Below are 57,034 nucleotides of genomic sequence, written 5' to 3' on the forward strand. Positions count from 1 at the left end.
CGGCGGCGGCCGCGACCTGGATCCTGGTACCGGCGTCCGCGATGATGCCGCTCTGGATCGCCGCCATGCTCATCGGGCTGCTCCTCGGCCTGGTCATCTCCTTCGCCCAGGTCACCAACCCGGTCATCCTGCTGACCTACGCGGTCGTCGAAGGGGTTTTCCTCGGCGCGGCGTCCAAGGCCTTCGAGACCCGCTGGAACGGCATCGTCCTGCAAGCGGTCATCGCCACCCTCGGCGTATTCCTCACCATGGCCGCCCTCTACAAGACGAGGATCATCCGGGCCACACCCAGGTTTACCCGGATCGTCATCGGCGCCGCCGCCGGCCTGGCCGTGGTCACCGTGGTGAACCTGCTCATCACCATGTTCACCGGCACCGCCGGCCCCCTGCGTGACGGCGGCGGCCTGGCCATCATCTTCTCCCTGGTCTGCATCGTGGTCGCCGCGCTCATGTTCGTCGTCACCTTCGCCCAGATCGAAGACGGCATCCGCGCCGGACTACCCCGCCGATACGGCTGGCTCGGCGCCTTCGGCATCCTCGTCGAACTCGTCTGGCTCTACCTCGAAATCCTCCGCCTCATCTCCTTCCTCCAGGACGACTGAGGGCGTCGGGTGGGCCGGGCGTTCCCGCCGGCCCACCACCGAGCCGGTCCGGGTCACACGCAGGTGTGGCGCATGCCGCCGAGGGTGTCGATCGTGCTTTCGAGGATGTCGCCGGGGGCGAGGTAGCGCGGCGGGTTTCGGCCCATGCCGACGCCGGGCGGCGTGCCGGTGAAGATGAGATCGCCGGGGTACAGCGGGCAGACGGCGGACAGGTAGGCGACCAGGTCGGGTACGTCGAAGACCATGTCGCGGGTGTTGCCCCGCTGTACGACCTCGCCGTTCAGGGTGCAGGTGAGCGTCAGGTCCGCGGGGTCGCCGGCGTCGTCGAGGGTGGTCAGGTACGGCCCGATCGGCCCGAACCGGGGGTAGGACTTGGCGAGGCTGAACTGGGGTGGCGCGCCGCGCAGCTGCAGCGCCCGCTCGGACAGGTCCTGCCCGACGGTGAGGCCCGCGACGTGCGACCAGGCGTCGCGGGCGGCCACCCGCTCGGCGCGGGTACCGATCACCACGACCAGCTCCACCTCCCAGTCCACCGCGGCGCCGGGCAGGACGACGTCGCCGCGCGGCCCGTACAGGCAGGACGGAAACTTGGTGAAGATCATCGGCTGCTCCGGCTGGACGAACCCGGCCTCGGCGGTGTGGTCGACGTAGTTCAGGCCGACCGCGAACACCTGCCGCGGGAGCGGCGACACCGGCCCCAGCCCGTCCTGGTCGTACGGTGCCGCCGCCGACAGGTCCGCGTCCCGCGCCCACTCCACGAAGGACTGCCAGGACCCGTATCCGGCGGCGGGCGACGGTCCGAAGCGGCCCCGCGACGCGGTCGCCACGTCGAGCGCCGCCGTGCCGTCCTTGGTCAGCAGGGTGAGCCGGCCGTCCAGGTTCGCGATTCTCATACCGTTCCCGCCGTTTCCGAGGGCCGCCAGGACGGGTCGAGGGCGACCGGGGCGCCGGTCTGGGCGGACTCGTCGGCGGCCAGGTAGACCTGCATGACCTCGCGCGCCTCGCCGGCCGGCACCAGCACCGGTGTGTCCCGGGCGACCGCCGCCAGGAAGTGGTCGGTCTCCCCCGCCATCGGGCCGGCGTACACGTGGCCGACCCGTTCGCCGGGCATGGTGGAGAGCGGGAACACCACGCCGCCGTCCATCCGGTTGAGCACGATGTCCCGGTGGCTGTCGTCGACGAGCAGTGCGGCGTCGGCGCCGACGAGCTCGATCGTGGTGGTGGAGAAGTTGGGGTAGCCGGGCGGCAGGATCCAGCCGGCGCCGACCACCGCGACGACGCCGCTGTCGAAGGTGATCGTGATCCAGGTGCAGTCGGGCACGTCGTGGCTGCCGGCCATCACCCGGCGCACCTCCTGGGCGTAGACCCGCACCGGGCGGGCCGGGCGCAGGCACCACATGAGGAAGTCGATGTCGTGGGTGGCCTCCATCGCGGCGGGCGACAGCCGGATCCGGCCGCCGATCTTCCGGCCGAGGTTACGGGTGATGTGCCGGCTGACCATGGCGCTGACCGGCGCGCCGAGGGTGCCGTCGGCGACGCACTGCTTGACGTACGCCTGCTTGGGGTTGAACCGCTGCGAGTAACCGACGGCGAACTTGAGGTCCTGCCGCGCGGCGAGCGCGACGAGCTCGTCGGCCTCGTCCAGGGTGAGCGCGAGCGGCTTCTCCAGCAGCACGTGCTTGCCGGCGGCGAGGCAGTCGCGGGCCATCGGGTAGTGGGTGGTCTCCGGCGTCGCCGAGATCATCACCGCGTCCACCTGGTCGAGCCACTGCTTGTAGTCGGCGGTCGCCGAGGCGGGTGACACCGCGGCGGCGACCTCGGCCAGCCGTTCGGGGCGGATCTCGGCGATGTGCAGGGACGAGACGTACGGGCTGGCGGCGCAGGTCTCGGCACGGATGCCGCCGCACCAGCCGGTGCCGATCACCCCGACGCTGACCTGTCTCACGGCGCCCCCGGTCATGCCGGCTCCCCGGCCAGCAGGGTGTCGAGCTCGGCCGGATCGGCGGGCAGGGCGATCTCGGTCCCCCGCCGGGCGGACAGGTCGATGGCCATGGTGAGCAGCAGGTTCCGGTGCCCGTCCGCGGCGGACGCGTGCGGGGTGCGCAGGCCGTTGGTGAGGCGGGTCAGCCAGGAGGTGGTCTCCTCGCGCATGGGCCCCCACAGCTGCCCGGCCCAGAGGTCGCCCGGCGGGTACGAGGTCAGGAAGTCGACGTGCCGGGCGGCGGCGGCCGCGAACCCCTCCGGCGCGTAGCCGGCCGGCTGCGGGTGCTCGGAGGCCAGGACGGTGTCGCGGTGGGTGTCCTCGATGTCGAGCACACCGTCGGTGCCGACGATGCCGATCTCCAGGCCGTACACGGAGCCGGGCCAGACGATCGGCAGCGCCCAGCTGATGTTCATGCTCCAGATCGTGCCGTCGGTCATGGTGACGATCGCCAGCGTCGCGTCCTTGGTGCCGTGCTCACCGAGACTGCGATCGGTCGAGCGGGCGTACACGGTGGCCGGGGTCTTTCCCTCCATGAGCCACATGCACAGGTCGACGCTGTGCGTGCCGGAGACCACGATCGGGGTGAGCGTGGCCCGCTGGGCGGTGCGGCGCAGCGTGGCCAGCGGCACCATCCGGTTCATGAACGCGCGGGTGACCACCGTGGTCACCTCGCCGATCGCGCCGCTCTCCAGCTTCGCCTTGGTGACCAGGAACCGGCGCCGGAACCGCTGGGTGTACCCCACCACGGCGTCCACACCGTGGGCCTGGATCTCGGCGAGCACCCGCGCGGAGCCCCGCGCCGAGGTCGCCAGCGGCTTCTCGATGAACAGGGCCCTACCGGCCCGCACCGCGGCGAGGGTCGGCGCCTCGTGCTCGTTCTCGTCAGTGGCCACGATCACCGCATCGACCTCGGGCCGGGTGACCAGCTCGGCGGCGTTGGTGGTGAACAGGTCGGCCGCGCAGTCCGCGGCCAGCTTGCGGCCCACCGCCTCGTCACGGTCGCAGAGCCCGATCCAGCCGACGCCGGGATGGTCCCGGGCGATCATCGCCCGGATCCGCCCCACCGTGCCGCATCCGATCACCGCCAGGCCGGCGTCTCGCCGATGACTCATCAATCCTCCACAGTGGAACTCGGTCGGTGGCGGGTCAGGCGACCCGGTAGTCCAGCGGCTCGCCGCGCAGCGCCTTCAGCACCTGCGTGGTGGCCTTGCGCTGCGACTCCTGGATCGCCTCGCGGGAGTAGAACGCGGAGTGGGGCGTGGTCAGCAGCCGGGGTACGCCGGCGAGCGCCGCGCCGTCCGGCGGCTCGTGCTCGAAGACGTCCAGTGCCGCGCCGCCGAGCGTGCCGTCGCGCAGGGCCCGCACCACGTCGTCCAGGACCACGATCGGGCCGCGGGACGTGTTGACCAGGATGGCGCCGGGCCTCATCCGGGCCAGCGCGGCCGCGTCGACGATCCCCCGGGTCCGCGGGGTGAGCGGGCAGTGCACGCAGAGCACGTCCGACTCGGCGAGCAGGGTCGGCAGGTCGACGAGGCGGTCGCCCCCCTCGGCCTCGGCGACGAACGGGTCGTGCACGATCACCGCGCCCGCGAGGGGCCGGAGGATGGCGGCCACGTCGCGGGCGATCCGCCCGTAGCCGAGCAGCCCGACGGTGAGCGTGCTGAACCGGCGCACCTCGCCCAGCCGCGCCGCGCCCCAGCCGCCGGCCCGCACCAGCGCATCGCCGGCCGGGATCTTCCGGACCATGGCGAGGACCATGGCCGCGGTGTGCGTCGCCACCTCGGTCACGCAGTAGTCCGGGACGTTCGTGACGGCGATGCCGGCCGCGCGGGCGGCGTCGAGGTCGACGTTGTCCACGCCGATGCCGTACCGCGCGATGATCCTGCAGTTCTTCAGCAGCGCGATGTCGGCGGCGCTGAGCGGGAAGTACGTGCACAGCAGCGCGTCGGCGTCGGCGGCCGCGGCCAGCACCCGCTGCCGGTCGCCGGCGGGGACCTCGACGGTGCCGCCGGCCGCGCCGATCAGCTCCCGCTCGACGTCGACGTCGGGGAACACCTGGTCGGTGACGACCACCCGGAAGCCGGCCATCACGCCCCCGCCGGCAGGTCGAACAGGTCCACCGCGTTGCGGCCGCTGATCAGCTCGCGGTCCGGGTCGTCGAGCTTCACACCGCCGAGCTGCTCGGCCGCCGGCCCGCCACCCATGTCGAACGGAAAGTCGGTGCCGTAGACGACCCGGTCGGCGCCGACCTGGTCGACCAGGAACCGCAGCGGCGCGGCGGCGTGGGTGATCGTGTCGTACCAGAACCGGCGCAGGTACGCCGACGGCTCGTGCGCGCAGCCTCTCGACTCCGGTCGCACGTGGTGGCCGTGGTCGAGCCGCCCGATCTGGTACGGCAGGTAGCCGCCGCCGTGCATGAGCACGAGCCGCAGGTCGGGCAGTTCGTCGAGGACTCCGCCGAAGATGAGGTGCGCGGCGCCGACGGTGGACTCGAGCGGGTTGCCGATCAGGTTGGACAGGTAGAACCGCTCCAGCCCGGCCCGCTTGCCCACGTTGTACGGGTGCAGGATCAGCGGCACGCCGAGCCGGGCGGCCTCGGCCAGCACCGGGCGTACCCGCTCGTGGTCGAGGCCGAGCTCCTCCATCCGCGGCCCGATCTGCGCGCCCTTCATGCCCAGCTCGGTGACGGCCCGGCGCAGCTCGGCCACGGCGGCGCCGGTGTCCTGCATCGGCAGCGTGGCGACCGGTGCGATCCGCCCGCCCGATCCGGCCGCGAACGAGGCCAGGGCGGCGTTGGCGAGCCGGGCGAAGTCGGCGGCGGCGGTGGCATCCTCCAGCCAGTACATGAGCAGGGTGGGCGCCAGGGACAGCACCGCCAGGTCGGTGTCGCGGGCGTCCATCGCGGCCAGCCGCGCCTCCAGGTCGTAGAAGGTCGGCTCGATCGGCCAGCGGAAGCCCTGCCGGTGCACCATGTACTCCCGGCCGTCCACCACCTCCACCCGTAGGCCGTCCAGGCCCTGGCCGGAGCGGGCGCCGGCGATGATCTCGGGCGGAGCGAAGTGGTTGTGTACGTCAACGGTGAGCAACGCGAACTCCCTAGGTGGCCAGCAGGTCGAGGGACTCGAAGCGGCGGAGCAGGTCGGCGCGGGCCAGCGCCACGGCGTCCGAGGCGGGGTCGCGCGGAAACGGCAGCTCCACGGGGAGGTCGGCGACCAGCCGGCCGCCCCTGGCGAGCATGATGATCCGGGTCGAGAGTTCCACCGCCTCGCTGACGTCGTGCGTCACGAAGAGCACGGTCTTCCTGGTCTCCTGCCACATGGCGTGCAGCTCGCGGCGCAGTGACCGGGCGGTGATCGCGTCGAGGTGGCTGAACGGCTCGTCCATCAGCAGCAGGTCCGGCTCGATGGAGAAGGCGCGGGCGATGCCGACCCGCTGCTGCATGCCGCCGGAGAGCTGCCCCGGGTACTGCCTGGCGGTGTGCGCGAGCTGGACCATGTCCAGGTACCTCTCGCACCGCGCCCGCACCTGCGGCCCGCGGGTGGACTGGACGAACAGCAGGTTGTCGATGACCGACCGCCAGGGCAGCAGCCGGGCGGACTGGAAGACGTACCCGAGCTTGGCCTGCCGGTCGCCTTCGGTGATGTCGACCGTGCCGCGGGTCGCCGACTCGATGCCGGAGAGGATGTTGAGCAGCGTCGACTTGCCGCACCCGGACGGCCCTACCACGCTGACGAACTCGTGGCCGCCGACCTCGAACGAGACGTTCTCGATCGCCACCACGGTGGACGTGTCCGTCACGAACTCCTTGCGCAGGTCCGTGACCTTGATGGTCGCCATGGTCATTGCCTCCCGGGAGTGGCCGCGGGTACCGCCGCGGGGACGGCCTCGTCGCGGTCGGTCGCCTCCGGCTCCGGCGTGCGCCGGTCGTCGGAGGGGCGCCAGCGGAAGACCCACCGGGACAGCCGGCCGAAGACGATCCGCTCGATGAAGATCGCGACGATGATGAAGAAGAGCGCGTAGCCGACGATGCCCTGGCTGCGGTGCGCGTCGTACCAGAACTTGATCACCCAGCCGGCGCCCTCGGTGGACGCCCAGACCTCGGCGAGCACCAGCCCTTTCCAGGCGTTCGCCAGGCCGTAGCGCAGCGCGGCGAAGAAGAACGGCATGAGCGACGGGAAGATGACGTGGCGGATGGTCGCGTACCGGCTCACGCCGTAGGCGCCGCTCATGTCCAGCAGCTCCTTGGGTACGTTCCGGACGCCCTCGGCCACGTTGATGACGACGAAGGTGACCGCGGCCAGCGTCACCGTCACCACCGGGGCCAGGTCGCCGAAACCGAACCACATGCCGGCCACGAGCGCCCACACCAGCGACGGCATGGCCAGACCGACCACCACGAAGTCGTGCAGGAACCAGTCCGCCCACCGCCGCAGCCCCATCAGCAGGCCCAGGGGTACGCCGATCGCGAAGGCCAGGAACAGCCCCACCCCGAGGCGCTGGAAGCTGAGGCTGAACGACTCGTACACCGTGTGCGGCGCGACCGTCTCCATCCGCAGCTCGTTCCACATGAAGACCGCCACCTCGGACGGCGTGGGCACCAGGTCGGTCGGCAGGAACGGCACGACCAGCTGCCAGGCGGCGACGAAGCCGACCCAGGACAGGACGCGGGCCGCCCGCGGGTGCCGCAGCAGCGAGCCGACCCGGCGTCCCGGCGGCGAGAGGGCGAGCGTCCGGAAGGTGCCGACCGTGGTCATCGGGCCACCTCCGGGCGCCAGCGCAGCACGTGCCTCATCCGGCGCTGGAGCACGACCCGCTCCAGGAACAGCGCGAAGGCGAAGAACAGCAGTACCCAGGCGAGGAACCCCCGCATCGAGAACTGCTGGAACTGCTGCCGCATCATGAAGCCGATGCCGGCCGTCCCGACGATCACCTCGGCCAGCGTGGCGATCTTCCAGGCGATGGAGAAGCCGTACCGGGTGGCCGTGAAGAAGTACGGGGCCAGGAACGGCAGGTACACGTGCCGCAGGATCTGCGCCGGGCCGCGGCCGAAGGATCGGGCCATGTCGGTCAGGTCCCGCGGCACCGCCTTGACGCCCTCCACCACGTTCACCGTGACGTACGAGAACGAGGTGACGACGACCGCCACGATCGGTCCGGTCGGGCCGAGCCCGAAGATCATCGCGGTGACCAGCGCGAAGATCAGGCCGGGGGTGGTCAGCGTGGCCATGACCCAGTCGGACAGGAACGCCTCCCACCACCTGCTGCGGCCCATCAGCAGTCCGGTCGCGGAGCCGAGTACGAAGGCGATAGCGAAGCCGATCGCGATCGTGCGCAGCGTCGCTCCGAAGTGGACCCAGACCTGGCCGCTGGCGATGATGTCCCACATCTCGGTGAGGATCACCGCCGGCGGCGGCACGATGAAGTCGGCGACCAGGAAGCTGGAGGTGAACTGCCACAGGCCGACGAAGAAGACGTAGCCGGCGATGCGCCACAGCCAGCGGGCCCGCCGCTCGGCGCGGCGCCGGGCGGCGCGTTCGTCGCCACCCGGGGACGGCGGTGCCGCCGGTCGCCGGGGGCGCAGGTTCGTCTGCATAGGAGGGCTCCCCACGGGGCTGGAGGGTGGTCAGGCGGGCGTGATCGGCTCGAAGCGCGGGGTGGGCGCGTCCCGGTCCATGAACCCGGAGCGCTTCATCAGCTCGTAGAGCCGGACCTCCTGGTCGATCCAGGTCTGGTCCATGTACACGCTGTCGACGAACCAGTCGTGCTTCGCGAGGTAGTCCTGCATGGCCGCCACGTCTTCGTCCGCCTCGACGGAGAAGTGCTGCGGGAACTCCTTGATGATCGCCGCCTGGTCGGCCCGCCAGAGCTTGACGCCTTCCTCCCACAGGGACAGGAAGGACTTCGCCTCGTCCTGGTGCGCGTCGTACCAGGTCTGGGTGGCGGTGAAGAGGTTGCCCATCACGCCGAGGTGGGTGCAGCCGCAGATCGGGCCATAGATCTCGTGCGGCAGCCTGCCCTCGTACATCACCTTCAGCCTGCCCTGGCGCAGCAGGCCGATCGCGGCCTCCGGGATGACCAGCGCGGCCTCGACCTCGCCGCGGTCGACGTGCTCGCCCATCACGAAGTGGTCCTCGACGACCAGGTCGTAGTCGCCCTGCCCGACCCGGAAGTCGAGACCGTGCAACTCTTTGGCGAACATGCCCCAGAGCAGCGTCGACGCGACGGCGCTGGGCACCGCGATCTTCGAGCCTTTCGGGATGTCGGCGAGCGTCTGGTACGGCTTGTCGGCCCGCGTGACGGGCGTGATCCGCAGCAGGTTGTACTTGCCGAAGGTCACCGTCTTGATGCGGGTCTGCTTCTCCAGCAGGGGCAGCTCGTAGGTGGCGGTGGAGACGATGTCGCCGTGCCCGCCGGCGAAGAACGTGAACTCGTCCCAGGTGGTCGAGGTCTCGATCTTGAGGCCGGTGTCCTGCTCCCACTTGCTGATCGTGCCCTGCCTGGTCATGTAGTCCCAGATCGCCTCCGGCGCGAAGGCGAACCGGATGGGCGCGGAGCCCCCGCCCTCACCGGAGCCGCCCCCGCCGTCGCCGCCGGCCAGGAAGCAGCCGCCGAGGGCCGGTGGCACGGCCGCCATGCCGGTGCCGAGCATCGCTATTCGAAGGACGTCGCGTCGCCTGTATCGGCCGCCCGAACGCGGCACGGAGGGACTGGTCATTATGGTCTCCAGCTCTCGTTCCCATTTACTCCAATGTGGACGTGGCAGTGATGGCGGCGGCGGCCGGATCGGTGGGCGCCGCGGCCGGGCCGGGCTGGACCACCAGTACGGCGCGCGTGCCGTCGATGGCGGCCAGCCGGCGGCCGGCGTTGAGCTGTTCGAGCGGTCCGGTCACCGACGCGACGTCGACACCGGTGAGCACCGGTACGCCGATCGCGCGGGCGACCTCGACGAGGTGGCACTGCGCCGGTCCGGAGACGCTGACCAGGCCGCGGGCGCCGAAAAGCAGGGGGGCGAGCGCGGGCACCGGCCGGTCCACGACCAGGATGCCCGGCTCGGTGAGCTCCACCGTCTGGTGTGGACGGACGTAGCGCAGCGGGCCGACCGCGTCGCCGGCCACCGCGGCGGTCCCGCTCACCGTGAGCCCGTCCGGTGTCGCGGAGGGACCGGTCGGGGCCGGCGCCGCGGGCCCGCGCGAGGACTGGAGCAAGTGGACGGTGCCGTCCTCGACCGCCCACTCCACGGTGTCGTGGCCGAGCAGTTCCGCCGCACGCCAGGCCAGGTCGGCCACCGCGGCCGCCGTCGCCTCGCCCGCGGCGGCCGCCGTCGCCTTCTCCACCACGACGGTCTCCCCGGTCGACCAGCCGCTCAGCAGCGCGCCCGGGTGGCCGGCCACCGCCGTGACGCGCACGGTGCCGCCCTCGACCCGGGCGACGCCGCCGGCCTCGGGGGTCAGCTCCGGCTGGACGAGCACGGCGAGGGCGAGCTCGTCCGGTGCGACGCCGCAGGCCCGGGCCCGGTCCAGCGGGTCGGGGGCGAAGGCCGACGCCCAGCACGCCCGGACGGCGGTGCCGACATCCTCGGCGCCGACCTCGCCGACCGAGGAGAACGCGCCGGACCACCGGTGGTCCGCCTCCAGCGGGCTGGACGAGCGGACGATGACCCGCCCGCCCAGCGCCGCGACCGCCGTGCGCAGCGCGGACCCGGTGTGCTCCGGCAACCGCGTCCGCAGCGCCGCCGGACGGGCCGCGCCGGCACCGCGCCCGGCCAGCGCCCCGGCGGCCGCGCGGGCGGCGGCCCGCCCGGCGGAGACCGGAAGCACCAGGCCCGGCAGCGCGGGCAGGCCCATCCGGCGCGCCCGTGCCAGCGACGCGGCCTTGGCACCGGCGACGGCCGGGTCGGTGGCGCCGGGTCCGTCGAGGGAGAGCAGACCCGGCGGTACCGCGACCGGACCGGTCTCAGCCGACGCAGATGATCTCATCGGAGGCGTACCTGGAGAGCGGTTCGTGCCCGTCCTCGGTGACCAGGAGCATCTCCTCCAGACGGACGCCGAACTCGTGCACCTTGCCGTGCTGGGTCTCCAGCGCGAAGACCATGCCGGGCTGGATCTCCTCCGGGTGGTCCAGCGACCAGATCCGGGAGATCACCGGCCGGTCGTACTGGGCCAGGCCCAGGCCGTGGCCCCAGAGGTTGGCGGCCGCCTGGTCCTCCTCCTCGTACCCCCAGGCTTCCTTCGCCGAAGGCCACTTCGACGCGATGTCGGCGGTGGTGGCACCCGGCTTCACCGCGTCGATGGCGTCCCAGAGCCACCGGTGCGCGGTTTCGTAGTAGCGCTTCATCTCCTCGGTGGGTTTACCGCCGACGCAGTAGGTGCGGTACACACAGGACTTGAAGCCGTTCCAGGTCAGCGCCGCGAGGTCGATGATGACCAGCTCGCCCGGGCGGATGATCCGGTCGGAGAAGTTCCGCCAGTTCGGCCAGGCGTTCGGCCCGGACGAGACGATGACGTCCTCGACGTCCTCCATCCCCGGGATGCTGTAGAGGTGCTCGAAGCCGAACGCGGCGACCTCGTTCTCGGTCAGCCCCGGCCGCAGCCACTGGGCGTACTCGTAGTGCAGCGTGTCGCAGATCGCGCCGACGATCCGGGCGGCCTTCCGCTCGTCCGGGCTCTTGATCGCCCGCGCCTCCATCATCGGCGACATGCCGTCGGTCCAGGACACGCCGGCCCGCTCGAACGCCTTCAACATGTTGATGTCGATGAAGTCCACGCCGAGCGGCTTGTCCCGCACGCCCGCGTCCTCGAGGTCGCCGACCAGCGCCTCGACGAACTTGTTCACCTGCTGCGTCGCCGCCGGCCCGACCGCGCCCTTGATCCACGAGTACGAGTGGCGGACGTTCTGCGGCGGGATCCACGGGTTGTGCTCCTTGAGGTGGATGCCGATGTCGCCCTGCTCGTAGACGATCGGCTCCTTGCCCTCGCAGAGGACCACGTACCGCAAGCCGGGCTTGAGCCGGTTCCAGCCGGGGGTGTAGGTCGAGGAGACGTACCGCATGTTCTCGTCGTACATGAGCAGGAGCGCGCCGAGGCCGTGCCGCTTCATCGCCTCGCGGGCCCGGGCCAGGCGCCAGGCGCGCACGGCAGCCCAGTTGATGCCCTCTTTCCAATCGCTGCTGAGTCCACCGAAGGCTTCCTTCATGCCAGCGATCCCCTCTCACCTGTTTAGTGTCAGTACCGTGGATCATCTGATCGGTACCGGGGACCGTAGCATCGCTAAACAGATTTGTTAAGCCCTTGTTTCCACTTCCCGATCGAGGGCAGTATTGGCGTCATCTGACCCCCGGTGGGCACCGGTCGGGGGCGCCAGACTATGATCAGTTAAGTGCCACTTCAAGCACGCGACGGCCACGGTGAAGGTGACATGTCCGAGACGACACTGACCGGCGGTCCGGCGACCGCCGGATCCGACGAAGGCGGCGACAGCGAGAGACCGGCCGGCGGCGGGCGCCGCCGCGACCCTGGTGCCGACCCCACCGACGGCATCGGCCGGCGGGTGGCGGCGTTCCGCACCGAGCGCGGCATCCGCGTCTCCGACCTCGCCCGCCACGTCGGCGTCTCCCCTTCGCTGGTGAGCCAGATCGAGCGCGGCCTGTCCCGCCCCTCCGTCTCCACGCTGTTCGCGATCGCCGAGGCGCTGGAGGTGCCCGTCGACGCCTTCTTCCGCGAGACCGACGGCTCGCCGTCACCGGCACCGGACGTGCCCGAGACCGGCACCGCGCCCACCTCCCCCGCCGAGGAGCGGTACGTCGTGCGCCGCGCCAACCGACCCACCATCGACATCGAAAGCGGCGTCCGGTGGGAGCGGCTCACCCCCACGGCGCTGAAGAACGTCGAGTTCCTGGAGCTGGTCTACGGCCCCGGCGCGGAGTCCAACTCCACCCTCTACCGGCACGCCGGCGAGGAGATGATCCTGGTCCTCAGCGGGGAGCTGGACATCTACCTGGGCTTCGAGAAGTACCACCTGAGTGCGGGGGACAGCATGCACTTCTCCTCCATGCAGCCGCACCGCTACGTCAACCCCACGGCCTCCACCACCCACGCGGTGACCACGATCCTCCACGACGGCGACTGGTACGCCACGCCCGGCAACGGCCACTGACCCTTCCCCACGCCCGCCGCCGACAGTCCCGGCGCTCTCAGCGGGCGATCAGCTCCGGATGGCTGGCCAGCCAGGTGGTGAGCGTCTTGTCGCGGATCGCGGCGAAGGTTTGCAGCGACTCCTCGCTGAGCCGCTCGTCGGTGGTGCCGGGCACGGTGTTCACCTTCCCCGCGTTGGTCTTGACCAGGACCAGGTCCTTGGCGCCCAGACTCTTGAAGGTGAACAGGAAATTCGCGACGGGTACGCCCTGGGTGTCCAGGACCAGCGCGCTGCCGGCGGCCTTGACGATCCGGTTGAGCCTGCCCGGATCGGTGAGGACTCCCTTGCTGGTGGCCTCGGTGATGATGGCCTTGATCAGCTGCTGCTGGTGGCGTTGCCGGTCGTAGTCGCCGTTCGGGCAGCACGTGCCCTTGCGCAGCCGGGAGTACTCCAGCGCGAGCTGGGGCGTCATCCGCTGGCAGCCGGGCTCGTAGTACAGCAGGCTCCCGCCGGCCGGGATGCCGCGGACCTTGCCGGCGGCCTCGTCGTACCAGGCCTTGACGACCTTGCCGTTCTCGTCCTTGGCCAGATGGATGGCCTGGGAGCGGCGCTCCACGCAGAGGGTCACCCCGCCGAGCTCGCGCAGCACGGCCTCGAACCCGCCGAAGTCGATGATCGCGGCGCCGGTGAACTCGATGCCGGTCAGCTGCTCCACGGTCATGGCGAGCAGCTCCACGCCGCGGGCGCGTTTCTCGCTCTCCGTACCCGGACCGCGGTAGCCACCCTGGAACGCCGCGTTGATCTTCGTGGAGTAGCCCGTGAACCCGGTCTTCGGATAGTCCGGGATCGCGACCCGCGTGTCACGGGGGATGGAGACCAGGTAGGCCTGGTCGTGGCTGGCCGGGATGTGCGCGATCAGGATGGTGTCCGAACGGACCGAGTCGTCGTGCTGGTCACCGCGCACGTCCAGACCGACCAGCAGCATGGTGACCGGACCCTCGACGTTGGCCGCCTCGCCAGAGCCGACGCCGGCGTCACCGAGCAGGTTCTGCTGCCCGATCGCGGAGGTCGCCCGAGCGATCAGCACATGGCCGCCCACAAGGGTGCCACCGCTGGCGACGATCAACAGCGCGCCGACGACGAGCAGGACCCTCGCCCACATCGGCTCGCGGCGGCGGGCGGCTCGAGGCCCCTCGGCGGGCGGTGGCGACGACGCGGAGCCGCCCGCCGACCGGTCCCCGCCCGCCGAACGGTAGACGCCAGGTGAGGGTGAGGACATCCACACCCCCCTTCCGCGATCGACGGGCGCACCAGCCCGCCGTGGACGGTACGTCTGGCCCGTGGAAGCCTGGTCCCTGTTTCGAAAATCCTTGCCGGGCTGCGCCGGGTCCAGACGACGACCGGCGGCGCCGGACGTAAGGCCCCACCGCCAAGGTCAGCCAGAAGCCGATCCTCTGCCGGCCGGGCAACGCCAGCCGCCCCAGAGCGCCGATCACGAGACCACGATCAACGCCGTGAAAATGCCGGAGATCTCCATGGCAACAGCCATCCCTCCCGGCCGGACCCACCCCGGACGCCAGCCGGGAACCGGCCCAGACCCTGCCTCGGATCGTACGCGCGACCGGCAACGCGCCGGTGGGCCGATCCCGGGCCGGCCGGGTCAGGCGGCGGACCGGACGGGCGCCGGGGCGAAGGGGGCCGAGACCTCGTGCGTACCGGGGCCGAGCGCGAGCGGCTCCTGCCCCGGCAGGTCGAGCAGTGCCGTAGTCCCGACCGGCACCGTGACCTCGACGCGCAGCGTGCCGCCGGCCAGCTCCCAGGCGATGGCGGCACGGCCGTACGGCGTGTCGTGCGCGGCGGAGGCGTGGGTCAGGTCGCCGCCGGGGCGGGGGCGGAAGAGGATCTCGCGGTAGCCCGGGGCGGCCGGGGCGAGGCCGCCGACCGTCCGATGTAGCCAGTCGGCGATCGCGCCGAAGGCGTAGTGGTTGAAGGACGTCATCTGGCCGGGGTTGACGGTGCCGTCCGGCAGGAGGCTGTCCCACCGCTCCCAGATCGTGGTGGCGCCCTGGGTCACCGCGTACAGCCAGGACGGGCACTCGCGCTGCAGCAGCAGGTCGTACGCGGTGTCCAGGTGGCCGGTCGCGGTGAGCGCGTCGGCCACCAGCGGGGTGCCGAGAAAGCCGGTGCCGATGCGGTTGCCGCCGGCCGCCACCAGCTCGGCCAGCCGGTCACCGCAGGCGGCCACCTCGGCGGCGGGGAGCAGGTCGAAGGCGATGGCCATCGCGTACGCGGTCTGGGTGTCGCTGGCCAGCCGCCCCGGGCCGGTCACGTACCGGCGCTGGAAGGCCCGCCGCACCTCGGCCGCGAGCCGGCCGTACCGCTCGGCGTCGGCCGTCTCGCCGAGCACCTCGGCGATGTCCGCGAGGCGCCGGGCGGACCGGGCGAAGTACGCGGTGGCGACCAGGTACCGGTCGGTCGTGGCGGCGGCCGGGTCGTCCGGGGGCGCACTGGGATCGAGCCAGTCGCCGAGCTGAAAGCCCTCGTCCCACAGCCGGTCCGGGCCGGCCAGCCGCGCCACCAGGTCGACCCAGGCCTTGGCGCTCGGGTACTGGCGGGCGAGCAGGCCGGCGTCGCCGTAGCGCTCGTACAGGGTCCAGGGCAGCAGCACCGCGACGTCGCCCCAGCCGGCGCCCGGCCGGATCGGGGTCCACATGTGGTGGGCCGGGATGACCGGCACGTACCAGGGCACGGTGCCGTCCGGCAGCTGCTCGGCGGCGACGTCGGCGAGCCAGGAGGCGAGCATGCCGGCGCAGTCGTACAGGTAGGCGGCGGTCGGGCCGAACACCTGGATGTCACCGGTCCAGCCGACCCGCTCGTCGCGCTGCGGGCAGTCGGTGGGTACGTCGAGGAAGTTGCCGCGCATGCTCCAGACCACGTTGTCGTGCAGGCGGTTGAGCAGCGGGTCGGAGCACTCGAACCAGCCGGTGCGGACCATGTCGGTGTGGTGCACCCGGGCGACGATGTCACCGGCGGCCACCGCCGCGTCGAGGTCGCCGGGCCAGCCCTCCACGTCGACGTAGCGGAAGCCGTGGAACGTGAAGCGCGGCTCCCACTCCTCGACCTCGCCGGCGCGGCGAGCCGAAGCACCAGCACCGGCCAGCACGTAGACGTCGGTCGACCGGGCGCCGCGCAGTGGCCGGCGGTACACCTCGCCGTCCTGCAGGACCTCGGCGGTGCGCAACGTGACCGCGGTGCCGCGCGGGCCGCGGACCCTGATTCTCGGCCGGCCGACCAGGTTCTGCCCGAAGTCGAGCACGCGCCGCCCGCCCGGCGTGCGCAGCACCGCGACCGGGCGTACCTCCTCGACGGCGCGGACCGGCGGGCCCATCGGCGCGACCAATGTGGAGGGATCGCGTTCGCCGGTCCGGACCGGTGTCCAGCCGCCGCCGTCGTAGTCCGATGTGGACCATCCCAGCCGCTCGTCGCGCGCGTCGTACACCTCGCCGTCGTAGTTGCCGGTGCGCACGATCGGGCCGGGTGCCGCGCGCCAGTCCGGTCCGGTGGCGACGACCTGGCGGCGGCCGTCGGCGTACTCGATCTCGAGCTGGGCGAGCAGGGAGAGGTCGGCGCCGTAGAGGTCGCGGAAGCCGCCGCGCCAGCCGAGCCGGCCGCGGTACCAGCCGTCGCCGAGCCAGGACCCGATCGCGTTGCCCCCGGGGCGCAGGTGGCCGGTGACGTCGTAGGTGTGGTAGCGCAGGCGCCGCCGGTACGCGGTCCAGCCGGGCGTCATCGCGTCGTCACCGACCCGGCGGCCGTTGATCTCGATCTCGTAGAGGCCGTGCGCGGTGGCGTATAGGCGGGCGGCGGCGACCTCACCGCCGACGTCGAAGGTGTGGCGGACCAGCGCCGGGCGGCGGTCGTCGGAGTCCGGCTCCTCGGGCCAGGCGGCGCCGACGGGTACGGCGCTCCAGTCCGCCGGCTCCAGCAGCCCGGCCTCGACCTCGGTGGGCGGGCTCCAGCCGGAGAGCGTGCCGTCCTCGCCGCGCAGCCGGACCCGTACGGTCACCCGCTCGCGCGAGCGCAGCGGCTCGCCCGGCCACGGCACGAGCACCTGGTCGGGTGAGTCGGTGCCGGCGCGGGTGGTGCCGCCGGCGCGGGTGACCTCGATCTCGTACCCGGCCTGGCGCCACCCCGCCGGAGCGTCCGTGCGCCAGGAGAGCCGCGGACGCCGCTCGCCGATGCCGAACGGCACGCGGTGGCGCTCGACGGTCGGCGCATGCGGGGCAACGCTCATCGGGCTGGTCCTCCCGTCATCCTGCTTTACACGTTTCAAAACACTAGCGCACTGACTTTAGCTGACTGGTTGACACGTTTCAGAGTTGGTTACAGGATGGGAGTCGTGACCCTACTCATACCGCGGAGCACCCGGTGAGCCGGCCGGCCGTCGCGCTCGTCGGCACGCTGGACACCAAGGGCGCCGAGTACCAGTGGGTGGCCGGGCGGCTGGACGACCTCGGCGTCGACCCGGTCGTCGTGGACGCCGGGATCCGCCCGCCGGCGGGGTTCACCGGCGCCGTGGCGGTCGGTCAGGACGCGGTCGCCCGCGCCGCCGGCACCACCGTCCAGGCCCTGCGCGACGGGGACGACCGGGGCGCGGCCGTCACCGCGATGGGCGAGGGCGCCGCGGCGGTGCTGGCCGGGCTGGCCGCCGGCGGGCGCCTGGACGGGGTGCTCGCGCTCGGCGGCAGCGGTGGCTCGTCGATCGCCGCCCGCGCCGTCCGCGACCTGCCCGTGGGGCTGCCCAAGCTGATCGTCTCGACCATGGCCTCCGGCGACGTCTCGCCCTACGTCGGCGCCTCCGACGTGACGATGATGTACAGCGTCGTGGACATCGCCGGCGTCAACCGCGTCTCCCGTACGGTGCTGGGCAACGCCGCCGCCGCGATCGCCGGGATGGCCGCCGCGCACGCCACGGCCGCCACCGGAGCCGGCGAGGTCGAGCGGCCGCTGGTCGCCGCGTCGATGTTCGGCGTCACCACGCCCGCCGTCGACGCCGCCCGCGCCCGCCTCGAAGAGCTCGGCTACGAGGTGCTGGTCTTCCACGCGACCGGCTCCGGCGGCCGGGCCCTGGAGGCGCTGGCCCGTTCCGGCATGCTCGCCGGCGTGCTCGACCTCACCACCACCGAGCTCGCCGACGACCTCGTCGGCGGGGTGCTCAGCGCCGGGCCCGCCCGGCTCACCGCGGCCGGCGCCGCCGGTGTGCCGCAGGTGGTCAGCCTCGGCGCGCTCGACATGGTCAACTTCGGGCCAGAGGAGACCGTGCCGGCGGAGTTCGCCGGGCGCACCTTCTTCGTGCACAACCCCACCGTCACGCTCATGCGCACCACGGCGGCGGAAAACGCCGAGCTGGGCCGGCGGCTGGGTGGCAAGCTGGCCGCCGCGGCCGGCCCGACGGTGCTCGTGGTCCCGCGCGGCGGAGTGTCCGCATTGGACGCCGAGGGCGCGGCCTTCCACGACCCGGCGGCCGACGCCGCGCTCTTCGCCGCGGCGCTGGAGGCGGTGGCCGGCAGCGACGTGACCGTGCTCGACTCGCCCCGGCACGTCAACGATCCCGCGCTCGCGGTCGAGGCCGCCGACCGGCTGCACCGGCTCGTCACCAAGGAGGCGTGAGGCATGGACCGCGCGACCGCGCTCGCCCGGCTGCGGGCCACCGTCGAGGCCGGGCGGCCGGTGATCGGGGCCGGCGCCGGCACGGGCATCTCGGCCAAGGCGGCCGAGGCCGGCGGCGTCGACCTCATCATCATCTACAACTCCGGCCGCTACCGGATGGCCGGCCGCGGCTCGCTCAGCGGCCTGCTGGCGTACGGCGACGCCAACCAGATCGTCGTGGACATGAGCCGCGAGGTGCTCCCGATCGTGCGGGACACCCCGGTGCTGGCCGGCGTCAACGGCACCGACCCGTTCCGCGTCATGGGCCGCTTCCTCGACGAGCTGGCCGCGCTCGGCTTCGCCGGCGTGCAAAACTTCCCCACCGTCGGCCTCATCGACGGCGTCTTCCGGGAAAACCTGGAAGAGACCGGCATGGGGTACGACCTCGAGGTCGAGATGATCCGGCTGGCCGCCGAGCGGGGGCTGCTCACCGCGCCGTACGTCTTCGACGTCGAGTCCACAGTGGCCATGACCGAGGCCGGCGCCGACATCCTCGTACCGCACATGGGCCTGACCACCAGCGGCACGATCGGCGCCAGGACCGCGCTGTCGCTGGCGGAGTCGGCGGCGCGCGTGCAGGAGATGCGGGACGCGGCGGTGGCGGTCAACCCGGACGTCCTCGTGCTGTGCCACGGCGGCCCCATCGCCGAGCCGGACGACGCCGCCTACGTCCTCGCGCACACCACCGGCGTGGTCGGCTTCTTCGGGGCGTCCTCTGTGGAGCGCCTGCCGACCGAACGCGCCATCAAGCAGCAGGTCGCCGACTTCAAGTCCATCTCACTCCAGGAGTAACCCACGATGACCTCCGCCATCACCCAGCGCCGGCCCGACGAGGTCCCCACCCGCACGTTCGACTGGGGCACGATCAAGTGGTTGGTCACGCCGCACCTCGACGAGGGAGCCGGGCTCACCACCGGCGAGGTGATCGTGTACCCGTCACAGGGGCACGCGCCACACGTCCACCCCAACGAGGAGGAGGTCATCTACGTGATCTCCGGCGAGGGCGAGCAGACCGTCGGCGACGGGCCGGCCTTCCCCATCCGCGAGGGCGACGCCGTCTACATCCCGGCCAACACGCTCCACTCCACCTACAACACCACCTGGCGCCCGCTGCGGCTCGTCGTGGTCTACACGCCGGGCGGCGCCGAGACCGGGCTCGACGCCCTCCCCGACGCCCGCATCCTCGACCCGGGCGTGCCGCCCGCGTGGCGGCAGGCTCACTGATGCCGGTGTACGGACCGGGTCGCTGGCTCAACCCCGACGACCGTCCACAATGGTGCGAGGTGGCCGCCGCCGGCCGGTTCACGGTGCCGGTAGAGGGTGGCCGCTTCGACCGGCACTACCACGACGACCACGAGATCTGGTTCATCGCCGAGGGCAAGGCCCGCATCCTGGTCGACGGCGCCGAGCGCTACACGCGGGCCGGCGACGTCGTGCTCATCCAGGCCGGCGACCCGCACGACGTGGTCGAGGTGTACGAGACGCTCCGCGGCTTCTTCGTCGAGACCGGGCACCCGAGCGGCGGGCGGGTCGGGCACCTGCACCACGACCCGGCGGACGCGGCGGGTCACCCGGTGCCGGCCCGCCCCGTACCGGCCGACTTCCCCACGCCCGCTCCGGCGGCCCGCGCGACGGGGCTCTAGCGGTGCGGCTCGCGGTCACCGGCAGCTCCGGCACCCTCGGTCGGGCCACAGTGGACCGGCTGCGCGCGGACGGGCACGACGTGCTCGGCCTCGACCTGGCCGGCCCGCAGGGCAGCGACTTCACGAGGGTCGACCTCACCGACTACGGGCAGGCGCTGGACGCGCTGCTCGGCGTCACCGCGCGGCACACCGGGCTGGACGCGCTGGTGCACCTCGCGGCCATCCCGGTCAACGGCCTGGTGCCGGACGCCACCACGTTCCACACCAACATGACCGTCTCGTTCAACGTCTTCCACGCCGCCTTGCGGGCCGGCATCACCACCATCGTGTACGCGTCGAGCATCACCGCGCTCGGCTTCCCGTTCGACGAGCCGCCCGCGTACCTGCCGCTGGACGAGGCGAGCGAGCCCCGCGCCAACAACACGTACGGCCTCGTCAAGGTCCTGGAGGAGGCAATGGCCGCCCAGCTGGTCCGGTGGCGGCCGGAGCTCTCCATGAGGGCACTGCGCTTCACGAACGTCACCGGCCCCGGCGAGTACCGCCCCTTCGCCGAGCGCGGCCACGACCCGACCTACCGCCGCGTACTACTGTGGAGCTACGTCGACGCCCGCGACGCCGCGGCCGCGGTGGCTCTCGCGCTGGGCGCGGCCCGGCCGGGCTTCCGGGCCTACAACATCGCCGCCTCGGACACCGGCCTCACCATCCCGAGCGCCGACCTGGTCGCCGCCGCGTTCCCGGACGTGCCGCTGCGCAAACGGCTCGGCACCCACGAGACGCTGATGTCCATAGACAAGGCCCGCGCCGAGCTCGGCTACGAGCCCGTGCACCTGTGGCGCGCCGAGCTGGGTCTACCCCCCAACTGAGCCGGACAGATCCACCCCGGTCCGCGCCGGCGCCGGACCGTTCGCGCAGCCGCCAAAGCCATCTCTCGTCGTCGATCCCAGGCGGCTGCGGACGGGCGGCGCCCTTCGCAGACGGCTGGGCGGCCACAGGTGATCGACATCGTGTCGCGGAATCAGATCGTGGTACATCGCTGCCCCCAGAGGGGCACTCAAGTACCACGATCACCGGCTGGGCGCGGGGTGCCCCGTTCCTGCGCCCAGCTCCAGAGCTTTGGCGACGACCGCCCCTCCCCTCGGCGAGCGGGCCGCTGCCAGGGCGCCGGCCGATGGGTTTAGGTGCGCCTGGCGAGCCAGCCGGCCATCGCGCGGACGCCGTAGCCGATGGCGCGCTCGTCCGGGGTGAAGGCGCTGAAGTGCGGATAGCTGGTCTCGACGGGGGCACCGGGCGCGCGGACGCCGAGAAACGTGAACGTGCCGGGCATCCGGTCGAGGAAGAGCGCGAAGTCTTCGCCGCTGAACGGGATCGCCGCCTCCAGCGCGCCCACGCGACCGCGGCCGAACGTCTGGCGCAGGTGCCGCGTAAGCGCCTGGCCCTCCCGCGCGGGGCAGAGCATGGCGGGAAACGGGGCAGCCGGAAAGTCCACAGTGGCCTCTGCGAACGACCGCGCCAGGCCGTGGACGCTCTCGCGGATCTCGACGTACCGCTCCTCGGGCCAGCAGCGGTAGGAGAGCCGGACCTCGGCCTCGACCGCCTGGGCTCGCATGTAGACGAACCTGGCCAGCGGCCCGTCCGGGGTCTGGAGATCGGCGACGAGCCGTTCGAGAGCGGCGGGGGTGGCGGGCGGAGAAACGGTGCCGAGCGCGCCGATCTCGGCGGCGAGCCGCTGCGCCCGTGCCGGCGCGTCGGGGCCGGTGAGCGTGACGGTGCCGCGGTCCAGGCCGGGCAGGCCGAACCCGGACGTGGTGAAGAACTGTCCGACCGGGAACGGCCCGCAGTGCAGGCCGTGGATCTCCACCGGGCGGACGCGGGCGAACACGCCGTCGTCGAGCATCGCGGCGGCCCCGGCGAGGCTCTCCTCGGCGGGCTGGAAGACGAACACGACGGTGCCGGCGAGGCGGTGGCGCAGCCGCGCCAGGACCTCCGCGACGCCCACGCCGATGGCGGTGTGCAGGTCGTGCCCGCAGAGGTGGGCCGCCTCGGCGCCGGCGCCGCCGATCTGGTCGCCCGGTGGTACGGCGTCCATGTCGGCCCGGTACGCGACCGGGCGGCCGCGGCGGGCGCCGGTGAGGACGCCCACGACTCCATGGCCGCCCACTCCCGTGGTGACGGCGAGGCCGGCCGCGCGAAGGCGGGCCGCGACCATCGAGGCCGTGCGCTCCTCCTGGCCCGCGATCTCCGGGTGGGCGTGGATGTCGCGGCGCAGCTCGACCAGATCGGCGTCCAACCTGGACGCCACGGCGTCGACAGCTCCCTGGTCCAGCGGCCCGCCGGCGTACGCCGCTCGGGCCGGCATCAGTCCGGTGCCCGCCAGGCCGGCGGCGGCACCGAGGACGGCGCGGCGGGTGACAACATCTGGCATGGCTGCGAGTCTGTCGCGTTCCGGGCCGGGGCACATTGACGCTAGCCGCCTTATCGGCCGTAGGGTTAGCCCCACCCCGCGAGCCGTACGCGGAACGTGTACGGCCGGATCGGCAGCCGGTACCTCTGCGGCAGCGGCGGGCCGCACGAGGCGCTGCCCAGCCCCTGCTGGCCGTGGTCGACGTTGAGCCACACGCGTTCCGACGGCCGCAGCTGAGACGGCTTCGTGGCCCGGTCGAGGTCTTCGCTCGTCCAGCGCCGCGCGGTGAAGTCGAACCACGGGTCGCCCTCCACCCGCAGCCCCGGCTGGCCGTCGCCGGTCAGCTCCAGCCATCGGGTCTCGACGTGGTTGCCGTTCTCCTGCGGCCACGGGTACGGGGTCTGCAGCGCGTCGATCTCCGCGGTGAACCGCCCCACCCGGGCGGCCGCCCGGCTGTCCACGTACGACTCCCCCGGTCCCCGGCCGAACCAGGTGGCCCGGGTGAGGCCGGCCGGCAGTGCCAGGCGCAGGCCGAGCCGTGGCAGGGTGACGTCGTGGCCGCCGATCGGCGTATCCGTCCAGATGCCCTCCGGCGTGACCGTGACGGTGAGCGCCACCGCGCCGTCGCCGGCCGGCTCCCAGCACATCTCGGTGCGCAGCCCGAGCGCCTGCCCGGCCGGCCCGCTGCGGCCGCGCACCACGACCCGGTCGTCGCCCGTGCGGACCTCGTCGACGCGGTGCAGCACGCGGTCCAGCCCGACCGCCCGCCACGCCCGGGTGAGGTCGTTGCGGAAGCCCTGGCCTCGGTCGTTCTCCACCGGGGCGCGCCACACGTCGAGCACCGGCCCGCCGATCTCCAGGTCGCCGAGGCGCACGAGCTGGCCCGTCTCCGGGTCGAACCGGACACCGCTGAACCCGCCGCGCGGCCAGTCGACGGGCCGCGGCGGAGCGAGCTCCGCCTGGCCCCAGGCGACCACGTGTCCCGCCGGCGCCCAGGCGGTGTCGGCCGCAAGGACCGCTCGGACGGTGAGCCAGTCGCCATCCGGCAGCTCAGGCAGCGGCAGTGACGCCGAGGTCCGGGCCGGTACGTGCGGCACGGTCAACGTCCCGACCTCATGGCCGACTGTCCATTCCAGACGGAGGTGGGAGAGGTCGGCCATGTCGTACCGGTTGCGCAACCATACCCGGCCGTCCGCGATGGTGATCACGACGGGCTCGATCGCCTTCGCGTACTCCAGCAGGCCGGGTGACGGGGTACGGTCGGCGAAGAGCAGCCCGTCGAGGCAGTAGCGGCCGCCGTTCGGCGTGTAGTCGACGTCGCCGCCGTGCAGCAGGCCGCCGTCCGGGGCGCGCAGCCCGTGGTCGATCCACTCCCAGACGAAGGCGCCGCAGAAGCGTTCGTGCGCCTCCAGGATCCGCTGGTAGTCCAGAAGGGAGCCGGGGCCGTTGCCCATCGCGTGGGCGTACTCGCAGAGCAGGAACGGCAGCCCGCGCCGGCGTACGTCGTCCGGCGAGCCCGCCTCGACGCCCTCCGGGGTCGGCTCCTCCCCGCGCCCGATCGCGTCGAGCTCATCCAGCGACGGGTACATGAGGCTGGCGAAGTCGGAGTGGCGGTACGAGCGGTCGCGCTCGTAGTGGATGGGGCGGCTCGGGTCGCGCTTCCTGATCCACGACTCGAGCTCGCCGAAGGTCGCGCCGCTCCAGCTCTCGTTCCCCATCGACCAGACGACGACGCTGGGGTGGTTCTTGTCGCGCTCGACCATCCGCTCGATCCGGTCGGCGAGGGCGTCCCGCCAGGCGGGCTCGGCCGGCGGGTTTCCGGCCCAGCCGGCGTAGATGAAGCCGTGCGTCTCGATGTCGCACTCGTCGACGACCCAGAGCCCGTACTCGTCGCAGAGGCGCAGGAAGTCGGGGTGCGGCGGGTAGTGGCTGGTGCGTACCGCGTTGATGTTGTGCTGTTTCATCAGCACGACGTCGCGGCGCATCGTCGCGAGGTCCAGCGCCCGGCCGCGCTCCGGGTCGTGCTCGTGCCGGTTGACGCCGCGAAAGAGCACCGGCACGCCGTTGACGAGCAGCCGCCCGTCCACGATGGACACGGTGCGGAAGCCGACGGCCAGCGCGATCCGCTCGCCGCCGGCGGTCAGCGTGCCACGGTAGAGTCGGGGCCGCTCCGCGCTCCACGGCTCGACCGGCACGGTCACCGTCTCGCCGGTCGGCATCCGCACGCCAAGCTCGGGCAGCTCGACGATCCCCGGCCGGTCGGCGTCCACCCGCAAGGTGCCGCGACCGTCCAGATAGGAGGCGTGCACGAAGAAGTCGTCTATGGCCGAGGAGGGGCGGGCGAGCAGCTCGACGTCGCGGAAGATGCCGGGCAGCCACCACATGTCCTGGTCCTCCAGGTAGCTGCCGGAGGACCAGCGGTGTACCCGCACCGCGAGCACGTTTCCGGCCGGCCGCAGCAGCCCGGTCACGTCGAACTCGAACGGCAGCCGGCTCCCCTTCGAGTGCCCCAGCTCGGTGCCGTTGAGCCACACCCGGGCGCACGAGTCCACGCCCTGGAAGCGGAGCACCGCCCGCTCGCCGAAGGGCCAGTCGAAGCGGCGGCGGTAGTCGCCGGTCGGGTTCTGCGCCGGCACGTGTGGCGGGTCGATCGGAAACGGGTACGCCGTGTTGGTGTAGAGCGGGCGGTCGTACCCTTCGAGCACCCAGTGCGACGGCACCCGCAGCCGGTCCCAGCCACTGTCGTCGAGGTCCGGATCCGCCACGTCAGGGCCGGTGCCGGCGGCGGTCGGCGTGAGCCGGAAGGCCCAGTCGCCGTTCAGCGAGAGGCGAGGCGCGTCGGAGCGGAAGTCGGCGCGGGGTGGGAGCCGCCCCTCCCCCGGCGCGTAGGACTCGACATGGTCCGTCACAGCGCGGCGAGGAACCCGTCCGGGATGGGGTGGGACACGAGCGCTTCGAGGTCGGCCAGCTGCGACCGGCTGGAGACGCCGACCACCGTGGAGTCGATGTCCGGGCTGGCGAGCGAGAAGTGCAGGGCGGCGGCCGGCAGCGGCACGCTCCACTCGCGACAGAGCGCGGCCAGCCGGTCCACCTGGGCCAGCACCTCGGGCGCGGCCGGCCGGTACGCGTACCTGCCCGCGGCCCGGGCGGAGCCGGCGAGCAGCCCGCCGCCGAAGGGGGCCGCGTTGAAGACCAGCATGCCGCGCGCCTTCGCCGCGGCGATGAGGTCGGCGGCGCCGCGGTCCACCAGCGTGTACCGGTTGTGGGTGAGCAGCGCGTCGAAGGCGCCGGTCCGCATGTACGCCTCGACCAGGTCGAGCGGGCCGGCGGCGATGCCGATCGCGTCGACAAGTCCCTGATCGCGGAGCCCGACGAGCGCCTCGATCGCCCCGCCCGGCGCGGCCGCCTCGGCGAGCGTGATGGTGTACGGGTCGTGCAGGTGGTAGATGGGGAGCCGGTCGACGCCGAGCCGGGTGACCGACTCCTCGAACGAGCGCTTGACCCGGTCGCCGTCGAAGACGCCGGTGACCGGGTCGGCGTCGGCCTTGGAGAAGACCCGGACCGCCACCGGAGAGGAGCGCAGCGCCTCCCCCAGCACCGTCTCGCTGCGCCCCGCCCCGTAGGCGTTCGACGTGTCGACCTGCCCGAACGGTGAGCGGAGCAGGGCCAGCGCGAGGTCCACGTCGGACACCCGGGAGGCGCCGACCGTGACCGGACCGATCCTCGTCATCCCTTCACCGACCCCGCCGCGAGGCCGGCCATGATCTGCCGGTTGAGGAAGAGGTAGAGCACCAGGATGCCGAGCACGTTGATGCTGATCGCGGCGAAGAGTGGACCGTACTGGGTCGAGCCGTACTCGTCGCTGAACTGCAACAGTCCGACCTGGACGGTGGCGAGCTCGTCGCGCGTGGTGAAGGTGAGCGCGATGAGCAGGTCGTTCCAGACGCTGAAGAACTCGACCAGCGCGACCGTGACGATCGCGTTGCGCATCATCGGCACGGCGATGCTGACGAAGCCGCGGAGCATTCCCGCGCCGTCGACCGCCGCCGACTCGAAGATCTCCCGCGGGATGGCGCGCAGGTACGCGGCCATCAGGAAGACGGTCAGCGGCAGCCCCATCACCGTGTACGTGATGATGAGCGGCCACAGCGTGTTGGTGAGCCCGGCCTGGAAGTAGACGGTGAACAGCGGTACCAGGATCATCTGCCCGGGGATCATGATGCCGGCGACGAAGGTGAGCAGTACCGTGCCGCGGCCCTTCCAGACCATCACCTCCAGCGCGAACGCGGCGGCGACGCCGAGCACGATCATGAAGGCGAGCGCGGGCACGGTGACCAGCACGCTGTTGAGCACGTTGCGCCCCAGCCCGCCGGCGGCCCACGCCTCGGTGTAGTTGTCGAGGTTGAAGCTCTCCGGCAGCGCCCAGGTCGGCTTGCTGAAGAACTCGTCCTGCGTCTTGAACGAGCCGAGCACCAGCCACACCAGCGGGTAGAGCTCGGCGACCACGAGCAGGCCGACGAGGATCCGGACCGGCAGGCGGCGCAGCGTACGGCCGGCCCGCCGGCGTGGGGGCGGGGTGCCCGCGCGCGCCGCCCGTACCGGTACCTCGGTGAGAGTCGCCATCAGGCCCTCGTGATGTCGCGTCGGGCCGACCGGAACACCGCGAGCGTCACCAGCAGGCACATGACCGTCAGGACGAACGCGATCGTGCTGCCGTATCCGTAGTCGGCGTAGTTGAAGACGGTGCGGTACATGTACAGCGTCAGGGGTGTGGTCTCCCCGCCCGGGCCGCCGTTGTTGAGCGCGAGCAGGGTGTCGAAGACCTTCAGCGTGTTGTTGACGCTGAAGATGACCGAGGAGAGCAGCACGGGCAGGGAGAGCGGCAGTACCACGTGCCGCACCAGCCGCCAGCCCGTCGCCCCCTCCAGCCTGGCCGACTCCAGGGTCTCCTCCGGGATGTCGACCAGGCCGGCGTAGAGCAGCACCGCGTAGAAGCCCATGGAGCGCCACAGCTCCATGAGGATGGCCACCACGAACGTGCCGGTGCCGGTCGAGAACCAGTCCACCGCGGACAGGCCGGCCGCCTCCAGCCCGGAGTTGACCGGCCCGTCCTGCTGCCCGGTCGCGAACAGGCTGTTGAACAGCAGCGCGACCGCGACCGTGGGCAGCACGGTCGGGAAGAACACCACCGTCCGCACGAACGTGGAGGCGCGCCGGAGCACGAACACGTACAGCAGCGCCAGCGCGTACCCCAGGACGATCTGTCCGGCCGAGAGCACGAGCGCGTACTTCAGGGTGAACCACAGCGCCGAGCGGGCCTGCGGGTCCTCCGCGAAGCGGCTGAAGTTGTCGAGCCCGATGAACTCGAAACCGCTCAGCGGGTTGCCGGTGTAGAAGGTCAGCCCCAGCGACCAGAACACCGGCACCAGCTTGACGAGCGTGTAGACGAGCAGCGCGGGACCGAGAAGGATCAGTATCGCCTTCTTGTCACCCAGGACGCTCTGCACGTGGCTTTCCCTTCCGGACGGCGGTGCGGTGCGGGGGTCAGCGCGCCTGGTCCAGGTCCGCCTGCAGCGTGGCCATGTACTTGTCGGCGGTCATCTTCCCGGTGAGCAGCAGCGCGGCGTTGGTCTGCGCGTCCGAGGTGGTCTTGGCGTCCATGAGCGCCTCGAACCACAGTACGGTCTCGCTGGCCTTGCTCACGATCTCCTGCAGCTGCGAGGTCAGCGGTGGCACGTTGCTGACCTGCTGGTTGGTACGGAAGCCGGAGATCACGCCCTGATTCTGCAGCACGCTGCTGCCGTAGTTCTCGGCGACGCACTTGAGCCAGTCACCGACCTTCGGCGTGTACGACCTGGTGGCGAGCGCGGTCGCGGCGCCGGCGTTGGCCGGCCACTGGCCGCTGTTGCCCTGTCCGCCGCTCACGGTCGGGAACGGGATGAAGCCGACGTTCTCCGCACCGACCTTGTTCTGCTGGGGGTCGTTGAGGTTGGCCAGGAACCAGGAGCCGTTGTACGTCATGGCGGCCTGGCCGTTGAGGAACTGGGCGTTCGCGGCATCGGTGGTGCGCGAGGTGATCCCCTCGCCGAACAGTCCCGCCGCGCCCAGGTCGGCGACGGCTTTGGCGGCCGCCACGTACCGCGGGTCGGTGAGCTTGGCCTCGCCCTTCTGGATCGCGAGCATCGCGTCCGGGCCGAGGCTGCGGAAGATGTACATGCCGATCAGCCGGGTGATCGGCCAGCCCTGGCTGCCCGCCTCGGTGATCGGCACGACGCCGGCCGCCTTGAACTTCTCCGCGGCCCGCACCAGCTCGTCCCAGGTCTGGGGCGGCTGGACGCCGTTGTCGGCGAAGAGCTTCTTGTTGTAGAAGATGCCTTCGATGTTGTACTGGAACGGCAGCGAGGCCATCGAGCCGTACGCCGACTTCACCGTGGAGGCGGCGGCCGGCAGGATGTCGTCCCAGACCCCGAGGTCCTTGAGGGTCTGCTCGTAGTCGGCGATCAGCTTGCCCTTGCCCAGGTCGCCGTTGGGCTTCACCTGGGCGGTGCCGGCCACGAACATGACCGGCAGCGCGTCCTGGCTGGCCAGGAGCGTTATCTTCTGTACGACGTCGGACTGTGCGACGGTCTCACTGCTCAGCGGCAGGGCCTCTTCGGCCGTGGCGCACTGGTTCTTCGACAGCGTGGTCAGCTCATCCCGGATGATCGCGTTCTCCGCCGGGGTGAGCAGGCTGAACTTGTCGGGCGCGGAACCACCGCTGCCCGAACCGCCATCCGACGCACACCCGGCGAGCAGCAGCGCCGCCCCCGTTGCGGCCGTCACCCGGACGGCCCACCCGCGGCGCCCTGTCTTCGCTACCGACACGTTTCCTCCTCGTGAAGCGCGGCGGGACTTTGAAGCGTTTCAACGCGGAGGTTAGCCCCGTCACCAACACACTGTCAAGGATCTCACAAGTGCAGGGCATACCTCTTGCCACGGGGGCGCCGCGTAACATTCACTGGCGTTTGACAGGTTTCAAGTAACGGTTGGGAGTGACCGCTGTGCGGCTCTCGGGCAAGCGAGCCATCGTCACCGGCGCCGCGGGCGCGCTGGGCACCGTCATCGCCGAACACCTGGCCGCCGAGGGCGCCCGGGTCGCCGGCCTCGACCTCAACGCCGAGGGACTCGACAAGAACGGCGCCCTCGCACTGGCCGCGCCGGTCGACCTGACCGACTTCGCCGCGGTACAGGCGGCGGTGGGCACGGTGACCGACGCCTGGGGCGGCGTCGACATCCTGGTCAACGGCGCCGGCGGCGGCGCGGTCGCGTTCTTCCACGAGATGAGCTACGAGACCTGGACGACGCAGGTCGACCGCAACCTCACCACGGTCTTCAACGTCACCCGCGCCGCCCTGCCGTCGATGCTCGCCCAGTCGCACGGCCGCATCGTCAACATCGCCTCGGTCGCCGCCATCGCCGGCGGCCGCCTGGTCCGCGGCGCCACCGCGTACGCGGCCGCGAAGGCGGGCGTGGTCGGCCTGACCAAGGCACTCGCCATCGAGGTCGCCGAGCAGGGCGTGACGGTCAACTGCATCGCCCCCGGCGCCCAGGCCACGCCGGGCCGCGACCGCGACACCCCGGAGCGCCGCGAGGCCCTGCTCGGCCAGATCCCCACCCGCCTGCTCGGCCAGCCCGGCGACCTGGCCGAGACGATCGTCTTCCTGGCCTCGCCGGCCGCCGTCAACATCACCGGCGTCATCCTCCCGCTCGACGGCGGGCACTCGATCTGAAAGGCGTCTCTGGCGTGAGCGACCGTCTGAAGCAGGGCAAGCGCAAGTTCGAGGAGCTCTACGGCGAGGGCAAGGCCGACGGCCTGATCGCCATGCAGACCGGCCTGGCCCAGGACCTGGCGCGGTACGGCATCGAGTTCAACTTCGGCGACATCTACTCCCGCCCCGGCCTGACCCTGGCCCAGCGCGAAATGATCACTCTGGGCGCGCTGGTCGCGCTCGGCGGCCTGGAGCCGCAGCTCAAGGGCCACACGCGGGGCGCGCTCAACGCCGGCCTGACCCCGACCGAGATCCTCGAGACGGTCATCCACGTGGTCCAGTACTCCGGCTTTCCCCGCGCCCTCAACGCCATCCGCGTCGTGACCGACACCCTCGTCGAGTGCGGCGCCGAGATCCCCGAGCCACTCGGCCCTTCCTGAGAGCTGATATACCCCGGTCCGCCGCACCTGCGGACCGTTCGCTCCCGCGGGCACCGCTGCGGCCGGCGGCTCGCTGGCGCTCCCCGAAACCCCGACCTCCGCTGCCGGGTCCGCGGCGCAAGCCCAGAGGCCAAACCCGCACGACCCGGCTCGTGGACACGGCACGCTGCCTCCCGCCCCTCGGGCGTGCTTCGCGGCGCCTATCGAGCTGCCCCGCTTGCGCGCCCAGGCGCCGGCCGCCCGGCAGCTCCGCCGCTGAGGCCATTCCGCGCTGAGGTCGCCCGGCTCCCCGCTGAGGCCGCCCCGCCGCTGAGGCCCCCGCTCCGCTGGCCGGTAGCTCCAGCGTCGAGGTCGCCCCGCTCCACCGCTGAGGCCGCTCCACCGCTGAGGCCCCCGCTCCACCGCCCGGCCGCCGGCCGCAGAGGTCGCCCCGCCGCCTGGTCGCTCCGCCGCTGCACCGCTGAGGCCGCTCCGCCGCTGGGTCGCCCCTCTCCGCCGGCCGGTCGCTCCGCCGCCGGGGTCGCGCGCGCCCACGAGCCCACGCTCGTGCTCGGTCGCCCGACTCAGGAGGTGCGGCGCGGAGCAGGGCGGGTCGTGGTGCGGATGCGGTAGAGGCTCGTGGCGCCGGTGATGTAGAGGTCCTGGCCGGCGAAGCAGAGGTTGGAGACCACCTCGGGCACCGGGATGTGTCCCAGCCGCGACCCGTCCGGGGAGAGCACCCGCACCCCGTCGCCGCTGGAGGTCCAGAGGCGGCCGCGCTCGTCGACGCGGAAGCCGTCCGGGCAGCCGGGCGCGATCTCGGCGAAGACCCGGCCGCCCGCGCAGGAGCCGTCCGGCGTGACGTCGTAGGCGCGGATGTGGTGGTGGCCGTCCGGGCGGTGCAGGACCGAGGTGTCCGACACGTAGAGGGTGCGGCCGTCCGGCGAGAAGGCCAGGCCGTTGGGGTGGACCATGTCGGTGACGACCGGGGTGGTCCGGCCGGTGCGCTCGTCGTGGCGAAAGACGTAACAGCCGCCGTACTCGGGTTCGGCGACGTGGCCCTGCTTGTCCGAGATGATGCCGTACGGCGGGTCGGTGAACCAGATCGCCCCGTCCGCGCCGACCACGACGTCGTTGGGCGAGTTGAGGCGGTGGCCGGCCCACCGGTCGACGATCGTCACCACACCGCCGGCCGTCTCCCGTTCCACCGCGCGCCGCCCGTGCGAGCAGTGCACCACCGCGCCGGCCCGGTCGAGGGTGCGGCCGTTGACGAAGCCGGCCCGTTCGCGGTGGATCGTGGTGCGGCCGCTCGCCGGGTCATACTCGAGGATCCGGTCGTTGGGGATGTCGCTCCACCGCAGCCGGCCGGCGGCGGGCAACCACGCCGGGCCTTCGCCCCACCGCGTCCCAGTCGCTAACGTTTCAAGCTCAGCGCCGGGAGCGGTCAGTGCGGCCATGAGCCGAAGTATCGCAGGGATCCGGAGTGTTCCGGTAGGAGGACTCCTCCGCTATGCTTGACACGTTTCAAGTACGGAGGTGGCGCTCTTGACCCGCTTGGCAAACGACCCGGCCCGGTTCGCGGAGCAGTCCGCGGCGGGGTTCGCCCGGGCGTTCGGGGCGTGGGTGCGCCCGGTGCCGGGCGGCGTGGCGCGCCGCACCGAGGACCCGTCGCCTCGGGTCGCACTCGTGGTGGGCGGCGGTTCCGGGCACTACCCGGCGTTCGCGGGCCTGGTCGGGCCCGGGCTCGCGCACGCCGCGGCCATGGGCGACGTCTTCGCCTCGCCCTCGGCCCAGCAGGTGCACAGCGTCGCCCGCGCCGCCCAGCGCGGCCAGGGTGTCCTGCTCAGCTACGGCAACTACGCCGGCGACGTGCTCAACTTCGACCAGGCACAGGCCCGCCTGCGCGCCGAGGGCATCCCCTGCCAGACCGTCCTGGTCACCGACGACATCTCCAGCGCGCCGCCGGAGGCTCGCGCGCTGCGCCGCGGGATCGCCGGCGGCCTGGTCGTCTACAAGGTGGCCGGCGCCGCCTGCGCCGAAGGGCGCCCGCTCGACGAGGTGGCCCGGCTGGCGCGGCGGGCCAACGACCGCACCCGCACCCTCGGCGTCGCCTTCGGCGGCTGCACGCTGCCCGGCGCGGGTGAGCCGCTGTTCGGCGTACCGGCCGGGCGGATGGCGGTCGGCATGGGCATCCACGGCGAGCCGGGCATCGAGGAGGCCGAGGTGCCCACCGCCGCCGAGCTGGCCGGGCGGCTGGTCGACGCGCTGCTGGGCGAGCTTCCCGACGACCTGCCGGCGGCGCGCGGCGCCCGGGCCGTCGCGATCCTCAATGGACTCGGCGCGGTCAAGTACGAGGAGCTGTTCGTGCTCTACGAAGCGGTCGCCGCGCGGCTCGACGCGGCCGGCGTGCACATCGTCGAGCCGGAGGTCGGCGAGCTGGTGACCAGCCTCGACATGGCCGGCGTCTCGCTCACCATCTGCTGGCTGGATGGCGAGCTGGAGCCGCTGTGGCGGGCCGCGGCCGACACGCCCGCCTACCGCAAGGGCAGCCTCACCCCGGCCGCCGAGCCATCCACTGTGGACGTGACCGGCGAGCCCGTGACGCGTACCGGAGAGATAGTGAGCGCGCCCGACGCGGGCCGGCGGGGCGCCGCGGCGGTGCGGGACGCGCTGGCCGCCGCGGTCGGTGCCCTCGACGCGCACGGCGACCACCTCGGGCGGCTGGACGCGGTCGCCGGCGACGGTGACCACGGCCTCGGGATGGGGCGCGGGGCGCGGGCCGCGCTGGCGGCGGCCGAGCGGGTGGTGGCGGCCGGCGGCGGCACCGGCACCGCGCTGCGGCAGGCCGGCGAGGCGTGGGCGGACCGGGCCGGCGGCACCTCCGGGGCGCTGTGGGGCGTCGGGCTGGAGGCGCTCGCGGGCGTGGTCGGCGACAAGGCCGAGCCGGACGCGGCCACGCTCGCGCTGGCGGTGGCGGCGGCGACCGACGCCATCGTGGACGCCGGCGGCGCGAAGGTCGGCGACAAGACCATGGTGGACGCGCTGGTGCCGTTCCGGGACGCGTTCGAGGCGGCGGCGCCGGAGGGCGTGCGGGGCGCGCTGGCGGCGGCCGTCCCGGCGGCGGAGCGGGCGGCCCGGGCGACCGCGGCGATGCTCCCCCGGCTCGGGCGGGCCCGGCCGCACGGCGAGCGCAGCCGCGGCACACCCGATCCCGGCGCGACGTCACTGGCGCTCGTGCTCCGCGCCGTACTGGACACAGTGGAGGATCAGGCATGAGCGAACGGAGCGAGCGAATCATCAGGCACAGGGCGCTTGGAGCCTCATGCCCGCCCGCAGCGAAGCGAGGACGGGCATGAGCGAACGGTGGCGGATCGTCGTCGGCTCGGACGACGCCGGCTACGACTACAAGGAGGTCCTCAAGCGGGACCTGGAGTCGAGTGAGCTGGTCGAGTCCGTCGTGGACGTCGGCGTCGCGGCGGACGGGCGCACCGCCTACCCGCACATCGCCGTGGCGGCCGCCCAGCTGGTCGCCGACGGCAAGGCCGACCGGGCGCTGCTGGTCTGCGGCACCGGCCTGGGCGTGGCGATCGCGGCCAACAAGGTACGCGGCGTGCGGGCGGTGACCGCGCACGACTCGTACTCGGTGGAGCGCGCCGTGCTCAGCAACAACGCCCAGGTGCTCGCGCTCGGCCAGCGGGTGGTCGGCCTCGAGCTGGCCCGCCGCCTGACCCGCGAGTGGCTGACCCACCGCTTCGACGAGGCCTCCCCTTCCGCGGAGAAGGTGCGCGTACTCGACGGGTACGACACGGAGGCGCGATGCTGATCGGCGTCAGCCTCAAGCTCTACCTCGACATCCCGTCCACACTCGACTGGTGCGACCGGGTGCTGGCACTGCTCGCCGACCGTCCGGCCATCGTGGACGGACGGGTACGGGTGTGGGTCGCGCCGAGCCTGCCGGCGATCCCGCTGGTGCTCGACCGGGTGCGCGGCTCGGCCCTCGCCGTCGGCGCGCAGGACCTGTTCTGGGCCGAGCGGGGGGCGTTCACGGGCGCGGTCAGCGGCGCCGACCTCGCCGCGCTCGGCTGCCGGTACGCGGTCGTGGGGCACGCCGAGCGGCGCCGCCTCTTCGGCGAGGACGACGCGGTCGTGGCGGCCAAGACGGCGGCCGCGCTGCGCACCGGCCTCACCCCGGTGGTCTGCGTGGGCGAGCGCGAGCGCGGGCCGGGCGCCGAGCAGGAGTGCCGGCGCCAGCTCGACGCGGCGGCGCCCTCCGGCCCGGCGGTCGTGGCGTACGAGCCGGTCTGGGCGATCGGGGCCGCCGAGCCGGCCGGCGTGGACCGCATCGCCGCCGTCTGCGCGGCCCTGCGCGCCAAGGGAAACCCGGTCGTCTACGGCGGCAGCGCCGGCCCCGGCCTGCTGACCAAGCTCGGCGGTGCGGTCGACGGGCTGTTTCTGGGGCGGTTCGCGCACGACCCGGCGGCGCTGGCCGACGTGCTGGACGAAGCGGGGGCGCTCGCATCGTGATCGGCCTCAGCACGTACGCCTTCTTCTGGCAGCACTCCCCCCGGGTCGCCGAGCCGCTGACCGTCGAGCGGATGCTGGAGAGCACGATCGCGCTCGGCGCGGACGCGTTCCAGATCTGCGACCACCCCGAGGTGACCGGCTTCGGCGAGGCCCGGCTCGACGCGCTCGCCGCCCGGTCCCGGGCGGCCGGCGTGGCGCTGGAGCTGGGTACGCGCGGCACGGCGGTCGCGCACCTCGACACCTACCTGCGGATCGCGAAACGCCTCGGCGCCCGCCTGGTCCGCACGATGGTGACCGGGCCGGCCGCGTTCGACGACCTGGTGGCGGTGCTCCCCCGGTACGCGGCGGCGGGCGTGACCGTGGCGTTGGAGACGTACGAGCGGATGCCCAGCGCCGACCTGGTCGCGCTCGTCGAGCGGGTCGACCACCCCAACCTGGGCATCTGCCTCGACCCGGCAAACTGCGTGGCCGCGCTGGAGCACCCCGACCGGGTGGTCGACGCGGCCGCCCCGCACGTGGTCAACCTGCACGTCAAGGACTTCGCCTTCACCCGGGACGAGGGCTGGGTGGGCTTCCGCCTGGCCGGCGCCCCGCTCGGCGAGGGCGCGCTCGACCTGGACCGGCTCTTCGCCCGGGTCCGGCCGGCTGAGCGTGGGATCAGCCAGATCATCGAGCACTGGCTGCCGTGGCAAGGCGACGAGGCCGGCACGGTGGCGCTGGAGCGCCGCTGGACCGAGCAGAACCTCGCGTACCTGAGGAGGAGAGCATGACGCAGCGACGCACCATCGCGGTGATCGGCGCCGGCGGCAAGATGGGCATGCGCGTGTCGGACAACCTGGCGCGCACCGGGCACGACGTGCGGTACGTGGAGAACGCCGCCGCCGGCCGCGAGCGGGTCACCGCCGCCGGTCGGGCGCTGGCCGAGACCGAGACCGCGGTACCCGACGCGGACGTGGTCGTCCTGGCGGTACCCGACGTGGCGCTCGCGGCGGTGTCGGCCGCCGTGGTCCCGCTGCTGCGGGCGGGCGCCACCGTGCTGACGCTCGACCCCGCCGCCGCGTACGCGGGCGTGCTGCACCGCCGCGACGACGTCCACTACGCGGTCGCGCACCCGTGCCACCCCTCGGTGTTCCTGGAGCGGACCACGCCGGAGCAGTACGCGGACAGCTTCGGCGGGGTGGCCGCGCCGCAGGACGTGGTCGCCGCGTTCGAGGGGCCGCAGGCGGAGCGGGCGGTGGCCGAGGAGGTCATCCGCACCATGTACGGACCGGTGCTCGACCTGCACTGGGTCACCGTCAAGCAGCTCGCGGTGCTGGAGCCGACGCTGGTCGAGACGGTGGCCTGCATGGTCGGCGACCTGCTGCGCGAGGCGCTGCACGAGACCGTCCACACGGTCGGGGTGCCGGAGGGCGCCGCCCGCGCGATGCTGCACGGTCACATCCAGGTGGCGCTCAGTAATACGCTGCGCGGGGCCAACCCGTTTTCGGACGGGTGCCGCATCGCGATGGAGTACGGGCGCGAGAGCATCGTGCGGCCGGACTGGAAGAAGATATTCGACGACGCCGAGCTCGACCGGGTGATCGCCCGGATGCTCCGATTGGAGACCATGGCCACTTCGTAGGGCGGAGTCACGTTTACTAGCAGCATGGGGTTCGAGGTGCCGAGAGTAGGGATCCGGGAGGTCGCCGCGGCGGCCGGCGTGTCCATGGGTACGGTTTCGCATTTCCTCAACCACCCTGACCGGGTGTCGGCGGAGAAGGCGAAGCGCATCCAGGAGGCGATCGACCGGCTCGGCTTCGTCCGCAACAACGCCGGCCGCCAGCTGCGGCTGGGCCACAGCACCACGATCGCGTACATCGTGCCGGACGTGAGCAACCCCTTCTTCGCCACCATCGCCGAGGGCGTGGAGCGGCGGGCCGCGCAGGCCGGGCTCTCGGTGTTCGTGGCCAACTCCGGCGGCGACCCCGCGCGCGAAGACTCCTACCTGGACCTGTTCGAGGAGCACGGGGTACGCGGCATGCTGGTCGCCTCGCCCCGCGCGATCGAAGACCGGCTGGCCGCGATCCGCGGCCGCGGCACCCCCTCGGTGCTGGTCGGGCAGCGGGCCAGCTCGCCGGCCCAGCCCTCGGTCTCCATCGACGACGTGTCCGGCGGCCACACGGCGGTCCGCCACCTGGTCGACATCGGCTGCCAGCACATCGCCTTCGTCGGCGGCCCGCTCTCCATCCGCCAGGTCGCCGACCGCCTCCAGGGCGCCAGCGACGCGATCCGCGAGGCCGGCTCCGCGACCCTCGAGATCATCGCCAGCGAGCCGCGGGTCATCGCCACCGGCCACAAGGTCGCGGCCGAGCTGATCGGCCGCACCCAGGGGCGCCGCCCGGACGGCATCTTCGCGGTCAACGACCTGCTCGGGATCGGCCTGGTGCAGACCCTGGCCACCGGCGGGGTCAGCGTCCCGGAGGAGGTCGCGGTCGTGGGCTACGACGACATCGAGTACGCGGAGAACTCCTTCGTCCCCCTCTCCTCGGTGCGGCCGCCGCACGAGGACTTCGGCGTGGCGGCGATCGACCTGCTGCTGGCGGTGCTCGGCGAGACCCAGCCGCCCCCGGAAAACCACCTGGTCTTCACCCCGGACCTGGTGGTCCGCCGCAGCACGGCCCGCGGCTAGCGCGGTCACCGCACGGGTTCAGGCGGCCAGCCGGCCGTACGCGCCGCGGAAGTAGAGCAGCGGCTCGGTCGCGCCGCTGTGCTCCAGCGAGAGGACCCGCCCGATCGTCAGGAAGTGGTCGCCGGCCTCGTGCTCGGCCACCGTGGCGCACTCCACCCAGGCCAGTACCCCGTCGAGGATCGGGCTGCCGGTACGGCCGGCCGGCTGCCAGGAGACGCCCCGCCACTTGTCCTCGCCGCTGCGGGCGAACGCGGTCGAGAGCCGCTCCTGCCCGTGCGCCAGGATGTTGATGCAGAACGACTGCGCCCGCCGGATCGCCGGGTAGCTCTTCGACGTACGCGCGCTGGAGAACGCGACCAGCGGCGGATCCAGCGAGACGCTGAAGAACGACTGGCAGGTGAGCCCGGCCGGGGTGCCGTCGGCGACCGCCGTGACCACCGTGATGCCGGAGCAGAAGTGACCCAGCACCTGCCGGAAGGTGGCCGGCGAGATCTCGGTCAGCTCGTCGGCCATCGATCGCCCTTCCCCCGCGCCTCCGCGTCGCCGGAACCCGCGACCGGGCCACCGCAGCGGGCGGCCGCGGCGCCGAGCAGCGCGGCCCGGTTGGCGCCGGTCCAGGTCTTGACGGTGGCGTCCAGTTCGGACAGTTGGGCCATGGTGACGTACAGGCCGCGGGTGGGTACGCTCGCGCCGAGCTCGACGAGCAGCGGGCGCAGGTACGCGTCAGGGGCCATCGAGTGCGCCGGCGAGCCGCCGGTCATGACCGGGATCGCGACCACGCCGGCGAGCCCGTCCGTCGGGTACCGGTCGAGGAACGCCTTGAGCAGCCCGGTGTACGTGGCCTTGTAGGTCGGGGAGGCGACCACCACGAGGTCGCTGCCGGCCACCTCGGCCGTACACCGGTCCAGCTCGGCGCAGGGCCACTGAAACATCGACGCCGCCAGGTCGGCCAGGTCGAAGACCTCGCCCCGGTCCGCGCCGGTGACCTCGGCGACCGCGCCGGCCACCGCCTCGGCGACACGCCGGGTACGCGAGCCCGGGTTCGGGTTGCCGACCAGCACGCTGATCTTCATGTCGCCCCCTCAGTCGAGCGCCAGCGCGGCGCCGGGCAGGCCGTGGCGGGCCAGCTGCGGGAGGATGGCCTCGCCGAGCGCCGCCAGGTCGCCGATGAAGTCCGGCATGATGAAGACCGCGCCGTCGATCCGGCCGGCCTCGATGATGTCGGCGAGCTGCTCGGCGATCGTGTCGGCCGAGCCGCACAGGGTGCCGGTGCTCACCGCGGTCGTCTTCTCCCACTCGGCCCGCCGCGCCTCGAACTCGGCCTTGTCCCAGGCCGCGTTGCCGTGCTCGGCGAACATCCGGGCCATCGTCTCGGTGTCCCGGCCGGCGTTGTAGAGGTCCAGGCGGCGCTGCGCGTCGGCGTCCGTCTCCCCCGGGATGACCATGAAGACGCAGTACGTCTTGAGCGGCGAGCCGACCTCCTCGGCGATCCGCTTGGCCCGGGTACCCACCTCGATCATCGACTCCCGGGAGGTGCCCTCGAACAGGCAGCCGTCGAGCATCTCGGCGGTGAACCGCAGCCCGATGTCGGAGACCGCGGCGCAGATCATCGGCGGCGGGCCGGCGGCCGGCTTCGGTTTGGACTGGCAGTCCTTGAGGGTGAAGAACTCGCCGTCGAAGTCCACGCCGTCCTCGGTCCAGAGCAGCTTGCAGACGGTGACCCACTCGCGGGCGCGCCGGTACTTGTCCGGGTTGCTCAGCGACGCGCCGAGCCCCATCTGCGTCTCGGAGGCGCGGTTGCCGCCGGCCACGATGTTGAGCCCGGTCCGGCCGCCGCTGATCTGGTCGGCGGTGGCGATCATCTTCGCGAGTACCGCCGGGTGGAACGTCGCGGTGTTGCAGGTGGACCAGACCCCGATCCGCTCGGTGGCGGCGGCCAGCCCGGCGGTGGTGGTCAGCGACTCGAGGTTGACCTCGAAGTGGTGGCTCGGCCCGGCGTACCCGCGCCACACCGCCTGGGAGAGGGTGAAGTCGAAGCCCAGCCGCTCGGCCAGCCGGGTCACCTCCAGGTTGTACGCGTAGCTGCCGTCGAGCTCCGGGGTGGTCGTCGAGGGGATCCAGCCGCCGCTGCTCACCGGCAGGAACACGCCGTACTCGACCGTCCGTGTGGGCATGTGCTCTCCTTGTCCGTTTCGGCCCCGCCGGGCGGTGTGGGGTTTGGTCCCGCGGGGCGGTGTGGGTTTCGGCCCGCGGGGCGGCCGCCACCGCCCCGCGGGGAGGTGTCACTTCTTCCAGCCCAGCGTCCAGAAGCGGGTGTGCGAGTCGTTGGTGAACGACATCCCGGTCAGCGCCGGGTTGAGCGCCACCGTGCGGCCGGTGATGGCCAGCGGGATCGTCGGCACGTCCGTGGCGATGGTCCGCTGCACCTGCTCGTACGCGGCGGCGCGGGCGGCCGGGTCCGGGTCGAACCGGTGCGCGGCGTGCAGACCGTCCACTGTGGCGTTGCTGTAGTGCGTCCAGTTGCTCGATCCGCCGGTCTTGAACGGCGTGTCGGTGCTCGGGTCCGGGTCGTCCAGCCAGATCACGCTGCTGCTCAGCAACAGCCCGTGCTGGCCGCTGCGCGCCTTCTTGACCCGGGCCGTACGCTGCTCGGCGAACTGCGTGGTCGGCTGCGGGCTCGCCTCCACCGTGATGCCCACCTGGCCGAGCGCGTCCTTGACCAGCAGGGCGACGTCCTCGTTGTACACGACGCCGGAGTCGTAGAACAGCGGCAGCGTCAGCCCGGTCACGCCCGCCTCGGCGAGCAGCTGCTTGGCCTTGTCCACATTTGTGGTGTACTGCTCCCAGGCCGGCACGTACCCGGGCGACTTCGGGTTGACGTACGACATCGCCCGCTCGCCCCGGCCGGCCAGCGCCACCTTGAGGATCTGGTCGTACGGCATGGCGTACGCGATGGCCTGCCGCACCCGCACGTCCGCGAGCGCCTCGTCGTCGGTGGCCAGGTGCACCGAGACGATGTTCGGGATCGGCTGGTTCAGCACCGTGTACCCGCTGCTGTCCAGCTCGTCGAAGGCGCGCGGGGTGAGGCCGCTGGCGGCCAAGTCGATGTCCCCGCCCTTCATCAGCGCGACGATGTCGGCGCTGCTGGTGACCCGCAGGACCACCTTCTTGATCTCGGGCTGCTCACCCCAGTAGCCGGGCACCGCCTGCAGGACGGTCTGCTGGTTGGGCGTCCGCTCGGCCACGTAGTACGGCCCGGTGCCGGCGACGTTTTCGGCGAGCCACTTGGCCGCCCACGGGTCGTCGGCGGTGGCCTTGGACTTCACCGTCTTGGAGTCCAGGATGCCGAACTGCGGGAACCGCATCGAGGGGAGCGAGGCGGGCAGCAGCATCGGCTCGCCCGAGGCGTTCGTGAACGAGATCTTCACGGTCGCCGGGTCGACGACGGTGACCTGCTTGACCGGGTCGAAGATGCCGGCCAGGTTGGCGTTGAACGCGCCGAACCCGCCCGGTACCGCGACCGTCCGCTCGAAGCTGTACTTGACGTCGTCGGCGGTGAGCGGGTTGCCGCTGGGGTGAAACTTCACGCCCTGCCGCAGGTGGAACGTGATGCTGGCGCCGTCGACGTCCCACGAGGTGGCCAGGGCCGGCGCGACCTCCAGCCCGTCCCAGGTCAGCGAGCCGTCGGACTGCGGCACCAGCTTGTACCGCACCAGCGGCTCGTACACGTTGACCGACAGCTCGCGGTTCCACTCCACCAGGCTGAACGGCGGGTCCATGCTGTTCAGGTCGCCGGTCCAGGCCACCACCAGCTGGTCCTTGACCTGCCCGGCATCGGCCTGCTCGCCGTCGTCGGAGCCGCCGCACGCGGCCGCGGCGAGAGTAAGGGGTAGCACGGCGGCGAGCAGCCGCCGGCGCCACCGCCGATCGTTCGTCGTCATCTGGTCCTCCACAGTGGTCAGTCCGGTGCGGCGCCGGCGCGCACCGCGCCGGGCCCGCGCGGAGGGGCAGTCGGTTCGCTCGTCTCGACCGGGCACGCCGCGGCGTGTCCGGGGCCGACCGGCACCAGCGGCGGCCGGGCGTGCGCGCACGCCGGCACCGCCAGGGGGCAGCGCCCGACCAGGCGGCACTGGTCGGGCAGGTCGACCGGGCTGGGAATCTCGCCGGTGAGGTGGAACCTCTCCCGGCGTACCCCCCACTCGGGCACGGGTGCCGCCGACAGCAGCGCCCGGGTGTAGGGGTGGACCGGCCGGGCGAACACCGCACCCGTGGGCCCCTGCTCGACGATGCCGCCGAGGTACATGACGAGCACGCGGTGCGCCACGCGGCGCACCACGGCCAGGTCGTGGGTGATGAACAGGTACCCGATCCGCAGCTCCCGCTGCACCCGCGCGAGCAGGTCGAGGATCTGCCCGCGCACCGAGACGTCGAGCGAGGAGGTCGGCTCGTCGAGGATGACCACGCGCGGCCGGACCGCCAGGGCGCGGGCGATGCCGACCCGCTGCCGCTGCCCGCCGCTGAGCTGGTGGGGGTACCGGTCCAGGTGGTCGGTGCGCAGCCCCACCATCTCGACCAGCTCGCGCACCCGGTCGTCCCGCTCCCGGCGGCGCAGCCGCAGGTGCAGGCGGAGCGGCTCGGCCAGCAGCGCGCGGACGGTCATCCGCGGGTCGAGCGAGGAGTTGGGGTCCTGGAAGACCATCTGCACGTCGCGGTAGACCCGGGTGAGCGCGGCGACCGGCCGGGCCCGCACCGGTTCGCCCGCCACGCGTACCTCGCCGGCGGTCGGCTCGACCAGGTGCACCAGGCAACGGGCCACAGTGGACTTGCCGGAGCCGCTCTCGCCGACCAGCGCAACCGTCTCGCCGGCCCGTACCTCCAGGTCCACGTCGTCGACCGCGACCAGCGTGCGGTGGTCGCCCAGCGCTCCGATCCGGTAGTGCTTGCGCAGCCCGCTGGCGGACAGCACGATGGCGGTCATGCCAGGCTCCCCTCGACGAGGCGGCTCGCCGCCAGCAGCTCGGCGGTGTACGGGTGCCGCGGCCGGGTGAAGACGTCCTCTGTGGAGGCCTCCTCGACGACCCGCCCGTCCCGCATGACCACGACGGCGGCGCAGGTCTCGGCGACCACCCCGAGGTCGTGGGTGATGAGCAGGGCGGTGAGCCCGCCCGCGGTGAGCGTGCCGATCAGGGCCATGATCTCGGCCTGGATGGTGACGTCGAGGCCGGTGGTCGGCTCGTCGAAGACGACCACCTCCGGCTCGCAGATCAGCGCCATCGCGATCAGCGCCCGCTGTGCCATGCCGCCGGAGAACTCGTGCGGGTACTGCCGGGCCCGGCGGGCCGCGTCCGGGATCTGCACGGCGGCCAGCGCCTCGACCGCCGCCTTCTCGGCGTCCCGCCGGTTCACCGGGCGGTGCAGCCGGCACACGTCGGCGAGCTGGCGGCCGACCGGGAGCACCGGGTTGAGCGCGGCGCGGGCGTCCTGGAAGACCATGCTGACCCGGGCGCCGCGCACCGCCCGCATCCGCCGCTCGGGCAGGGTGAGCAGGTCCACCTCGTCCAGCAGCACCCGCCCCCGCTCCACCACGAACTCCGGCGGCGCGATACGCAGGATCGAAAGCGCGGTCAGCGACTTGCCGCTGCCGGTCTCGCCGACGATCGCGGTGACCTGGCCGGCGCGGGCGGTGAAGCTCACGTCGTCGAGGACCGGCACGGCACCGCGCCGGGTGCGGAAGTGCCCGGTCAGCCCCTCCACCCGCAGCGACGCCCCGCTCATCGCCGCCGCCTCGGGTCCGCGGCGTCGTTCAGGCCGTCGCCGAGCAGGTAGAACGCCGCCGCCAGGCCGAGCACCGCCAGCCCCGGGAAGAGCGAGATCCACCACTCGCCGGAGGTGATGCCGGACTGGCCGCGCGAGATCATCGAACCCCACTCCGGCTCGCCCGGCCGGATGCCCACGCCGAGGAAGCCGAGGCTGGAGGTGACCAGCACGACCCAGGCGGCGTTGATCGACGTGTACGCCAGCAGCGGTCCGGTGCTGTTGGGCAGCAGGTGGCCGAACGCGACCCGCCAGGGCCGGCAGCCGGCCAGCCGGGCCGCCTCGGCGAACTGCCAGCCGCGCTTGGAGAGGATCTCGGCGCGGGCCAGCCGCAGGTACTCGGGCAGCCCGACGAAGGCGAGCACGGCGATGACGTTCCAGGTGCCCGGCCCGACCGCCTGCACGATGAGCATCGCCAGCAGCAGCGTCGGGAACGCCTGGAGCACCTCCAGCGTCCGCATGATCACGCCGTCGGCGACACCGCGGTAGTAGCCGGCGACCGTGCCGAGGAACGCGCCGACGGTCAGCGCCAGCGCCACCGCGGCGACGGTGATGCCAAGGTCCAGCCGGGTGGCCGCGAGCACCTGCGAGAACACGTCGGTGCCGAGCCGGTCGGTGCCGAACCAGTGGCTCCCGTCCGGCGGCGAGTACGGCTCCCCCGCGCCCACCTCGCGCGGGTCGTACGGGGTCCAGACCGCCGAGGCGGCCGCCGCCAGCAGGTACAGGCCGAGCAGCGCGAGCCCCACCCGCAGCGACAGCGAGCCGCCGCCGCGCCGGCGGGCCGGCCGCGGTCCCGCGCCGACCGGGGCCGGTGCCGCCTCCACAGTGGAGGGCTGCTTGTCGAGGAGAGTCATCACGACCTCGTCCGGGGGTCCACGACCAGGTAGAGCAGGTCGACGGCCAGGTACACCAGCACGTAGAGCAGCGCCGCGTACATCACGAAGCCCTGCAGCGCCGGGTAGTCGGCGCGGGAGATGGCCTCCAGGGCGTACTGGCCCACGCCCGGCCAGCCGAACACCGCCTCGATCAGCACCGCGCCGGAGAACGCGAAGCCGATCACCCCGCCGGAGGTGGTGACCACCGGCAGCAGCGCGTTGCGCAGGGCGTACCGGAACCAGACCCGGGCCGGGCCGGCGCCCATCGCGACCGCGGTGCGCACGTAGTCGGACTGCAGCGCCTCGACCATCGCGGTGCGGGTGACCCGGGCGACCGGGGCGAGGATGAGCACGCCGAGCGTGACGGCGGGCAGCACCAGGTGCAGGCAGGCCTGGCCGAACAGCCCCGGCTCGCCGGCCAGCAGGCTGTCGACGAGCAGGAAGCCGGTGACCCGGTCCGGCTCCGGCGTGCCGATCGGCAGCCGGCCCACCGGCCCGGGCAGCAGGTCGAGGGTGACCGAGAAGACCAGGATGAGGATCAGGCCCAGCCAGAACGACGGCAGCGCCATCCCGCCGACCGTCACGCCGCGGATGAGGAAGTCGGTCCAGCGGTCCCGGCGGATGGCCGCGAGCACGCCGAGCGGGATGCCGGCGGCGAGGCCGATCAGCACGCCCACCAGGCCAAGCTCCAATGTGGCCGGTAGCCGGCCGGCCAGGTCGGTGGTGACCGGTTGACCGGTGGTGAACGAGGTGCCCAGGTCGCCGTGCGCCAGGTCGACCAGGAACGTCCAGTACTGCACCGGCAGGGAGTCGTCCAGCCCCATCGACGCCCGGATCTGGTCGCGCAGCCGCTGGTCGGCGTCGGAGGGCATGAACAGCTCGGACGGGTCGCCGGAGAGCACCCGGGAGACGAAGAACGTGACCGTGACGACGCCGAGGGCGACCGGTACCACCCAGGCGACGCGGACCAGCACGGTGCGGGCGACCCTCATCGCGCCTCCTCCACGGCCACCGGCGCGGCCGCGGCCAGCCGCCGCGCCATCGCCGCGCCGGCCCGGGCCAGCGCCGCCGGCCCGCTGCGGATCGCCGGGTTGCCGACGAAGCCGTGCGGCACGCCTTCCACCAAAACCCATTCCACGGGTACGCCGGCCGTGGCGAGGCGGGTCGCGTACTCCTCGGCCTCGTCGCGCAGCGGGTCGGCGCCGGCGACCACGATGGTGGCCGGCGGCAGGCCGCCCAGGTCGGGGGCGCGGAGCGGGCTGGCGTCCGGGTCGCGGCGGCTCGCACGGTCCGGCAGGTACATGTCCCAGAACCAGGCCATGTCGTCGCGGCTGAGCAGCAGTCCCCGGCCGTACCGGCGGTAGGAGGGGCGGTCCAGGTCGCAGTCGAGCACCGGGCAGATCAGCAGCTGGTGGGCCACCGGTGGGGCGGCGCCGTCGCGGGAGCGCCGGGCCAGTGCGGCGGCGAGCGCACCGCCGGCGCTGAGACCGCCGACCGCGAGGACCTCTGGCAGGGGTACGCCGTCCGGTGTGGACAGTCCACTGGCGAGCTTGCGGAGGGCGGCCGTCGCGTCGTCCAGCGCGGCGGGAAACGGGTGCTCCGGCGCGAGCCGGTAGTCGAGGCTGAGCACCGCCACCCCGGCCCGGAGCGCGATGGCCCGGCACACACCGTCGTTGATCTCCAGGTCGCCGAGCGCCCAGCCGCCGCCGTGCAGGTACAGCAGTGTGGCCGCCTCCGCTCCGGTGGCCGGCCGGTAGAGCCGCGCCGGGCGCGGGGCGCGTTCGCCGGGCAGGGTCAGGCCGGTCACCCGTACCCCCGGGTCGATGTCCGGCGGCGCGGGTGGCCGGCGGACCCGGGCTCGGGCGACCGCCAGCCCGGCCAGGTGTCGGGGTGCCAGCCCCAGCGCCTGGACCTCGGCGACGGCGCGGGCCGCGTCCGGGTCGGTCAGCCGGGGGTCGGGCCGGAGCGCGGTCATGGCAGTACCGCCACCGCGTCGATCTCGACCAGCGCGCCCGGCTTGGCCAGCCCGGCCACGGTGACCAGCGCGCTGGCCGGCGGGGTGAGCCCGGCGAAGCGGCGCTGGCGGGCGGCGACGATCGCGCCGACGTACACGTTGTCCACTGTGTACGCGGTGACCCGCACGACGTCCGCGAGCCCGCCCCCGGCGGCGGCCAGGATCGCCTCGATCTGCTGCCAGACCCGCTCCAGCTGCCCGTCGATGTCGCCGGGGGCGACGAGCTCGCCTTCCGGAGAGAGCGGGAGCTGGCCGGCGACGTACAGGGTCCGTCCACCGTGGACGACCACGCCCGCGGAGAACGAGGGGTGGCGGTAGAAGCCCTCCGGCAGTACCGCTTTTCCGGCCATCACGCTCTCCTCTCCGGCGGCACCACGGCCACCACGTCGATCTCGACCAGCAGTTCGGGGTCGGCCAGCCCGGCGACGACCAGGAACGTGCTGGCCGGAAACCGTCCGGGCGGGAAGTGCCGAGCGCGTTCCCGCCCGATGGCCTCGCGGTGCGCGAGGTCGGTGGTGTAGGTCGTCAGCTTCACGATGTCGGCCAGGCCGGCGCCGGCCCCGGCGAGCACGGCCCGGATGTTTCGCCACACCTGGGCCGCCTGGGCCGCGATGTCGCCGGCGCCGACCACCTTGCCGTCGCTGTCCCAGGCGACCTGTCCGGTGAGGAAGACGGGTACGCCGGGGCGCAGCACCGCGTGGGTGTACGCGGCGACCTCGCGCACGCCGGGCGGGTTGACGTAGCGGGTGGTCATGCCGGGCCGCCCACGCCGGCGGCGGCGCCCGCCGCGTTGGTGCGCACGCCGTGGCCGGCCAGCAGCGGCGCCACCCGCTCGCCGACGGTGCGCAGGTCGTCGACGAAGTCCGGCACGATGACCGTGACGCCGTCCAGGTCGGCGTCCTTCACGAGGCCGGCGAGCTGCCGGGCGATGCTCTCCGGCGAGCCGACCACGGCGCCGTCGCCGACCGCGGTGGGGCGCTCGGCGCGCTGGGCCATGCGCCGGCGCATCGTGTTCTCCCGCACGTCGGTGGCGTACTCGCCGGCCTGGCGGCGCAGCGCCTCGACGTCCACCCCGGCGTTGAAGTGGTCGACCCGGGCCCGCGCCGCCTCGTCGGTCTCCCCCGGTACGACGGTGAACAGCCCGTACGTCTTGGTGGTGCGGCCGAGCTCGGCGGCGATCTGCTTGGCCCGCAGGCCGGTGCGGACCAGGCTCTGCGGGTTGTTGCCGGAGATGAAGCAGCCGTCGCAGTTGGCGATGGTGAAGCGAAACCCGGTGTCGGAGGTGCCCGCGCAGATGACCTGCGGCGGCTTGACCGGTTTGGGGTTGGAGACGCAGTCGGTGAGGGTGAAGAAGTCTCCACTGTGGTCGACCCGCTCCTCCGTCCAGAGTCGACGCGCCACGGTGATCCACTCCCGGGCCAGCGCGTACCGGCCGTCGTGGCTCAGGTCCCGCCACAGCCCCATCTGCCCCTGGTCGTACGGGTTGGAGCCGGCGACCAGGTTGAGCCCGAAGCGGCCGCCGGAGATCTGGTCCAAGGTGGCCGACATCTTCGCCACCACCGCCGGGTGGAACACCATCGTGTGCACGGTGGCCCAGATCCCGATCCGGCTGGTCGCCTCGGCCAGTCCGGCCATCGTGGTCATCGACTCGAGCGTGAAGTCCCAGTGCCGGGTGCTGCCGCCGTACCCGCGCCACTTCGCCATGCTGAGCGCGAAGTCCAGGCCCAGCTCCTCGGCGAGCAGCGTCACCTCGCGGTTGTAGCCGTACGTCGACCTGATGTCGGGGCTGTTGACCGACGGGATCCAGCCGCCGTTGCCGACCGGGATGAAGACTCCCAGCTCGATCGTCTTCTCGCTCACGCTCATTCGTCGCTCCGATCGCGTTCGTATCGCGGCGGCGGCCTGATGGCGCGCAGGGGTCACCGCCGCCGTGGCGCGGGACTGTGTGTGGATGCCGTTCGTCTACAGTGGACGACGTAGGGATCGCGCGGGACGGGCGCGGACGGGGTCAGTCGGTGGTCGTGCCGGCGGCGCGGCTACGGCACAGCGCCTCGACCGCGTCCCACGTTGGGGCGAGGTGCCGCAGCGTGGCCTCGGCGGCGGCGTCGCCGTCGCGCCGGCTCAGCGCCGCCAGGATCGGCCGGTGCTCCTCGATCCCCTGCTCCACCCGGGACGGGACGGTGCCCAGGGCGGTCATGATCACAACTCGGGAGGCCACCCGCAGCGGCGCGAGGATCGCCGCCAGGCGGGGCGCCTTCGCGGCCGTGGTCATGTAGTCGTGGAAGTCGGCGTTCAACGGGAGGTAGTCGCTGGCCGCGGTGACCCGCTCCAGCTGGTCCTGGATCGCGTGCAGCGTGGCGAGCTCGGTGTCCGTGACCCGCTCGGCGGCCAGCCGGGCGCACAGCGGCTCCATGAACTCCATGAGCTGCCGTATCTCCAGGAACTCGTCCAGCTCGATCAGGCGCACCCGGGCGCCGCGGTGCGCGTCCAGCGCGATCAACCCCTCGGCCGCCAGGTCGCGCAGCGCCTCCCGGACGGGGGTGACGCTCACGTGCATCGACTTCGCGATCGAGGCCTGGTGGAGCTTGGCGCCGGGGGCGAGGTCGCCGCTGGTGATGGCCTCGCGAAGGGCCAGCTTGACCCGCTCCTGGACGGTGTCTCCGGGTTTGGCGTCAGGCAGCAGGTAGCGGGTAGCCACGGGGCGCGGACCTCCTCTGCCCGATCCAGTTGTCACGATGCTGTCTGGCCCCCGGGAGCGTGGAGGACCGCCACCGCCTCCGGTGACCGCGCCATCGCCATTGACGACGCCTTTACCTCAAGAGCCGCTGAACCTCAAGTGCGACTCGCCCTGCTAGCTAGATTCGAATTTATCTGCGAGCCGCTGCCGGGACAAGACGATCAACGTGAAGCTCTTGGTGCGGCCCTGTTAAGCAGCCATTTCGCCGCCACCTCGGGACCTGGGCTCGGCGCTCCGGGACACCGGCCGGCCCGCGGACCGGCCCGGGTCTCATCTCGACTGGGTCATATCGCCCAGCAGCGGTCATGCCGTGAACTGCGGAAACGTCCCCGGGGACGGGCTTCGCCCAACTTATGTTCTTCGGTTGAAAAAGAGCACTTAACTGCCGAGTAACAGACGGAACCTACGTTGGCACCCAACGTGAGATCGATTCACGTGAGTCCGATGTGGACATCTTGGACCGCACGTCAGGGCCCCACCTACCAGCGAGGTTCCGATGGCTGCTGCCCGGGTTCCGTTCGACCTCGTCATCGCCATGACCCCATGCGGTGGCGCCGAAACCAGTCCACGCCTCGTCGCCGCGGCGCGCGCGGGTGGCGGCGTGGGGGTACTCGACCTGGCCGGCGGCGGCGACCGCGCGCTGTCGGCCCTGACCGAGGCGGCCACCGGCCCGATCGGGGTCCGCGTGCCCGCCGGCTGCGTCGCCGAGCCCTCCGATGTGGAGCGTGCCGCCGGCGGGCAGATCGAGCTCGTCGTCCTCCCGGTGGACAGCGCGTGGCCGGTGGCCGGGGCGGCCGGGCGGTTCCGCCTGCTGGTCGAGGTGACCAGCCACGACGAGGCCCGCGCCGCCGCGGCCGCCGGAGCGCACGGGCTGATCGCCCGCGGCGCGGAGTCGGGCGGGCGGGTCAGCGAGCTGAGCGCGTTCGTGCTGGCCCAGCGGCTGCTCGCCGACGAGACGCTCGGCCTGCCGGTGTGGGTGGCCGGCGGCATCGGCCCGCGCACCGCGGCGGCCTGCGTGGTCGGCGGCGCGGCCGGCGTGGTACTCGACAGCCAGCTCGCCCTGATGCCCGAGTCCGAGCTGCCCGACGAGGCCCTCGCCGCGATCCGCCGCATGGACGGCTCCGAGACCGTCCTCATCGGAGAGCAGCGGGGGCTGAAAGTGGACGGCGACCTGCTCCCGGTCGGTACGGACGGCTGGCTGGCCTCGGTGTTCACGCGGCGATGGCGGGACACCCGCGCCGCGGTGCGCGGCATCCGGGCGGCGATCCTGGACGCGCTCGACGGCGATGCGGCCGGCCGTACGCTGGCGCCGGACGCGCCGCTGGCCCAGGCCCTCGGCATCCGGATACCGGTGGCCCAGGGCCCGATGACCCGGGTCAGCGACGAGGCCCCGTTCGCCGCGGCGGTCGCGGCCGACGGCGCCCTCCCGTTCGTCGCGCTCGCCCTGGCCGACGCGGAGCAGTCCCGCCGCATGCTGACCGAAGCGGCCGCCGCGCTGGGCGAGGCGCCGTGGGGCGTGGGCGTGCTCGGGTTCGCCCCGGAGGAGCTGCGGGCCGCGCAGATCGAGGTGATCAGGGAGGTACGGCCGCGCTGCGTCATCATCGCCGGTGGCCGCCCGGCCCAGGCCAAGGCGCTGGAGGCCGAGGGGATCGCCGCGTTCCTGCACGTGCCCTCCCCCGTGCTGCTCAAGCAGTTCCTGCGGGCCGGCGCGCGCCGGTTCGTCTTCGAGGGCGCCGAGTGCGGCGGGCATGTCGGGCCGCGCACCAGCTTTCCGCTCTGGGAGGCCCAGTTGGCCGTCCTGGAGGAGTTCCTCGACGAGCATCCGGCCGAGGCCGGCGCGGTGCAGGTCTTCTTCGCCGGCGGCATCCACGACGCCCGGTCGGCCGCGATGGTGGCCGCGCTGGCCGCGCCGCTGACCCGGCGGGGCGTGCGGATCGGCGTCCTGATGGGCACCGCGTACCTGTTCACCCGCGAGGCGGTCGACTGTGGAGCGGTCCGGCCGCTGTTCCAGCGCGCGGCGCTGGAGGCCACCGGCACGGCGCTGCTGGAGACCGCGCCGGGGCACGCCACGCGCTGCGTGCACAGCCCGTTCGTCGACGACTTCCACCGGCTGCGCACCGAACTGGAGGCCGCCGGCGTGGAGAGCCGGCAGATGTGGGAGCACCTGGAGACGCTCAACGTCGGCCGGCTGCGCATCGCGAGCAAGGGGCTGCGCCGCGAGGGCGACCGGATCGTGGCCGTGGACGAGGCGGTGCAGCACACCGAGGGCCTGTTCATGGCCGGCCAGGTGGCGGTGCTCCGTACGGAGCGGACGACCGTCGCCGACCTGCACCGCGGCGTCACCGCGGCGGCGGCGGACTTTCACCGGGCCAGGGTCGCGGCCCTGCGGGACGAGCTGGCGCTCGACGAACCGGCCGGCCAGCCGCCGTCCCCATTGGACATCGCGATCGTCGGCATGTCCTGCGTCTTCCCCGGCTCGCCGGACCTGGCCGCGTTCTGGCGGACGATCCTCGACGGCCGGGACACGATCACCGAGGTACCGGCCGACCGGTGGGACGTCGAGCACTACTACGCCCCCGAGGTCGGCCCCGGCCAGACCGGCCGGATCAGCGTCTCCAAGTGGGGCGGCTTCATCGACCCGGTGCCGTTCGACGCGATCCGGTACGGCATCCCGCCCGCCGCGCTGGCCAGCATCGACCCGACCCAGCTGCTCGCCCTGGAGCTGTCGCACCGGGCGCTGGTCGACGCCGGATATCCGTACGACGCCCCGGGCGCCGACCACTCGCGCACCGGCGTGATATTCGGCGCCGAGGCGGGCAGCGACATGGCGAACGCGCAGACGCTGCGCACCATGCTCCCCGCGTACCTCGGTGAGGTGCCGGCCGGGCTGGAGGAGCAGCTGCCGCGGGTCACCGAGGACTCGTTCCCCGGGATCCTGGCCAACGTCATCGCCGGCCGGGTCGCCAACCGGCTCGACCTGGGCGGGCCGAACTTCACTGTGGACGCCGCCTGCGCCTCCTCCCTCGCCGCGCTGGACGCGGCGTGCAAGGAGCTGGCCACCGGCGGCAGCGACCTGATGATCTGCGGCGGCGCCGACCTGCACAACGGCATCAACGACTACCTGATGTTCACCTCGGCGCACGCGCTGTCGCCGACCGGGCGCTGCCGCACCTTCGACAGCACCGGCGACGGCATCGCGCTCGGCGAGGGCGTCGCCTGCCTGGTGCTCAAGCGGCTGGCCGACGCCGAGCGCGACGGCGACCGGATCTACGCGGTGGTCAAGGGGGTCGGCGCCTCCAGCGACGGCCGCGCGCTCGGCCTGACCGCACCGCGCCCCGCCGGGCAGCGCCGCGCGCTCGACCGGGCGTACCACCACAGTGGCGTCTCCCCCCGCGACGTGGAGCTGGTCGAGGCGCACGGCACCGGCACGGTCGTCGGCGACCGCACCGAGCTGGAGACGCTGACCACGATGTTCCAGGAGGCCGGCGCCGAGCCCGGCGGCTGCGTACTGGGGTCGGTGAAGTCGCAGATCGGGCACACCAAGTGCGCCGCCGGGCTGGCCGGCGTGATCAAGACGGTGCTGGCGCTGCACACCGGCGTCAAGCCGCCGACCAGCAACCTGAGCCGCCCCAACCCGGCATGGGACCCCGAGCGCAGCCCGTTCGTCTTCCACACCGCGCCCCGCCCCTGGCTCACCCCACACGAGCGGCGGTACGCCGGGGTGAGCGCGTTCGGCTTCGGCGGCACCAACTACCACGTCGTCCTGGCCGCGCACCCGGGCGCGCCGCAGCCTCGGCACGCGCGCGACGAATGGCCGGCCGAGCTGTTCTGCTTCCGCGGCGCCGACCGCGACACCGCGTACCGCGCGGTCGAAAAGCTCGTCCAGCTCGCCGAGGGCCGGACGCGGCGGCTGCGCGACCTGGCCGCGGCGCTCGCCCGCGAGTCGGACCCGCGCGGCGGGCCGGTACAGGTGGCGGTCGTCGCGCGGGACGTCGACGAGCTGCTGCGGCTGCTGCGGCGGGCGCTGGCCGGCGAGCACGCGCCTGGAGACGGGCTGGTGCAGCCGCCGTCGCCGGCCGGGGGCAAGGTGGCGTTCCTCTTTCCCGGGCAGGGCAGCCAGCGGCCCGGCTCGCTCGCCGAGCTGTTCGTGGCGTTCCCCGACCTGCGCCGCTACCTCCACCTTGGACAGTGGTGGGCCGGCACGCTCTTCCCGCCCTCCGCGTTCGACCCCGAGGCGGCCCGCGCGCAGGAGGATCGGGTACGCGACACCCGGGTCGCCCAGCCGGTGCTGGGCATCGGCGGCCTCGCCGTCGACCACCTGCTGCGCCGCCTCGGCGTACGGCCGGACATGGCGGGCGGGCACAGCTACGGCGAGCTGGTGGCGCTCTGCGTCGCCGGCGCGTACGACCCGGCGGCCCTGCTCGCCCTCAGCCGGGACCGCGCCGCCTCGATCCTCGCCGCTGCCGGCGACGACCCGGGCACGATGGCCGCCGTCGCCGCCGCGCCCGCCCAGGTGCACGAGGTGATCGCCACAGCCGGCCTCACCGGCGACGTCGTCCTGGCCAACCACAACGGACCGGCGCAGGTGGTGATCTCCGGCCCCACACCGGCGGTACGGTCGGCGACCGCCGCGCTGAAGGCGGCCGGGCTCTCCGCCCGCGCCATCCCGGTCGCGTGCGCCTTCCACAGCCCGGTCGTGGCCGCCGGCGGGGAGCGCTTCGCCGTCGCGCTCGCCGGCCAGCCGGTGGCCGCGCCCCGGATCCCGGTGTGGGCCAACCGGACCGCTGCGCCGTACCCGGCCGGCGCCGACGCGGTCCGGGCCGAGCTCGCCGCCCAGATCGGCGCGCCGGTGCGCTTCGTGGAGCAGATCGAGGCCATGTACGCGAGCGGCGCGCGGGTCTTCGTGGAAGCCGGCCCGGGCGGCGTGCTGACCAAGCTGGTCCGCGCGGTGCTCGGTGACCGGCCGCACCTCGCGGTGGCCTGCGACGGCCAGGCCGGCGAGGGCCTGCGCGCCTTCCTCACCGCGATCGCCGAGCTCGCCTGCGCCGGGGTACCGGTCCGGCCCGGCTGGCTGTTCCACGGCAGGACCCCGGCGGAAAGCGGGAGCGCCGAGCCCGCTGACCGCCCGATGTGGACGGTCGACGGTCAGCTCGTCCGGGACAGCAACGGGGACAGCCTGCGTGGCGGCATGGCGCCCCCTCGACGCATCAAGGAGTTGTCGATGAACGGGTCCAACGGATCCACCGGCCGGGACAGCCGGGACGAGCTGCTGAGCGATTTCCTGCGCACCAGCCGGGAGATGATCGCGTCCCAGCGCGACGTCCTGCTCGCGTACCTCGGCGGGGGCGGGCAGCTCGTCTGGCAGCCCGCCCCGGTGCCGGCGCCGGCCGCGATTCCCGCGGCGGTCGCTACGCTGGAGCCGGAGCCGGAGCCGGCCGCCCCGCCCGTCCAGGCCGTAACGCCGGCGGCGGCCGTCGAGCCGGCACCGGCCACACTGGACTTCCAGGGCTCGGTGCTGGCGGTGATCAGCGAGCGGACCGGCTATCCGGTGGACCTGATCGAGCTCGACCTGGACCTGGAGGCCGACCTGAGCGTCGACTCCATCAAGCGGGCCGAGGTGGCCGGCGAGGTGGCCGCCCGGCTAGGACTCTCCACCGAGGGCGACGAGTCCGAACTGGAGGATCTGGTCAAGGCCCGCACGGTACGCGCGATGGTCGCCTGGCTCATCGAGAAGGTCGCCGGCGCCGGCGCCGGCGCTGCGGGCGGTACGGGCGTCGCGGCGTTATCGGCTGGGCCGGACGCGACCGGCCCGCCGTCCGGGTCCGCCGGCGTCCCGCCCAAGCGCCTGGTGACCACGCTGGTGCCGCTCGGCGAACCGGCGGACCAGCCGGCCGGCCCGCTCGCCGGCGCGACGTTCGCCGTCGCCGCCGAGCCGGAGCAGGTGCGTGCCATGGCCGATCTGCTCGCCGCGCACGGCGCCACGGTGCGGGCGGCGGATCCCGGCGACGAGGCGGCCGTCGACGGCGCGGACGGGCTGCTCCTGCTCGGCGAGGCGGCCGCGCTGCCCGGATCGTTCCCACTGGTCAAGCGGGCCCTCGCCGGCGGCGTCCGCTGGCTGCTCGCGGCCACCGGCGCCACCGGCGGCGACGGCTTGCGCGGCCTGTTCCGCACCGCCGCGCGCGAGTATCCACAGTGCACCGCCCGGCTGCTGGTGGCCGACGGCGACCCGCCCGGCGCGCTTGTCGAGGAGCTGCTGAGCGGCGGCGACGCGCCGGTCGTCCTCCGCGCGGACGGCGGCCGGTACGGGTACGACCTCGTGCCGCGGGCCCTCGGCGCGCTCGCGGCCGGCGGCGCCGGGCCGGCCGGCGACGGCGTGGCGGAGGCTCAGGCGATCGGGCTCGACCGCGACTCCGTCCTGGTCATGTTCGGCGGTGCGCGGGGCATCACGCCGTGGTGCGCCCGCGCGCTCGCCGCCGCCAGCGGCTGCCGCCTCGAGCTGGTCGGCCGTACCCCGCTGCCGAGCGGCCCGCAGAGTCCGGAGCTGGCCGGTGTGGACGGTGCCGAGCTGCGCGCGGCGCTGGCCCGGCAAGGGCTGCGCGCACCCGCCGAGATCGAGCGTGCCGCCCGCGCCGTCCTGGCCGGGCGGGAGGTCGAGGCGACCCTCCACGAGCTGCGCGAGCTCGGCGCCGAGGCGCGGTACCACGCGCTGGACGTGCGCGACGAGGAGGCGGTGCGTCGCCTGCTCAAGACGCTCCACGCCGAGCACGGCCGGGTCGACGGGCTGGTGTACGCGGCCGGCGTCATCGAAGACAAGCTGATCGCCGACAAGACCCCGGAGTCGTTCGCGCGGGTCTTCGGCACCAAAGTGGAGGGTGCCCGGGCGGTGCTCGGTGCGCTCGACGGCCTCTCCCCCGCCCCGCGGTTCGTGGTGCTGTTCGGCAGCATCGCCGCCGCGTACGGCAACCGGGGCCAGAGCGACTACGCGGCCGCCAACGACGCGCTCGACATGCTCGGCGCGCGCTGGGCGGCGGACACCGGCAACCGCTGCCTCACCGTCCACTGGGGACCGTGGGCGCCCGGGCCCGGCCACGGTGGGATGGTCACCGCCGAGCTGGGCAAGGAGTACGCCCGCCGCGGCATCGACCTGATCGACCCCGAGGAGGGCGCGCTCTGCCTGCTGCGCGAGCTGGCCTGGGGTGACCCGACCACCACGTCGGTGGTCTACACGGCGTCGGGGTGGTGAGGCGCCGGTGACGGCAACGACCGGGCACCAGGTCGCCATCGTGGGGATGGCCGCGCTGATGCCCTCGGCGGGCACGCTGGAGCAGTACTGGCGCAACCTCGTCGACGGCGTGGACGCGATCAGCGACGTGCCGCCACACCGGTGGGATCCCGCGTTCTACGAGCCGGACGAGGCACACCGGCCGGACCGGCTGTACTGCCGGCGCGGCGGGTTCGTCGACGACCTGGCCACGTTCGACCCGCTCCGGTTCGGCATCATGCCGGCCTCGGTCGGCGACGTCGAGCCCGACCAGCTCATCGCGCTGAAGGTCGCCGCCGCGGCCATCGACGACGCCGGCGGCCCGGAGCGCATGCCGGCCGGTGACCGGGTGGGTGTCATCCTCGGCCGGGGCGGCACGCTCAGCCCCGCCCAGGCGCGGTACGCCACCCGGGTGCGGGTACCCACCCAGCTCGTCCAGGTGCTGCGGGAGGTGCTGCCGGACGTCGACCCGGACCGGATCGACCTGGTGCGGCGCCGGTTCGA

General features: G+C 73.1%; 50 protein-coding genes and 1 pseudogene (1 of these 51 cut by a window edge). 17 read left to right on the top strand and 34 right to left on the bottom strand.

The features are described from left to right. Window positions 1-602, top strand: a 602-nt coding sequence (locus RB614_RS38190; protein ID WP_308717592.1) for a Bax inhibitor-1/YccA family protein, incomplete at its 5' end; no start/stop codon positions are given. Between the two features lie 53 nt (window positions 603-655). Here the strand turns inward: RB614_RS38190 and RB614_RS38195 are convergent. The 11 genes from RB614_RS38195 to RB614_RS38245 all read right to left on the bottom strand — a co-directional run bounded on the left by RB614_RS38195 (window position 656) and on the right by RB614_RS38245 (window position 11,778). Next, window positions 656-1,495: a fumarylacetoacetate hydrolase family protein gene (locus tag RB614_RS38195; protein ID WP_308717593.1), complete on the bottom strand. Its 840-nt coding sequence runs from the start codon at window positions 1,493-1,495 to the stop codon at window positions 656-658. Continuing rightward, window positions 1,492-2,562 (bottom strand): Gfo/Idh/MocA family protein, encoded by a 1,071-nt coding sequence (locus RB614_RS38200; protein WP_308717594.1) that lies wholly within the window; start codon window positions 2,560-2,562, stop codon window positions 1,492-1,494. Before RB614_RS38200 ends, RB614_RS38195 begins: the two co-directional genes overlap by 4 nt. Next, window positions 2,559-3,698, bottom strand: a complete 1,140-nt coding sequence (locus RB614_RS38205) for a Gfo/Idh/MocA family protein (RefSeq protein ID WP_308717595.1) — start codon at window positions 3,696-3,698, stop codon at window positions 2,559-2,561. Before RB614_RS38205 ends, RB614_RS38200 begins: the two co-directional genes overlap by 4 nt. Before the next feature lie 34 nt (window positions 3,699-3,732). Next, a complete protein-coding gene (locus RB614_RS38210; RefSeq protein ID WP_308717596.1) occupies window positions 3,733-4,674 on the bottom strand; it encodes a C-terminal binding protein in 942 nt (313 codons plus the stop codon). Continuing rightward, a complete protein-coding gene (locus tag RB614_RS38215; RefSeq protein ID WP_308717597.1) occupies window positions 4,674-5,672 on the bottom strand; it encodes an amidohydrolase family protein in 999 nt (332 codons plus the stop codon). The genes RB614_RS38210 and RB614_RS38215 overlap by 1 nt, the downstream gene beginning before the upstream one ends. 10 nt (window positions 5,673-5,682) lie before the next feature. Then, window positions 5,683-6,423, bottom strand: a complete 741-nt coding sequence (locus tag RB614_RS38220; RefSeq protein ID WP_308717598.1) for an ABC transporter ATP-binding protein — start codon at window positions 6,421-6,423, stop codon at window positions 5,683-5,685. A gap of 2 nt (window positions 6,424-6,425) precedes the next feature. Next, window positions 6,426-7,340, bottom strand: a complete 915-nt coding sequence (locus RB614_RS38225; protein ID WP_308717599.1) for an ABC transporter permease — start codon at window positions 7,338-7,340, stop codon at window positions 6,426-6,428. Then, window positions 7,337-8,179, bottom strand: a complete 843-nt coding sequence (locus RB614_RS38230; protein ID WP_308717600.1) for an ABC transporter permease — start codon at window positions 8,177-8,179, stop codon at window positions 7,337-7,339. Before RB614_RS38230 ends, RB614_RS38225 begins: the two co-directional genes overlap by 4 nt. Window positions 8,180-8,209: 30 nt before the next feature. Beyond that, entirely contained in the window at window positions 8,210-9,235 is a 1,026-nt protein-coding gene (locus RB614_RS38235) for an ABC transporter substrate-binding protein (protein ID WP_308717601.1), read from the bottom strand. Between the two features lie 91 nt (window positions 9,236-9,326). Next, a complete protein-coding gene (locus RB614_RS38240; protein ID WP_308717602.1) occupies window positions 9,327-10,562 on the bottom strand; it encodes a PEP/pyruvate-binding domain-containing protein in 1,236 nt (411 codons plus the stop codon). After that, on the bottom strand, window positions 10,540-11,778 hold the full coding sequence (locus RB614_RS38245) for a M24 family metallopeptidase (RefSeq protein WP_308717603.1): 1,239 nt from the start codon (window positions 11,776-11,778) through the stop codon (window positions 10,540-10,542). The genes RB614_RS38240 and RB614_RS38245 overlap by 23 nt, the downstream gene beginning before the upstream one ends. A gap of 222 nt (window positions 11,779-12,000) precedes the next feature. On the opposite strand from RB614_RS38245, the gene RB614_RS38250 reads away from it, so the two are divergent. After that, window positions 12,001-12,738 (top strand): helix-turn-helix domain-containing protein, encoded by a 738-nt coding sequence (locus RB614_RS38250; protein WP_308717604.1) that lies wholly within the window; start codon window positions 12,001-12,003, stop codon window positions 12,736-12,738. 37 nt (window positions 12,739-12,775) lie between these two features. On the opposite strand, the gene RB614_RS38255 is transcribed toward RB614_RS38250, so the two are convergent. From RB614_RS38255 to RB614_RS38265, 3 genes and pseudogenes are all read right to left on the bottom strand, one after another. After that, window positions 12,776-13,879: an LCP family protein gene (locus tag RB614_RS38255; RefSeq protein ID WP_308717605.1), complete on the bottom strand. Its 1,104-nt coding sequence runs from the start codon at window positions 13,877-13,879 to the stop codon at window positions 12,776-12,778. Between the two features lie 259 nt (window positions 13,880-14,138). Next, window positions 14,139-14,254 (bottom strand): annotated as a pseudogene (locus RB614_RS38260) (GlsB/YeaQ/YmgE family stress response membrane protein); the annotation flags it as partial. 123 nt (window positions 14,255-14,377) lie between these two features. Then, the gene (locus RB614_RS38265; RefSeq protein WP_308717606.1) at window positions 14,378-17,011 is read right to left on the bottom strand and encodes a family 78 glycoside hydrolase catalytic domain; all 2,634 of its coding nucleotides are present in this window, start codon (window positions 17,009-17,011) and stop codon (window positions 14,378-14,380) included. 134 nt (window positions 17,012-17,145) lie between these two features. On the opposite strand from RB614_RS38265, the gene RB614_RS38270 reads away from it, so the two are divergent. From RB614_RS38270 to RB614_RS38290, 5 genes are read left to right on the top strand one after another with little or no spacing between them, the layout of a single operon-like run. Beyond that, window positions 17,146-18,387 carry a Tm-1-like ATP-binding domain-containing protein gene (locus tag RB614_RS38270; RefSeq protein ID WP_308717607.1) on the top strand — a complete coding sequence of 414 codons (1,242 nt, stop codon included), beginning with the start codon at window positions 17,146-17,148 and terminating at the stop codon, window positions 18,385-18,387. 3 nt (window positions 18,388-18,390) lie between these two features. Continuing rightward, window positions 18,391-19,218, top strand: coding sequence for a phosphoenolpyruvate hydrolase family protein (locus RB614_RS38275; RefSeq protein ID WP_308717608.1), 828 nt, complete (start codon window positions 18,391-18,393; stop codon window positions 19,216-19,218). Between the two features lie 6 nt (window positions 19,219-19,224). Beyond that, the gene (locus RB614_RS38280) at window positions 19,225-19,650 is read left to right on the top strand and encodes a cupin domain-containing protein (protein WP_308717609.1); all 426 of its coding nucleotides are present in this window, start codon (window positions 19,225-19,227) and stop codon (window positions 19,648-19,650) included. Then, the gene (locus RB614_RS38285) at window positions 19,650-20,069 is read left to right on the top strand and encodes a cupin domain-containing protein (protein WP_308717610.1); all 420 of its coding nucleotides are present in this window, start codon (window positions 19,650-19,652) and stop codon (window positions 20,067-20,069) included. The genes RB614_RS38280 and RB614_RS38285 overlap by 1 nt, the downstream gene beginning before the upstream one ends. Window positions 20,070-20,071: 2 nt before the next feature. Beyond that, complete coding sequence (locus RB614_RS38290) at window positions 20,072-20,932, top strand: NAD-dependent epimerase/dehydratase family protein (RefSeq protein WP_308717611.1); 861 nt, start codon at window positions 20,072-20,074, stop codon at window positions 20,930-20,932. A 311-nt stretch (window positions 20,933-21,243) separates the two neighbouring features. On the opposite strand, the gene RB614_RS38295 is transcribed toward RB614_RS38290, so the two are convergent. From RB614_RS38295 to RB614_RS38320, 6 genes are all read right to left on the bottom strand, one after another. Next, on the bottom strand, window positions 21,244-22,491 hold the full coding sequence (locus RB614_RS38295; protein ID WP_308717612.1) for a M20 metallopeptidase family protein: 1,248 nt from the start codon (window positions 22,489-22,491) through the stop codon (window positions 21,244-21,246). A 65-nt stretch (window positions 22,492-22,556) separates the two neighbouring features. After that, window positions 22,557-25,379, bottom strand: coding sequence for a glycoside hydrolase family 2 TIM barrel-domain containing protein (locus RB614_RS38300; RefSeq protein WP_308717613.1), 2,823 nt, complete (start codon window positions 25,377-25,379; stop codon window positions 22,557-22,559). Then, on the bottom strand, window positions 25,376-26,200 hold the full coding sequence (locus RB614_RS38305) for an aldo/keto reductase (RefSeq protein ID WP_308717614.1): 825 nt from the start codon (window positions 26,198-26,200) through the stop codon (window positions 25,376-25,378). The genes RB614_RS38300 and RB614_RS38305 overlap by 4 nt, the downstream gene beginning before the upstream one ends. After that, window positions 26,197-27,093, bottom strand: coding sequence for a carbohydrate ABC transporter permease (locus RB614_RS38310; protein ID WP_308717615.1), 897 nt, complete (start codon window positions 27,091-27,093; stop codon window positions 26,197-26,199). The genes RB614_RS38305 and RB614_RS38310 overlap by 4 nt, the downstream gene beginning before the upstream one ends. Beyond that, on the bottom strand, window positions 27,093-27,977 hold the full coding sequence (locus tag RB614_RS38315; RefSeq protein ID WP_308717616.1) for a carbohydrate ABC transporter permease: 885 nt from the start codon (window positions 27,975-27,977) through the stop codon (window positions 27,093-27,095). The genes RB614_RS38310 and RB614_RS38315 overlap by 1 nt, the downstream gene beginning before the upstream one ends. A gap of 37 nt (window positions 27,978-28,014) precedes the next feature. Next, complete coding sequence (locus RB614_RS38320) at window positions 28,015-29,292, bottom strand: ABC transporter substrate-binding protein (protein WP_308717617.1); 1,278 nt, start codon at window positions 29,290-29,292, stop codon at window positions 28,015-28,017. Between the two features lie 209 nt (window positions 29,293-29,501). Here RB614_RS38320 and RB614_RS38325 point away from each other — a divergent pair, with 209 nt between their 5' ends. After that, the gene (locus RB614_RS38325; protein WP_308717618.1) at window positions 29,502-30,239 is read left to right on the top strand and encodes an SDR family NAD(P)-dependent oxidoreductase; all 738 of its coding nucleotides are present in this window, start codon (window positions 29,502-29,504) and stop codon (window positions 30,237-30,239) included. Between the two features lie 14 nt (window positions 30,240-30,253). Beyond that, window positions 30,254-30,658 carry a carboxymuconolactone decarboxylase family protein gene (locus RB614_RS38330; protein ID WP_308717619.1) on the top strand — a complete coding sequence of 135 codons (405 nt, stop codon included), beginning with the start codon at window positions 30,254-30,256 and terminating at the stop codon, window positions 30,656-30,658. Between the two features lie 563 nt (window positions 30,659-31,221). Here the strand turns inward: RB614_RS38330 and RB614_RS38335 are convergent. Then, window positions 31,222-32,094, bottom strand: coding sequence for an SMP-30/gluconolactonase/LRE family protein (locus tag RB614_RS38335; protein WP_308717620.1), 873 nt, complete (start codon window positions 32,092-32,094; stop codon window positions 31,222-31,224). Window positions 32,095-32,182: 88 nt separating this feature from the next. Here RB614_RS38335 and RB614_RS38340 point away from each other — a divergent pair, with 88 nt between their 5' ends. From RB614_RS38340 to RB614_RS38365, 6 genes are all read left to right on the top strand, one after another. After that, window positions 32,183-33,913, top strand: coding sequence for a dihydroxyacetone kinase family protein (locus RB614_RS38340; RefSeq protein WP_308717621.1), 1,731 nt, complete (start codon window positions 32,183-32,185; stop codon window positions 33,911-33,913). Between the two features lie 76 nt (window positions 33,914-33,989). Beyond that, on the top strand, window positions 33,990-34,460 hold the full coding sequence (locus RB614_RS38345) for a ribose-5-phosphate isomerase (RefSeq protein WP_308717622.1): 471 nt from the start codon (window positions 33,990-33,992) through the stop codon (window positions 34,458-34,460). After that, entirely contained in the window at window positions 34,454-35,161 is a 708-nt protein-coding gene (locus RB614_RS38350) for a triose-phosphate isomerase family protein (protein WP_308717623.1), read from the top strand. Before RB614_RS38345 ends, RB614_RS38350 begins: the two co-directional genes overlap by 7 nt. Beyond that, a complete protein-coding gene (locus RB614_RS38355) occupies window positions 35,158-35,931 on the top strand; it encodes a sugar phosphate isomerase/epimerase family protein (RefSeq protein ID WP_308717624.1) in 774 nt (257 codons plus the stop codon). Before RB614_RS38350 ends, RB614_RS38355 begins: the two co-directional genes overlap by 4 nt. Next, window positions 35,928-36,782: a phosphogluconate dehydrogenase C-terminal domain-containing protein gene (locus RB614_RS38360; RefSeq protein WP_308717625.1), complete on the top strand. Its 855-nt coding sequence runs from the start codon at window positions 35,928-35,930 to the stop codon at window positions 36,780-36,782. The genes RB614_RS38355 and RB614_RS38360 overlap by 4 nt, the downstream gene beginning before the upstream one ends. Window positions 36,783-36,818: 36 nt before the next feature. Beyond that, window positions 36,819-37,829, top strand: coding sequence for a LacI family DNA-binding transcriptional regulator (locus RB614_RS38365; protein ID WP_308717626.1), 1,011 nt, complete (start codon window positions 36,819-36,821; stop codon window positions 37,827-37,829). Between the two features lie 18 nt (window positions 37,830-37,847). Here RB614_RS38365 and RB614_RS38370 read toward each other — a convergent pair whose 3' ends face one another. The 13 genes from RB614_RS38370 to RB614_RS38430 form a co-directional block, all read right to left on the bottom strand. Further along, a complete protein-coding gene (locus RB614_RS38370) occupies window positions 37,848-38,342 on the bottom strand; it encodes a flavin reductase family protein (RefSeq protein ID WP_308717627.1) in 495 nt (164 codons plus the stop codon). Further along, the gene (locus tag RB614_RS38375; RefSeq protein ID WP_308717628.1) at window positions 38,327-38,902 is read right to left on the bottom strand and encodes an NAD(P)H-dependent oxidoreductase; all 576 of its coding nucleotides are present in this window, start codon (window positions 38,900-38,902) and stop codon (window positions 38,327-38,329) included. The genes RB614_RS38370 and RB614_RS38375 overlap by 16 nt, the downstream gene beginning before the upstream one ends. A gap of 9 nt (window positions 38,903-38,911) precedes the next feature. Continuing rightward, window positions 38,912-40,003: an LLM class flavin-dependent oxidoreductase gene (locus RB614_RS38380; RefSeq protein ID WP_308717629.1), complete on the bottom strand. Its 1,092-nt coding sequence runs from the start codon at window positions 40,001-40,003 to the stop codon at window positions 38,912-38,914. 108 nt (window positions 40,004-40,111) lie between these two features. Beyond that, window positions 40,112-41,770: an ABC transporter substrate-binding protein gene (locus tag RB614_RS38385; RefSeq protein WP_308717630.1), complete on the bottom strand. Its 1,659-nt coding sequence runs from the start codon at window positions 41,768-41,770 to the stop codon at window positions 40,112-40,114. A gap of 17 nt (window positions 41,771-41,787) precedes the next feature. Then, on the bottom strand, window positions 41,788-42,807 hold the full coding sequence (locus RB614_RS38390; protein WP_308717631.1) for an ABC transporter ATP-binding protein: 1,020 nt from the start codon (window positions 42,805-42,807) through the stop codon (window positions 41,788-41,790). Then, entirely contained in the window at window positions 42,804-43,604 is an 801-nt protein-coding gene (locus RB614_RS38395) for an ABC transporter ATP-binding protein (RefSeq protein WP_308717632.1), read from the bottom strand. The genes RB614_RS38390 and RB614_RS38395 overlap by 4 nt, the downstream gene beginning before the upstream one ends. Continuing rightward, window positions 43,601-44,497 (bottom strand): ABC transporter permease, encoded by an 897-nt coding sequence (locus RB614_RS38400; RefSeq protein WP_308717633.1) that lies wholly within the window; start codon window positions 44,495-44,497, stop codon window positions 43,601-43,603. The genes RB614_RS38395 and RB614_RS38400 overlap by 4 nt, the downstream gene beginning before the upstream one ends. Next, a complete protein-coding gene (locus RB614_RS38405; protein ID WP_308717634.1) occupies window positions 44,497-45,510 on the bottom strand; it encodes an ABC transporter permease in 1,014 nt (337 codons plus the stop codon). The genes RB614_RS38400 and RB614_RS38405 overlap by 1 nt, the downstream gene beginning before the upstream one ends. Beyond that, the gene (locus RB614_RS38410) at window positions 45,507-46,493 is read right to left on the bottom strand and encodes an alpha/beta hydrolase (protein WP_308717635.1); all 987 of its coding nucleotides are present in this window, start codon (window positions 46,491-46,493) and stop codon (window positions 45,507-45,509) included. Before RB614_RS38410 ends, RB614_RS38405 begins: the two co-directional genes overlap by 4 nt. Further along, on the bottom strand, window positions 46,490-46,882 hold the full coding sequence (locus RB614_RS38415) for a RidA family protein (RefSeq protein ID WP_308717636.1): 393 nt from the start codon (window positions 46,880-46,882) through the stop codon (window positions 46,490-46,492). The genes RB614_RS38410 and RB614_RS38415 overlap by 4 nt, the downstream gene beginning before the upstream one ends. Continuing rightward, window positions 46,882-47,286, bottom strand: coding sequence for a RidA family protein (locus tag RB614_RS38420; protein ID WP_308717637.1), 405 nt, complete (start codon window positions 47,284-47,286; stop codon window positions 46,882-46,884). The genes RB614_RS38415 and RB614_RS38420 overlap by 1 nt, the downstream gene beginning before the upstream one ends. Beyond that, window positions 47,283-48,398, bottom strand: a complete 1,116-nt coding sequence (locus tag RB614_RS38425) for an LLM class flavin-dependent oxidoreductase (protein WP_308717638.1) — start codon at window positions 48,396-48,398, stop codon at window positions 47,283-47,285. Before RB614_RS38425 ends, RB614_RS38420 begins: the two co-directional genes overlap by 4 nt. A 142-nt stretch (window positions 48,399-48,540) precedes the next feature. Then, complete coding sequence (locus RB614_RS38430; protein WP_308717639.1) at window positions 48,541-49,230, bottom strand: GntR family transcriptional regulator; 690 nt, start codon at window positions 49,228-49,230, stop codon at window positions 48,541-48,543. A gap of 535 nt (window positions 49,231-49,765) precedes the next feature. On the opposite strand from RB614_RS38430, the gene RB614_RS38435 reads away from it, so the two are divergent. Together RB614_RS38435 and RB614_RS38440 are read left to right on the top strand one after the other, a co-directional pair. Then, window positions 49,766-56,512 carry an SDR family NAD(P)-dependent oxidoreductase gene (locus RB614_RS38435; RefSeq protein WP_308717640.1) on the top strand — a complete coding sequence of 2,249 codons (6,747 nt, stop codon included), beginning with the start codon at window positions 49,766-49,768 and terminating at the stop codon, window positions 56,510-56,512. Between the two features lie 7 nt (window positions 56,513-56,519). Next, on the top strand, window positions 56,520-57,034 hold the 5' portion of the coding sequence (locus tag RB614_RS38440) for a beta-ketoacyl synthase N-terminal-like domain-containing protein (RefSeq protein ID WP_308717641.1). The gene runs 3,979 nt beyond the window's last position; only the first 515 of its 4,494 coding nucleotides appear in the window; the start codon lies at window positions 56,520-56,522; its stop codon lies beyond the right edge, outside the window.

The sequence above is a fragment of the Phytohabitans maris genome (assembly GCF_031085175.1).
Taxonomy (GTDB): domain Bacteria; phylum Actinomycetota; class Actinomycetes; order Mycobacteriales; family Micromonosporaceae; genus Phytohabitans; species Phytohabitans maris.

Excerpts from the sequence above, each read along its gene's own strand:
- RB614_RS38395 (WP_308717632.1), bottom strand. The coding sequence starts at position 43,604 with ATGAGCGGGGCGTCGCTGCGGGTGGAGGGGCTGACCGGGCACTTCCGC.
- RB614_RS38195 (WP_308717593.1), bottom strand. The coding sequence starts at position 1,495 with ATGAGAATCGCGAACCTGGACGGCCGGCTCACCCTGCTGACCAAGGAC.
- RB614_RS38415 (WP_308717636.1), bottom strand. The coding sequence starts at position 46,882 with ATGGCCGGAAAAGCGGTACTGCCGGAGGGCTTCTACCGCCACCCCTCG.
- RB614_RS38200 (WP_308717594.1), bottom strand. The coding sequence starts at position 2,562 with ATGACCGGGGGCGCCGTGAGACAGGTCAGCGTCGGGGTGATCGGCACC.
- RB614_RS38275 (WP_308717608.1), top strand. The coding sequence starts at position 18,391 with ATGGACCGCGCGACCGCGCTCGCCCGGCTGCGGGCCACCGTCGAGGCC.
- RB614_RS38310 (WP_308717615.1), bottom strand. The coding sequence starts at position 27,093 with ATGGCGACTCTCACCGAGGTACCGGTACGGGCGGCGCGCGCGGGCACC.
- RB614_RS38405 (WP_308717634.1), bottom strand. The coding sequence starts at position 45,510 with ATGAGGGTCGCCCGCACCGTGCTGGTCCGCGTCGCCTGGGTGGTACCG.
- RB614_RS38235 (WP_308717601.1), bottom strand. The coding sequence starts at position 9,235 with ATGCTCGGCACCGGCATGGCGGCCGTGCCACCGGCCCTCGGCGGCTGC.
- RB614_RS38400 (WP_308717633.1), bottom strand. The coding sequence starts at position 44,497 with ATGACTCTCCTCGACAAGCAGCCCTCCACTGTGGAGGCGGCACCGGCC.
- RB614_RS38280 (WP_308717609.1), top strand. The coding sequence starts at position 19,225 with ATGACCTCCGCCATCACCCAGCGCCGGCCCGACGAGGTCCCCACCCGC.
- RB614_RS38245 (WP_308717603.1), bottom strand. The coding sequence starts at position 11,778 with ATGAAGGAAGCCTTCGGTGGACTCAGCAGCGATTGGAAAGAGGGCATC.
- RB614_RS38255 (WP_308717605.1), bottom strand. The coding sequence starts at position 13,879 with ATGTGGGCGAGGGTCCTGCTCGTCGTCGGCGCGCTGTTGATCGTCGCC.
- RB614_RS38225 (WP_308717599.1), bottom strand. The coding sequence starts at position 7,340 with ATGACCACGGTCGGCACCTTCCGGACGCTCGCCCTCTCGCCGCCGGGA.
- RB614_RS38435 (WP_308717640.1), top strand. The coding sequence starts at position 49,766 with ATGGCTGCTGCCCGGGTTCCGTTCGACCTCGTCATCGCCATGACCCCA.
- RB614_RS38220 (WP_308717598.1), bottom strand. The coding sequence starts at position 6,423 with ATGGCGACCATCAAGGTCACGGACCTGCGCAAGGAGTTCGTGACGGAC.
- RB614_RS38335 (WP_308717620.1), bottom strand. The coding sequence starts at position 32,094 with ATGGCCGCACTGACCGCTCCCGGCGCTGAGCTTGAAACGTTAGCGACT.
- RB614_RS38385 (WP_308717630.1), bottom strand. The coding sequence starts at position 41,770 with ATGACGACGAACGATCGGCGGTGGCGCCGGCGGCTGCTCGCCGCCGTG.
- RB614_RS38305 (WP_308717614.1), bottom strand. The coding sequence starts at position 26,200 with ATGACGAGGATCGGTCCGGTCACGGTCGGCGCCTCCCGGGTGTCCGAC.
- RB614_RS38410 (WP_308717635.1), bottom strand. The coding sequence starts at position 46,493 with ATGACCGCGCTCCGGCCCGACCCCCGGCTGACCGACCCGGACGCGGCC.
- RB614_RS38240 (WP_308717602.1), bottom strand. The coding sequence starts at position 10,562 with ATGAGATCATCTGCGTCGGCTGAGACCGGTCCGGTCGCGGTACCGCCG.
- RB614_RS38205 (WP_308717595.1), bottom strand. The coding sequence starts at position 3,698 with ATGAGTCATCGGCGAGACGCCGGCCTGGCGGTGATCGGATGCGGCACG.
- RB614_RS38390 (WP_308717631.1), bottom strand. The coding sequence starts at position 42,807 with ATGACCGCCATCGTGCTGTCCGCCAGCGGGCTGCGCAAGCACTACCGG.
- RB614_RS38285 (WP_308717610.1), top strand. The coding sequence starts at position 19,650 with ATGCCGGTGTACGGACCGGGTCGCTGGCTCAACCCCGACGACCGTCCA.
- RB614_RS38375 (WP_308717628.1), bottom strand. The coding sequence starts at position 38,902 with ATGAAGATCAGCGTGCTGGTCGGCAACCCGAACCCGGGCTCGCGTACC.
- RB614_RS38350 (WP_308717623.1), top strand. The coding sequence starts at position 34,454 with ATGCTGATCGGCGTCAGCCTCAAGCTCTACCTCGACATCCCGTCCACA.
- RB614_RS38295 (WP_308717612.1), bottom strand. The coding sequence starts at position 22,491 with ATGCCAGATGTTGTCACCCGCCGCGCCGTCCTCGGTGCCGCCGCCGGC.
- RB614_RS38265 (WP_308717606.1), bottom strand. The coding sequence starts at position 17,011 with ATGAGCGTTGCCCCGCATGCGCCGACCGTCGAGCGCCACCGCGTGCCG.
- RB614_RS38420 (WP_308717637.1), bottom strand. The coding sequence starts at position 47,286 with ATGACCACCCGCTACGTCAACCCGCCCGGCGTGCGCGAGGTCGCCGCG.
- RB614_RS38230 (WP_308717600.1), bottom strand. The coding sequence starts at position 8,179 with ATGCAGACGAACCTGCGCCCCCGGCGACCGGCGGCACCGCCGTCCCCG.
- RB614_RS38250 (WP_308717604.1), top strand. The coding sequence starts at position 12,001 with ATGTCCGAGACGACACTGACCGGCGGTCCGGCGACCGCCGGATCCGAC.
- RB614_RS38345 (WP_308717622.1), top strand. The coding sequence starts at position 33,990 with ATGAGCGAACGGTGGCGGATCGTCGTCGGCTCGGACGACGCCGGCTAC.
- RB614_RS38425 (WP_308717638.1), bottom strand. The coding sequence starts at position 48,398 with ATGAGCGTGAGCGAGAAGACGATCGAGCTGGGAGTCTTCATCCCGGTC.
- RB614_RS38210 (WP_308717596.1), bottom strand. The coding sequence starts at position 4,674 with ATGGCCGGCTTCCGGGTGGTCGTCACCGACCAGGTGTTCCCCGACGTC.
- RB614_RS38370 (WP_308717627.1), bottom strand. The coding sequence starts at position 38,342 with ATGGCCGACGAGCTGACCGAGATCTCGCCGGCCACCTTCCGGCAGGTG.
- RB614_RS38360 (WP_308717625.1), top strand. The coding sequence starts at position 35,928 with ATGACGCAGCGACGCACCATCGCGGTGATCGGCGCCGGCGGCAAGATG.
- RB614_RS38380 (WP_308717629.1), bottom strand. The coding sequence starts at position 40,003 with ATGCCCACACGGACGGTCGAGTACGGCGTGTTCCTGCCGGTGAGCAGC.